At 57.5% G+C, this 56,625-nt stretch carries 57 protein-coding genes and 1 tRNA gene (1 of these 58 running past the window's edge); 29 read left to right on the top strand and 29 right to left on the bottom strand.

Annotation, left to right across the window (positions count from 1 at the left end; translation table 11 throughout):
• The 6 genes from clpB to FHW16_RS26010 all read right to left on the bottom strand — a co-directional run.
• Positions 1–283, bottom strand: partial view of an ATP-dependent chaperone ClpB gene (gene clpB, locus FHW16_RS26035; protein ID WP_182552181.1) — the 5' end (the start) only. The gene continues 2,330 nt to the left of window position 1, outside the view; the window shows 283 of its 2,613 coding nt (coding positions 1–283); it begins with the start codon at positions 281–283; its stop codon lies off the left edge, out of view.
• A gap of 210 nt (positions 284–493) precedes the next feature.
• Positions 494–1,231 carry a DUF4167 domain-containing protein gene (locus FHW16_RS26030; protein WP_210278281.1) on the bottom strand — a complete coding sequence of 246 codons (738 nt, stop codon included), beginning with the start codon at positions 1,229–1,231 and terminating at the stop codon, positions 494–496.
• A 295-nt stretch (positions 1,232–1,526) separates the two neighbouring features.
• Complete coding sequence (gene prmC, locus FHW16_RS26025) at positions 1,527–2,390, bottom strand: peptide chain release factor N(5)-glutamine methyltransferase (protein ID WP_182552179.1); 864 nt, start codon at positions 2,388–2,390, stop codon at positions 1,527–1,529.
• A gap of 5 nt (positions 2,391–2,395) precedes the next feature.
• On the bottom strand, positions 2,396–3,475 hold the full coding sequence (prfA, locus tag FHW16_RS26020; RefSeq protein WP_182552178.1) for a peptide chain release factor 1: 1,080 nt from the start codon (positions 3,473–3,475) through the stop codon (positions 2,396–2,398).
• A 24-nt stretch (positions 3,476–3,499) separates the two neighbouring features.
• Positions 3,500–5,740: a phosphoenolpyruvate--protein phosphotransferase gene (gene ptsP / locus FHW16_RS26015; protein ID WP_182552177.1), complete on the bottom strand. Its 2,241-nt coding sequence runs from the start codon at positions 5,738–5,740 to the stop codon at positions 3,500–3,502.
• Positions 5,741–5,893: 153 nt separating this feature from the next.
• Positions 5,894–7,147: an aspartate kinase gene (locus FHW16_RS26010; protein WP_182552176.1), complete on the bottom strand. Its 1,254-nt coding sequence runs from the start codon at positions 7,145–7,147 to the stop codon at positions 5,894–5,896.
• 390 nt (positions 7,148–7,537) lie between these two features.
• Between FHW16_RS26010 and ubiG the strand changes: the two genes are divergently transcribed.
• Positions 7,538–8,281 (top strand): bifunctional 2-polyprenyl-6-hydroxyphenol methylase/3-demethylubiquinol 3-O-methyltransferase UbiG, encoded by a 744-nt coding sequence (gene ubiG / locus FHW16_RS26005; protein ID WP_182552175.1) that lies wholly within the window; start codon positions 7,538–7,540, stop codon positions 8,279–8,281.
• Here the strand turns inward: ubiG and FHW16_RS26000 are convergent.
• From FHW16_RS26000 to FHW16_RS25980, 5 genes are all read right to left on the bottom strand, one after another.
• Positions 8,271–9,170 carry a DMT family transporter gene (locus FHW16_RS26000; protein ID WP_182552174.1) on the bottom strand — a complete coding sequence of 300 codons (900 nt, stop codon included), beginning with the start codon at positions 9,168–9,170 and terminating at the stop codon, positions 8,271–8,273. The two genes, ubiG and FHW16_RS26000, sit on opposite strands and share 11 nt — an antisense overlap.
• 63 nt (positions 9,171–9,233) lie before the next feature.
• Positions 9,234–9,647 (bottom strand): DUF1178 family protein, encoded by a 414-nt coding sequence (locus FHW16_RS25995; protein ID WP_182552173.1) that lies wholly within the window; start codon positions 9,645–9,647, stop codon positions 9,234–9,236.
• A complete protein-coding gene (locus FHW16_RS25990; protein ID WP_182552172.1) occupies positions 9,644–10,513 on the bottom strand; it encodes a carbon-nitrogen hydrolase family protein in 870 nt (289 codons plus the stop codon). Before FHW16_RS25990 ends, FHW16_RS25995 begins: the two co-directional genes overlap by 4 nt.
• Positions 10,514–10,523: 10 nt before the next feature.
• Positions 10,524–10,793, bottom strand: a complete 270-nt coding sequence (gene grxC / locus FHW16_RS25985; protein ID WP_182552171.1) for a glutaredoxin 3 — start codon at positions 10,791–10,793, stop codon at positions 10,524–10,526.
• 77 nt (positions 10,794–10,870) lie between these two features.
• On the bottom strand, positions 10,871–11,626 hold the full coding sequence (locus FHW16_RS25980) for a ComF family protein (RefSeq protein WP_182552170.1): 756 nt from the start codon (positions 11,624–11,626) through the stop codon (positions 10,871–10,873).
• Between the two features lie 64 nt (positions 11,627–11,690).
• On the opposite strand from FHW16_RS25980, the gene FHW16_RS25975 reads away from it, so the two are divergent.
• Complete coding sequence (locus tag FHW16_RS25975; RefSeq protein WP_182552169.1) at positions 11,691–12,581, top strand: methyltransferase domain-containing protein; 891 nt, start codon at positions 11,691–11,693, stop codon at positions 12,579–12,581.
• Between the two features lie 9 nt (positions 12,582–12,590).
• Here FHW16_RS25975 and FHW16_RS25970 read toward each other — a convergent pair whose 3' ends face one another.
• The 5 genes from FHW16_RS25970 to FHW16_RS25950 all read right to left on the bottom strand — a co-directional run bounded on the left by FHW16_RS25970 (position 12,591) and on the right by FHW16_RS25950 (position 16,465).
• Complete coding sequence (locus FHW16_RS25970) at positions 12,591–12,911, bottom strand: hypothetical protein (protein WP_182552168.1); 321 nt, start codon at positions 12,909–12,911, stop codon at positions 12,591–12,593.
• Positions 12,912–13,025: 114 nt separating this feature from the next.
• The gene (locus FHW16_RS25965; protein ID WP_182552167.1) at positions 13,026–13,442 is read right to left on the bottom strand and encodes a (deoxy)nucleoside triphosphate pyrophosphohydrolase; all 417 of its coding nucleotides are present in this window, start codon (positions 13,440–13,442) and stop codon (positions 13,026–13,028) included.
• On the bottom strand, positions 13,439–14,206 hold the full coding sequence (locus tag FHW16_RS25960) for a GNAT family N-acetyltransferase (protein ID WP_182552166.1): 768 nt from the start codon (positions 14,204–14,206) through the stop codon (positions 13,439–13,441). Before FHW16_RS25960 ends, FHW16_RS25965 begins: the two co-directional genes overlap by 4 nt.
• 5 nt (positions 14,207–14,211) lie before the next feature.
• Entirely contained in the window at positions 14,212–15,453 is a 1,242-nt protein-coding gene (gene argJ, locus FHW16_RS25955; protein WP_182552165.1) for a bifunctional glutamate N-acetyltransferase/amino-acid acetyltransferase ArgJ, read from the bottom strand.
• A gap of 91 nt (positions 15,454–15,544) precedes the next feature.
• Positions 15,545–16,465, bottom strand: coding sequence for a peptidylprolyl isomerase (locus FHW16_RS25950; RefSeq protein ID WP_182552164.1), 921 nt, complete (start codon positions 16,463–16,465; stop codon positions 15,545–15,547).
• Between the two features lie 267 nt (positions 16,466–16,732).
• Here FHW16_RS25950 and secA point away from each other — a divergent pair, with 267 nt between their 5' ends.
• The 3 genes from secA (at position 16,733) to bspF (ending at position 22,292) form a co-directional block, all read left to right on the top strand.
• Entirely contained in the window at positions 16,733–19,450 is a 2,718-nt protein-coding gene (gene secA, locus FHW16_RS25945) for a preprotein translocase subunit SecA (RefSeq protein ID WP_182552163.1), read from the top strand.
• 137 nt (positions 19,451–19,587) lie between these two features.
• Entirely contained in the window at positions 19,588–21,009 is a 1,422-nt protein-coding gene (locus FHW16_RS25940) for an oligosaccharide flippase family protein (RefSeq protein WP_182552162.1), read from the top strand.
• Positions 21,009–22,292, top strand: coding sequence for a type IV secretion system effector crotonyl transferase BspF (gene bspF, locus FHW16_RS25935; protein ID WP_182552161.1), 1,284 nt, complete (start codon positions 21,009–21,011; stop codon positions 22,290–22,292). Before FHW16_RS25940 ends, bspF begins: the two co-directional genes overlap by 1 nt.
• 48 nt (positions 22,293–22,340) lie before the next feature.
• Here bspF and FHW16_RS25930 read toward each other — a convergent pair whose 3' ends face one another.
• The 5 genes from FHW16_RS25930 to FHW16_RS25910 all read right to left on the bottom strand — a co-directional run bounded on the left by FHW16_RS25930 (position 22,341) and on the right by FHW16_RS25910 (position 25,512).
• On the bottom strand, positions 22,341–22,691 hold the full coding sequence (locus tag FHW16_RS25930; protein ID WP_113097667.1) for a CAP-Gly domain protein: 351 nt from the start codon (positions 22,689–22,691) through the stop codon (positions 22,341–22,343).
• 42 nt (positions 22,692–22,733) lie between these two features.
• A complete protein-coding gene (locus tag FHW16_RS25925; protein WP_182552160.1) occupies positions 22,734–22,970 on the bottom strand; it encodes a BrnA antitoxin family protein in 237 nt (78 codons plus the stop codon).
• 32 nt (positions 22,971–23,002) lie between these two features.
• Positions 23,003–24,253, bottom strand: a complete 1,251-nt coding sequence (locus FHW16_RS25920; protein WP_182552159.1) for an adenylate/guanylate cyclase domain-containing protein — start codon at positions 24,251–24,253, stop codon at positions 23,003–23,005.
• Between the two features lie 192 nt (positions 24,254–24,445).
• Positions 24,446–25,135, bottom strand: a complete 690-nt coding sequence (locus FHW16_RS25915; protein ID WP_182552158.1) for an alpha/beta hydrolase — start codon at positions 25,133–25,135, stop codon at positions 24,446–24,448.
• 292 nt (positions 25,136–25,427) lie between these two features.
• Positions 25,428–25,512, bottom strand: a tRNA-Leu gene (locus FHW16_RS25910).
• Between the two features lie 284 nt (positions 25,513–25,796).
• Between FHW16_RS25910 and FHW16_RS25905 the strand changes: the two genes are divergently transcribed.
• Positions 25,797–26,387: a YqaA family protein gene (locus tag FHW16_RS25905; RefSeq protein ID WP_182552157.1), complete on the top strand. Its 591-nt coding sequence runs from the start codon at positions 25,797–25,799 to the stop codon at positions 26,385–26,387.
• A gap of 40 nt (positions 26,388–26,427) precedes the next feature.
• The gene (locus FHW16_RS25900; RefSeq protein WP_182552156.1) at positions 26,428–26,934 is read left to right on the top strand and encodes a disulfide bond formation protein B; all 507 of its coding nucleotides are present in this window, start codon (positions 26,428–26,430) and stop codon (positions 26,932–26,934) included.
• Between the two features lie 34 nt (positions 26,935–26,968).
• Here FHW16_RS25900 and FHW16_RS25895 read toward each other — a convergent pair whose 3' ends face one another.
• Together FHW16_RS25895 and FHW16_RS25890 are read right to left on the bottom strand one after the other, a co-directional pair.
• Positions 26,969–27,526 carry an HNH endonuclease gene (locus FHW16_RS25895; RefSeq protein ID WP_182552155.1) on the bottom strand — a complete coding sequence of 186 codons (558 nt, stop codon included), beginning with the start codon at positions 27,524–27,526 and terminating at the stop codon, positions 26,969–26,971.
• A gap of 109 nt (positions 27,527–27,635) precedes the next feature.
• Positions 27,636–28,280 (bottom strand): DNA-3-methyladenine glycosylase family protein, encoded by a 645-nt coding sequence (locus tag FHW16_RS25890; RefSeq protein ID WP_182552192.1) that lies wholly within the window; start codon positions 28,278–28,280, stop codon positions 27,636–27,638.
• Between the two features lie 73 nt (positions 28,281–28,353).
• Between FHW16_RS25890 and gluQRS the strand changes: the two genes are divergently transcribed.
• Both gluQRS and FHW16_RS25880 read left to right on the top strand, forming a co-directional pair.
• Positions 28,354–29,223 (top strand): tRNA glutamyl-Q(34) synthetase GluQRS, encoded by an 870-nt coding sequence (gene gluQRS / locus FHW16_RS25885; RefSeq protein WP_182552191.1) that lies wholly within the window; start codon positions 28,354–28,356, stop codon positions 29,221–29,223.
• Positions 29,224–29,446: 223 nt separating this feature from the next.
• Complete coding sequence (locus FHW16_RS25880; protein WP_182552154.1) at positions 29,447–30,331, top strand: DMT family transporter; 885 nt, start codon at positions 29,447–29,449, stop codon at positions 30,329–30,331.
• Here FHW16_RS25880 and FHW16_RS25875 read toward each other — a convergent pair.
• Positions 30,298–31,152, bottom strand: a complete 855-nt coding sequence (locus FHW16_RS25875) for a YihY/virulence factor BrkB family protein (RefSeq protein ID WP_182552153.1) — start codon at positions 31,150–31,152, stop codon at positions 30,298–30,300. The two genes, FHW16_RS25880 and FHW16_RS25875, sit on opposite strands and share 34 nt — an antisense overlap.
• Before the next feature lie 102 nt (positions 31,153–31,254).
• Here FHW16_RS25875 and FHW16_RS25870 point away from each other — a divergent pair, with 102 nt between their 5' ends.
• The 11 genes from FHW16_RS25870 to FHW16_RS25820 all read left to right on the top strand — a co-directional run bounded on the left by FHW16_RS25870 (position 31,255) and on the right by FHW16_RS25820 (position 41,117).
• A complete protein-coding gene (locus tag FHW16_RS25870; RefSeq protein ID WP_182552152.1) occupies positions 31,255–32,088 on the top strand; it encodes an SDR family oxidoreductase in 834 nt (277 codons plus the stop codon).
• 28 nt (positions 32,089–32,116) lie between these two features.
• Positions 32,117–32,314 carry a twin transmembrane helix small protein gene (locus FHW16_RS25865; protein ID WP_182552151.1) on the top strand — a complete coding sequence of 66 codons (198 nt, stop codon included), beginning with the start codon at positions 32,117–32,119 and terminating at the stop codon, positions 32,312–32,314.
• A gap of 14 nt (positions 32,315–32,328) precedes the next feature.
• Entirely contained in the window at positions 32,329–32,910 is a 582-nt protein-coding gene (locus FHW16_RS25860) for a cob(I)yrinic acid a,c-diamide adenosyltransferase (protein WP_182552150.1), read from the top strand.
• 17 nt (positions 32,911–32,927) lie between these two features.
• Entirely contained in the window at positions 32,928–33,689 is a 762-nt protein-coding gene (locus FHW16_RS25855) for a rhomboid family intramembrane serine protease (RefSeq protein ID WP_182552149.1), read from the top strand.
• A 197-nt stretch (positions 33,690–33,886) separates the two neighbouring features.
• Positions 33,887–34,636: an electron transfer flavoprotein subunit beta/FixA family protein gene (locus FHW16_RS25850; protein WP_182552148.1), complete on the top strand. Its 750-nt coding sequence runs from the start codon at positions 33,887–33,889 to the stop codon at positions 34,634–34,636.
• 21 nt (positions 34,637–34,657) lie between these two features.
• Positions 34,658–35,587, top strand: a complete 930-nt coding sequence (locus FHW16_RS25845) for an electron transfer flavoprotein subunit alpha/FixB family protein (RefSeq protein ID WP_182552147.1) — start codon at positions 34,658–34,660, stop codon at positions 35,585–35,587.
• A gap of 98 nt (positions 35,588–35,685) precedes the next feature.
• Positions 35,686–36,567, top strand: a complete 882-nt coding sequence (locus FHW16_RS25840) for a 3-hydroxybutyryl-CoA dehydrogenase (RefSeq protein WP_182552146.1) — start codon at positions 35,686–35,688, stop codon at positions 36,565–36,567.
• Between the two features lie 185 nt (positions 36,568–36,752).
• Positions 36,753–37,793, top strand: coding sequence for a TerC family protein (locus tag FHW16_RS25835; RefSeq protein ID WP_182552145.1), 1,041 nt, complete (start codon positions 36,753–36,755; stop codon positions 37,791–37,793).
• A gap of 21 nt (positions 37,794–37,814) precedes the next feature.
• Entirely contained in the window at positions 37,815–38,453 is a 639-nt protein-coding gene (locus tag FHW16_RS25830; RefSeq protein ID WP_182552144.1) for an exopolysaccharide biosynthesis protein, read from the top strand.
• Positions 38,454–38,455: 2 nt separating this feature from the next.
• Positions 38,456–38,932: a YaiI/YqxD family protein gene (locus FHW16_RS25825; RefSeq protein ID WP_182552143.1), complete on the top strand. Its 477-nt coding sequence runs from the start codon at positions 38,456–38,458 to the stop codon at positions 38,930–38,932.
• Between the two features lie 223 nt (positions 38,933–39,155).
• Entirely contained in the window at positions 39,156–41,117 is a 1,962-nt protein-coding gene (locus tag FHW16_RS25820; protein WP_182552142.1) for a DEAD/DEAH box helicase, read from the top strand.
• A 676-nt stretch (positions 41,118–41,793) separates the two neighbouring features.
• Here FHW16_RS25820 and tlpA read toward each other — a convergent pair.
• Positions 41,794–42,474, bottom strand: a complete 681-nt coding sequence (tlpA, locus tag FHW16_RS25815; protein WP_182552141.1) for a thiol:disulfide interchange protein TlpA — start codon at positions 42,472–42,474, stop codon at positions 41,794–41,796.
• A gap of 46 nt (positions 42,475–42,520) precedes the next feature.
• Between tlpA and argH the strand changes: the two genes are divergently transcribed.
• The 4 genes from argH (at position 42,521) to FHW16_RS25795 (ending at position 48,137) form a co-directional block, all read left to right on the top strand.
• On the top strand, positions 42,521–43,921 hold the full coding sequence (gene argH / locus FHW16_RS25810; RefSeq protein ID WP_182552140.1) for an argininosuccinate lyase: 1,401 nt from the start codon (positions 42,521–42,523) through the stop codon (positions 43,919–43,921).
• A 79-nt stretch (positions 43,922–44,000) separates the two neighbouring features.
• Entirely contained in the window at positions 44,001–44,189 is a 189-nt protein-coding gene (gene lptM, locus FHW16_RS25805; RefSeq protein WP_182552139.1) for an LPS translocon maturation chaperone LptM, read from the top strand.
• Between the two features lie 11 nt (positions 44,190–44,200).
• Positions 44,201–45,466, top strand: a complete 1,266-nt coding sequence (gene lysA / locus FHW16_RS25800) for a diaminopimelate decarboxylase (RefSeq protein ID WP_182552138.1) — start codon at positions 44,201–44,203, stop codon at positions 45,464–45,466.
• Between the two features lie 130 nt (positions 45,467–45,596).
• Positions 45,597–48,137 (top strand): TIGR02302 family protein, encoded by a 2,541-nt coding sequence (locus FHW16_RS25795; RefSeq protein ID WP_182552137.1) that lies wholly within the window; start codon positions 45,597–45,599, stop codon positions 48,135–48,137.
• 13 nt (positions 48,138–48,150) lie between these two features.
• On the opposite strand, the gene hpt is transcribed toward FHW16_RS25795, so the two are convergent.
• Positions 48,151–48,687, bottom strand: coding sequence for a hypoxanthine phosphoribosyltransferase (gene hpt, locus FHW16_RS25790; protein ID WP_182552136.1), 537 nt, complete (start codon positions 48,685–48,687; stop codon positions 48,151–48,153).
• Positions 48,688–49,378: 691 nt separating this feature from the next.
• On the opposite strand from hpt, the gene ftsE reads away from it, so the two are divergent.
• The 4 genes from ftsE to FHW16_RS25770 all read left to right on the top strand — a co-directional run bounded on the left by ftsE (position 49,379) and on the right by FHW16_RS25770 (position 52,663).
• The gene (gene ftsE, locus FHW16_RS25785) at positions 49,379–50,002 is read left to right on the top strand and encodes a cell division ATP-binding protein FtsE (RefSeq protein ID WP_245421113.1); all 624 of its coding nucleotides are present in this window, start codon (positions 49,379–49,381) and stop codon (positions 50,000–50,002) included.
• Entirely contained in the window at positions 49,995–50,993 is a 999-nt protein-coding gene (locus tag FHW16_RS25780; RefSeq protein WP_182552135.1) for a cell division protein FtsX, read from the top strand. The genes ftsE and FHW16_RS25780 overlap by 8 nt, the downstream gene beginning before the upstream one ends.
• Positions 50,994–51,080: 87 nt before the next feature.
• Positions 51,081–51,809: a YdcF family protein gene (locus FHW16_RS25775; protein WP_246711965.1), complete on the top strand. Its 729-nt coding sequence runs from the start codon at positions 51,081–51,083 to the stop codon at positions 51,807–51,809.
• 68 nt (positions 51,810–51,877) lie between these two features.
• Complete coding sequence (locus FHW16_RS25770) at positions 51,878–52,663, top strand: lysophospholipid acyltransferase family protein (protein ID WP_182552190.1); 786 nt, start codon at positions 51,878–51,880, stop codon at positions 52,661–52,663.
• A gap of 95 nt (positions 52,664–52,758) precedes the next feature.
• Here FHW16_RS25770 and FHW16_RS25765 read toward each other — a convergent pair whose 3' ends face one another.
• Positions 52,759–53,286: a gamma-glutamylcyclotransferase gene (locus FHW16_RS25765; RefSeq protein ID WP_182552134.1), complete on the bottom strand. Its 528-nt coding sequence runs from the start codon at positions 53,284–53,286 to the stop codon at positions 52,759–52,761.
• Between the two features lie 64 nt (positions 53,287–53,350).
• On the opposite strand from FHW16_RS25765, the gene FHW16_RS25760 reads away from it, so the two are divergent.
• Positions 53,351–54,370, top strand: a complete 1,020-nt coding sequence (locus tag FHW16_RS25760; protein WP_182552133.1) for a DUF2125 domain-containing protein — start codon at positions 53,351–53,353, stop codon at positions 54,368–54,370.
• A gap of 45 nt (positions 54,371–54,415) precedes the next feature.
• Here the strand turns inward: FHW16_RS25760 and FHW16_RS25755 are convergent, their stop codons facing one another.
• On the bottom strand, positions 54,416–55,348 hold the full coding sequence (locus tag FHW16_RS25755) for a prephenate/arogenate dehydrogenase family protein (protein ID WP_182552132.1): 933 nt from the start codon (positions 55,346–55,348) through the stop codon (positions 54,416–54,418).
• Positions 55,349–55,351: 3 nt separating this feature from the next.
• On the bottom strand, positions 55,352–56,458 hold the full coding sequence (gene hisC / locus FHW16_RS25750) for a histidinol-phosphate transaminase (protein ID WP_182552131.1): 1,107 nt from the start codon (positions 56,456–56,458) through the stop codon (positions 55,352–55,354).
• Between the last annotated feature and the right edge of the window lie 167 nt (positions 56,459–56,625).

The raw sequence follows: 56,625 nt of genomic DNA, 5'->3' as shown, positions 1-56,625 counted from the left end.
CCGCTGTCGCGAAAACCTTCGCAAGCGGCTGTGCAAGATAGAGTTGCTCATTGCCGCCGGTTACTTTCGGCAGGGCATTGAGCGCAGCCTGTAATCCCAGGCGCACATCATCAATGCGTCCGCCTGCCCGCTCGATCAGCGATGCAGCAAGTCCTTCCTCATCATCCACGAGAACCTTGAGCAAATGCTCCGGTGCAAACTGCTGATTGTTGGAAGAGAGTGCAAACGTCTGTGCAGACTGTATGAAGCCGCGAACGCGCTCCGTGTATTTTTCAAGATTCATTCTTTGTCTCCTTTTCTCCAGAACCCTTTAAGCGGCATTCTGGAGTCCTCTGGTGACGGATCCCCTGCAAGAGGCAGATCCATGCGATCAGAGTTCATATGGGAATGCTTTCCTGCTCTCGCAAGATACTCCCAAAGGAGGAAATTTAAAAAAGAAAACGGCGCGGGATGATCTCCGCGCCGTTTCTCAAAATCACGTTTTATCAGGCGATCAGACGTCGGATTCGACAGCTGCCCGGCGCTTCTTCACTTCGGCAACAATGCTTGCCGGAGAGAGATCATTGGCTGTATCGGCAGCAGTGGCAGCGGGAGCTGCGTTTTCCTCGGTCACTCGCGGCTCGCGAGGACGTGCTGGCCTGCGACCACGCGGTGCGCGGCGCGCTGGCTTTGCTTCGGCAGCATCCTGAGTTTCACCGGATTCCGCTTCACTCTCATCTTCGTTGCTGGATGCGCTCTGCTCAGCAACGGGATTCTGATCGTACTGTCTGCGCTGTTGACGGTGCGGCTGGCGCTGGCTGACCGGCTCTTCACCATAGGCAACTTCCGCAGGCGTACCTTCAATCACCGGCTGCGGTCCGCTGCCATTGATCTGCTGGTGCTGGATAGGACGATCCTGCTGCTGTTCATTGCCGTCATCATCGTAAACGCCGTCGTCGTCCTGATCATCGCGGTCATCGCGCTGATACTGGACAGGTGCCTGAGCCTGAGCAGCAAGAATGATTCGATTATAATGTTCGGCGTGCTGAAGATAGTTTTCTGCCATCACGCGATCACCACTGCTCTGCGCGTCGCGCGCAAGGGTGGTGTATTTTTCGGCGACGTGCTGAGCATTTCCCCGGATTTTAACGTCGGGACCGTTGCTCTCATAATTACGGGAAAGTGGGTTGGGACCTTTACGGTTGTTGTTACCGCGTCCGCGCATGCGCCTATTCTGCTGTACTGGCCTCATACTTATCTCTTTTCAGAAAATCAGGGGCGCTAATTTGCTCACCATTTGAGTCAAAAAGCTTCGCTTCTCAAGTGCCGACCTGAAGCGCGCCCCGCGCTTCAATCGCATCCAAAGTTCATAAAACTTTTGTGCTTCCGCAAAAACCATTTCCCCAAGAACAATTCCGATGAGAAATCAAACACCCGGAAAATTCCGTATCAATCTCTTGATAGGCAAAACCAGACTTGTTCGGTTTAGAGCGGTGATTGGAAACTAGCCGCCTTCGCGACAAATTCCAAGCCTTTTTTCAATAATTTTATGTCTTCATGAACAACATTGCTCTTTCGTGCCCCGCAATATCCTTCTGCAGACCCTTCAGAGCGAAACCTGTTCCTGCAAAAATTGCTTCGACATCTGCACGTTGGTCAAAGCCGATTTCCACCGCAACGGCCCCGCGCGCATGAAGGTGACCATCTGCCTGCGCAGCAATGATCCGGTAGGGCTCAAGACCATCCGGCCCGCCGTCGAGTGCCAGGATCGGATCATGCACCGACACTTCGGGTTGCAGAGCCGGAATATCCTTCGAGCGGATATAGGGTGGATTGGAAATAATCATGTCAAATCCGCCAGTTACTTCTGCAAACCAATTCGAATGCAGCGCGGCGAAACGGCTGGAAACTTTGTTCAGGCGCGCATTTTCACGTGCCGTTGCGAGTGCACCGGGCGCCTTATCAACACCGACTGCGCGCAGGTTCCGGACCTGTTCGAGCAGTGCAATCGCGATCGCTCCTGTGCCGGTTCCAAGGTCGATAAGATCAGCAATTCCGTTCTCCGCAACCCGTTGGTGCAGGAATGGCAAAGCAAGTTCCACCAATGCTTCCGTGTCAGGCCGCGGCTCCAATGTGTCAGCGGACAGAGAAAACTCCAGCCCGAAGAATTCACGTTTGCCGATGATTCGATGCACTGATTCGCCATTGATTCGCCGGGTAAGGACAACATCAAGTCTGGCCAGGACGTCATTCGCAACGGGATTGTCGGGATTGCGGAACGTTTCAAGCCGGTCGAAACCGGTTACCCATTCCACAAGAAGCCGCGCATCAAGGTCAGCCCCCGCGATTCCGGCCCTTGTCAGCCGCGAACGCGCCTGAGCATGGACATCGGCAAGACGGGCCTCAGCCATTCCTCTCAGTATCCGTCATTCATCTGGGCGAGGAGTGCCGTCTGATGGTCGGAAATAAGCGCGCCGATCAATTCATCGAGGTCGCCTTCCATGATACGGTCGAGCTTGTAGAGCGTCAGGTTGATGCGGTGATCGGTGACACGGCCCTGCGGAAAGTTATAGGTACGGATGCGCTCCGAACGGTCGCCGGAGCCAACCTGGCTGCGCCGCGCCTCCGAGCGCTCGCTGTCAGCCTTCTGCCGCTGCATGTCAAACAGCCTGGAGCGCAGAACCTGCATGGCGCGGGCGCGGTTCTGGTGCTGGGATTTTTCCGCCTGCACGACGACGATACCCGATGGAATATGGGTGATACGCACCGCCGAGTCCGTCGTGTTGACGTGCTGCCCGCCCGATCCTGACGCGCGCATCGTGTCGATACGGATATCTTCGGCGCGGATATCGATGTCGATTTCTTCGGCTTCCGGTAGCACGGCAACGGTTGCGGCGGACGTATGAATGCGACCGCTGGCTTCCGTGTCCGGCACGCGCTGAACGCGATGGACACCCGATTCGAACTTCAGCTTGGCAAAAACACCCTTGCCGGAAACCATGGCGATCACTTCCTTGTAGCCGCCCGCTTCTCCGTCACTTCCGGAAATCAGTTCCACCCGCCAGCCATTGGCTGCCGCGTAGCGCTCATACATGCGGAACAGATCGCCACCAAACAGCGCCGCTTCCGAGCCGCCCGTACCGGCACGGATTTCGAGAATCGCATTGCGCTCGTCTGCAACGTCCTTCGGCAGAAGCAGGACCTGAATTTCCTGCTCGAGTGTTTCAATGCGCTCGTTGATATCAGGCAGCTCCGCCTCGGCCAGCTCGCGCATATCCTTGTCGGTTGCCGCATCATCGAGCATGCTTTTCAGATCGTCGGCTTCGCTGCGCGATGCAATCAGGTCACGGATCTTGGCAACCACAGGTTCAAGCTCCGAATATTCCGACGCCAGCTTGACGTAGGTATCGGAATCCGGATTGCTCGCCATCTGCGTTTCAATCATGGAGAACCGCTTCAGCAGCTGATCCATACGATCCTGCGGAATGGACATCATTTTAGTTTGCTACCTCTGAAGATTTCACAGTGGAACGCCTGTTCGCTCTGCGAATTTGTTCAGGACATGCCGCAGGGAGCCCGTGTCGCCGTGATTGTCGATGGCGTCGGTCAGCTGCGCATGCAGTTCCCCGACATCGAGTGTGCCCAGCATGGCCTTGACGGGACCAATGGACGCCGGTGACATGGAGATGGAGCGGAAACCCAAACCAATCAGCGCCATGGCGGAAAGCGGTTTGCCGGCCATTTCGCCGCACAATGTCACGTCCGTATTGTTGCGAATGCCCGCCTGAGCGATCTGGCGCAGCACCCGCAGGAACGGCACCGACAGGTTGTCAAAGCGGTTGGTGATCATCGAGTTGCCCCGATCAACCGCCATGACGAACTGGAACAGATCGTTGGAACCAACCGAAACAAAATCCACGACAGACATCAGCTCGTCGAGCTGCCACAGCAGCGACGGCACTTCGACCATAGCGCCGATCTTCACCCGTGTCGGCAGATTGTAGGCAAAGCGCGACAGATGCTGCACTTCGCGATTGATCAGCTCGCTCGCCTTGCGCACCTCAGCCACTTCCGTGACCATCGGGATCATCAGGCGCAGTTCACGGCCACCGGCTGCCTTCAGCAGGGCACGAACCTGTGTACGCAACAGGCCGGGACGATCAAGCGTCAGCCGGATGGCACGCCAGCCCATGGCCGGGTTTTCTTCATTCACGTTGCTGCGGAAGTATGGAAGCACCTTGTCGCCGCCGATATCCAGCGTGCGGAATGTCACAGGACGGTCGCCGGCTGCATCCAGCACTGAACGGTAGAGCCGCTCCTGCTGTTCCGCCCGGGGGAAAGTCGAAGCCACCATGAATTGCAGTTCCGTGCGGAACAGGCCAATACCCGCCGCGCCGGCTTCCGCCAGTTGCGGCAGATCAACCAGCAATCCGGCATTCATCAGCAACGAGATGGCCACGCCGTCCTTGGTGACGGAGGGTTTGTCACGCAATTCACGGTAGAGCGCTTGACGCTTGGCGCGGAATTTGACTTTTTCCGAATAGGCCGCTTCAACATCCGCCTGTGGACGCAAATGCACCCGGCCGTCATCACCATCAACGATGACAGCATCATTGTTTTCAGCCATGGACACGACGCCCTTGACCTGACCGGCAACGGGAATGCCCATTGCACGTGCCACGATCACCACATGGCTCGTCGCCGCCCCGTCCTCCAGCACCAGTCCGCGCAGACGTTCGCGCGGATAGTCCAGGAGTTCAGCAGCACCCATGGAACGGGCTATGATAATGGCATCCTTGGCCAGCGAACCGGCCATGGTCTTCACATCGCGGCCCATCAGCTGGCGCAGCAACCGGTTGGCAAGATCGTCAAAATCGCTGAGCCGCTCGCGCATATAGGGATCGGTCAGATGCATCATTCGCGCACGGGTGTCGCTCTGTACTTTCTCCACGGCCGCTTCGGCGGTCAGACCATTGCGGATCGCCTCTTCGAGACGCCGCACCCAGCCCGTGTCATGCGCGAACATGCGATAGGCTTCCAATACCTCGCGGTGCTCGCCTTCAAACGCCACATCTCGGCGTGACAGCATGTCGTCGATGGAAATACGCAGCGAACCCAGCGAGGTCTCAAGCCGATCGATTTCCGTATCGATGTTTTCATTGAAGAGGTTGGTGACAACGATGCGCGGTTCGTGCAGCACGACATGGCCAAGGCCGACACCATCATTGAAGGCACTGCCTGAAAAGCTCATGGGCTTGCCAAGATCGAGCTCGACACCCGGCCGTGCCAGACGGGTGAGACTGCCTGCTGCAACCATTTCCGCCAGCACCATCGCCGTGGTTTCGAGCGCTTCAACCTCATCCTCGCGATAGACGCGCTTGGTCCGGTTCTGCACGACCAGAACGCCAAGCGTGCGGCCTGCCCGCAGGATCGGCACACCAAGGAACGAGTTGTAGATTTCTTCGCCCGTCTCCGGCAGGTAGGCGAAGGCGGGATGGGTCTGGGCATCCGTCAGGTTCAGCGGCCGGGCGCTCGAGGCAATCGTACCTACCAGACCTTGGCCAAGCCGCAACTGCGCCAGGTGAACTGCGGACGGGTTCAAACCTTCCGTCGCGTAGAGCTCAAGAACGCCGTCCGAGCGCAGCACGTAGAATGAGCACACCTCCGCGACCATGTTCTGCGCGATTTCGCGAACAATACGGTCAAGTCTCTCCTGCGGCTCAAGAGCCTCCGCCATCAATTCGCGGAGACGCTTCAGCATGACACGAGGGCCTGATATCTGCTCGCGTGTGGGCACCCATCTGCTCCATAACAATATCGGCAAGACCGGAATGATCTTGCCAATCAACTCTTTGATTCATCATGTCAGTCGAGACGTTCACCGACAAACAGAATCTCTGTCATAGACAGTATTCTAATGCTTATCCAGACCGTAGACAGAATGCAAAGTCCGCACTGCAAGTTCCGCATAGGGGCCGTCGATAAGAATGGAAATCTTGATTTCCGACGTGGTGATGGCGCGAATGTTGATGCCCTTGTCTGCCAATGCGCGGAATGCCGTTGCCGCAACGCCCGCGTGGCTTCGCATACCGATGCCGATCACCGAAACCTTGACCATGCCGGCTTCCGACTGGATGATGTCACAGCCGATCTCGGCCTTGACCTTTTCCAGAACAGCCAGCGCCTTGTCGAGATCACCCGAGGGAACGGTGAAGGTCATGTCGGTCTTTGATCCGTCCTCGGAGATATTCTGGACGATCATGTCGACGTTGATGTGCGCTTCGGCCAGTGGGCCGAAAATGCCGGCGGAAATACCGGGGCGGTCTGCAACACGGCGCAACGAAATCTGGGCTTCGTCCTTGGCGTAGGCAATTCCTGTTACAACCTGCTGTTCCACGATTTCTTCCTCGTCGCAAATAAGAGTGCCGGGCGGATTGATCAGATCACCCATGCCCGGCGCATCGGGGTCTTCAAAACTGGATCGCACAAATGTGCGCACTTTATGCACCATCGCAAGCTCAACGGATCGCACCTGCAGAACTTTCGCCCCAAGTGATGCCATCTCAAGCATTTCTTCAAACGAAATACGTGAAAGCCTGCGGGCCTTTGGCTCAACGCGCGGGTCCGTGGTGTAGACGCCATCGACATCCGTATAGATATCGCAGCGATCTGCCTTGACCGACGCCGCAATCGCCACGGCACTTGTATCCGAACCACCGCGGCCGAGCGTCGAAATGCGGTTATCGGGGCCGATACCCTGGAAACCGGCGATAACGGCGACTTGGCCCTCCTTGAATCGTTCGATCAGGAAAGAACCATCAATATCGATGATACGTGCGGCGCCATGGGCGTTGTCGGTCTTGATCGGAATCTGCCAGCCCTGCCAGGACCGCGCGTGCACGCCCATATGTTGCAGGGCGACTGCAAGCAATCCGGCCGTCACCTGCTCGCCCGAAGCGACAATCGCATCATATTCGCGTGCATCATGCATCGGTGAAGTCTGGCGGGTCCAGGCGACGAGTTCGTTGGTTTTTCCTGCCATTGCGGAAACGACGACCGCGACTTCGTGCCCTGCATCAACTTCACGTTTGACATGCCGGGCCACATTACGGATGCGGTCAATATCGGCCACCGAAGTGCCGCCGAATTTCATCACAATGCGTGCCATGGGAAATACCGTTCTGGAAAGGCTTGAAAATGGGATCTAAAACGATCCGCTCAGTCGAAAGCGGAGCGCGGTTTCCCATAACGAAATTATGACGCAACTGCAAGAACACGGGGGACGCATTCATTCGCGGTGTTGCAAAACCGGTCATGCGTGGTTCGACAAGCTCACCATGAGGGCGATTGAGGCTCTCCATGAAAGGGAGTGAGGATTGCAAGGTTTATATTCTGCAATCTCTCCAATTAGCCTTGCAGCACTAATCTCCCTCATGGTGAGCTTGTCGAACCACGAACCACGCACAATAGTTCTGCGACTGTTTACCCCTGCAGAAAATGCGTCTTGACATTTTTTGCAGGAAGGGGCCACTCCAGAGGCAGCAAAAAGGACGTTGCCATGACCGAAGCCCAACGCAGCACGATTGATGCCGCCGAAGTAGACCGTTTTTCGCGCATGGCCGCCGAGTGGTGGAACCCTCAAGGCAAATTCCGCCCCCTGCACAAGTTCAATCCGACGCGCCTTGCCTACATCAAGGAGAAGGTTTGCGCCCATTACGGCATCGATCCGAACAACCCTAAGCCGTTTGCCGGACTGCGCCTGCTCGATATCGGCTGCGGCGGTGGCCTGCTGTGTGAGCCGATGGCCCGGCTTGGCGCTGCCGTTGTCGGTGCAGATGCCAGCGAGACCAATATCGAGGTTGCCAAAATTCATGCTGTTCAGAGCGGCCTCGATATCGATTACCGTGCCACGACAGCCGAAGCGCTGGCGGAAGCCGGGGAACAGTTCGATATCGTCCTGAACATGGAAGTTGTTGAACATGTTGCCGATGTGGAGCTTTACCTCACCGCCTGCGCGCAAATGGTAAAACCGGGTGGCTTGACCTTTGTTGCCACCATCAACCGCACATTGAAGGCGCTCGGTCTTGCCATTTTCGGCGCCGAATATGTCTTGCGCTGGTTGCCGCGCGGCACCCATCAATATGAAAAGCTGGTTCGCCCGGAAGAGCTGGAGGGACCGCTGACGCGGGCCGGGCTCGAGATCACGGAAACAGTAGGCGTCACCTACAATCCGCTCGCCGACAGCTGGAACCGCTCGACCGACACCAATGTCAATTACATGGTGCTGGCGATCAGGCCGTAGCTTTCGCAGCCATACGCTGGGCTTTTGTGGTCATCAAGACACCGATGGTGATGATAACAGCTCCTGCCCACGTTGCGAGTTGATAGACTTCACCGAGAAACAGCGTTCCTGCGATCAGCGCCACCGCCGCTCCGACATAGCCTATCTGGCTGAGATATACCGGGCCGCCAACGGCCTGCAGCCGGAAATACAGGGCAAACATGCAGGTGGATGCCAGAACCTGCGCCACAACCAGCCAGGGCACATTGCCGAGCGGCTCAACGGCAAAACTGCCGCTGACGTAGAATATAACCGGGATAAGCAGCACGGCTGTCGTCAGATGACTGCCTGCAGCAAGCTCGGTCGGATCGGCGCCTTCCGGCCAGTCGATGGTGCGATAGACATTGCCGAGAGCCAGCAGAACCGGAATCAGCAGGCCAATCACAACCCAGAATGGTTCGGCCGGCTGCCCCACCTGCCCCCGTGTGAAGCCAACGAGGACGGCCCCGGCGAACCCCACGAAAATGCCGAGAAGCCCCAGCATATTGGGTCTTTTGATCTTGAAGAGCATGGAGAGCAAAAGCGTGAAAACCGGCGACAGCGTATACATGATGCCGGTAAAGCCCGAACCGAGATGCGGAATGGCCGAAAGGGTCATCAGATTGGGGATTGCGTAGGAAATCAGCGCCGTCACGAGATAATACCGGGCCATGCGCGCATTGAGGAGTGGTCGTTTGCCCATGGCCAGGAATGCGGTGAGCAACACCGTTCCGGCGCCTGTCGAAATCACAAAGGCCCAGACGGCGGGTGTTACTCCAGCGCCAAAGGCCAGTTTTCCGAACGGCAAAGTCAATCCGAGGAAAGCGCCGGTCAAAATGAGCAGCGCGGGAGCGGAATTCAAAAATGGCATGGATGCATCCGGCAGGACTGTGAAGACTGCGGCAGCTTAGACGTTCGCGCTAAAGTGGCAAGGTCAATTGTGGTCTTCAGGAAAGGTCGGCAGAGGCATGATATCGACGCCGTCTTCCAGCAGCGACTTCACTTCATCGCCTGAGGCTTCGCCGTAAATCCCGCGCTGGTCCGCTTCACCGAAATGGATCTTACGTGCTTCCTCGGCAAAATCAGCGCCGACATAATCGGCGTTCTCGCGCACCTTGCGGGCAACGTCCTTCAGCTCATTGACCATTTTGCTCATGGCAACGGCCATCTTGTCCTTTTGTCGTGCCGTCGTCACGGAAGGCGCCATCAGCGCCTTTTCCACCTTGTGCGAACCGCACACCGGACACGTGACCAGATGCTTCTTCGACTGGGTGTCAAAATCGTCATTACTGCGGAACCACCCCTCGAATTCGTGTTCCTGTGCACAGTGAAGGGAAAAACGGATCATGACGCGGCCGACTGTCTTTCGCTCTGGCCGTCATCCGACTGAATGACCACGCCAAAAGGACGGGCGTTTTTAAGGTTGGGGACTTTAGACCGGGCCGCCGCACTCAGGGACGGATCAACGTCCGCGACGATCACCGTCGGGTCTGCATGATCGGCTTCGACCAGAACCTCACCCCACGGCGCAACAATGATCGAATGACCAAACGTTTCACGGCCATCCTCATGCACGCCGCCCTGCGCTGCCGAAATGACAAAAGCACCGTTTTCAATGGCGCGGGCGCGCTGGAGAATATGCCAATGGGCTTCACCGGTCTGGCGGGTGAACGCAGCGGGGGCCGTCAGAACCGAAGCACCGGCTACGGCCTGGGCGCGGAAGAGTTGAGGGAAGCGCACGTCGTAGCAGATGGCGAGACCCAGCCGGGCGAAGGGAAGCGTGGCAACGACAGAATCCGAACCCGGTGCATAGACCGCGGATTCCCGCCAGCTTTCACCATTGTCGAGGTCGACATCGAACATATGGATCTTGTCATAGCGCGTGATGACCTTGCCATCGCGGCCGAACAGAAAGGCGCGGTTGGCGATCTTGCCGTCTTCACGCGCAATAGCCGTCGAGCCGATATGCAAGTGAATGCCATGCTGCGCCGCAAGCTCCGACGCTGTGCGAACAATGATGTCATCCGCCTCCCCGCGCAGGACACTGGCCAACGCCTTGCGATCCCGCTGCAATGCACCAGTCATCTCCGGCGTCTGCACGTAAACCGCGCCTTTGCCGACCGCATCGGCAACATAACCTGCAAGATCCGCCGCATTGCGTTGGGGATCAACGCCTGAGCGCATCTGGATGGCAGCAGCACGAAATGAGCTCATCATCTGATCCTTAAGCCAGTTCGCCGGTCTTCAGCAGCAGATCAAGACGGCCCTGCTGCTCAAGCGCATAAAGGTCGTCACAACCACCCACATGAACCGCACCGATGAAAATCTGCGGAAAGGTCGTGCGTCCATTGGCACGCGCCAGCATGGCCGACCGCGCATCCGGCTCAACAGTCGCATTGTGTTCGACAAAGGCAACACCCTTCTTGTCCAGAAGGCCCTTGGCGGCCGAGCAATAGCCACAGCCATCGCGCGTATAGATTGTGACATCAACCATCATCATACTCCGATATGTGATCTATATAAGCACGCGCATTCAAAGCGCAAAGACCCGTTTTTTCTGCAAAACACCTGTTAGACGGATAATTCTTTCGACAGAACCCGTCCGAAGGTCAAGACATCGACCCTGGAAGCGCCGCCGCGCAGCAGGGCGCGCGTTGCAGCCTTCACCGTGGCCCCGGTTGTGTAGACATCATCGATCAGAAGAACATTGCGTCCGCGCACCTTGATATCCTGACTTTCCAGCACCTTGAACGCGCCTCTGACATTGGCTGTACGTTCATTGTGCCCAAGCCCGACCTGCTGCCGGGTCGGTTTGATGCGCTTTAATGCACCGGGTTCAAACGGCTTGCCGCTGATTCTGCCGAGATGGCGGGCGAGTTCGGCAGATTGATTGAACCGGCGGAACCAGAAGCGCCGCATATGCAGCGGCACAGGCACGATGACATCGCATTCGGCCAGCAATTCGCTGCCCGCGCGCGCCATCCACCCCGCCATCCAGGGACCAAGATCAGTCCGGTCGCTGTATTTCAGCCGGTGAACCATCGTACTGATTGCCCCCTCATAGACGGCAACGGACCGGGCACGGTGAAACGGCGGCGGATCGGCTATGGCCTCGGCCGACAGAATGTCCGCACCGAGATCATGACTGAAGGGAATGCCAAGCACCGGACAATAGGGCTTCTCGATAAAACGCACTTTTGACCAGCAGGCCGCGCAAAGGCTTCCCGGCTGGGAGACAAGGCTCTGGCATTCCGCACACGTTGGCGGGAACAGCAGCATGAACAGGCGATTTGTCATGATGCGCGCAAAAGCGCGGGCAGTTTCCATTGCAATTCCATCCGGGGCGACGCATTTAGCGGGTAGAACTATACATTGATCAGAGAAATTCGGAATGGATCAGCACAAGATCTTCGATCGTAATCTGCTTCGGCAAAGGCGCGTGCGCGCGCTGCAGCAACATGGGATGACCGGCGATTTCCTGCTTGCCCGCGCCGCTGACGATCTGGAAGACCGCCTCTCCGCCGTCGAGCGCAGTTTTGACGTCGCCGTTGATCTTGCCAGCCACACGGGACTGGCGGCAAAGGCGATCGCGCGCTCCGGCAAGGCACAGACCATCATTCGCGTTGAACAGGATGCCCGTTTTCTCGACAGCGCTTTTCCGTCCGTCGTTGCCGATGAGGAAATCCTGCCCCTGAAACCGGCGAGCACCGGTCTGATTGTTTCGCTCCTGTCGCTGCACCTGACCAACGACACGCCCGGGACGCTCCTGCAGATCAGGCGTGCGCTGAAGCCGGATGGCCTGTTCCTCGGGGCCATGGCTGGCGAAGCTACCCTGACGGAATTGCGCGAGGTCCTGCTCGCCACCGAAAGCGAAATAAGCGGCGGCGCCTCGCCCCGTGTTGCCCCCTTTGCCGATGTACGCGATGTCGGCGGTCTGCTGCAGCGTGCGGGCTTTACCCTGCCCGTCACGGATATCGAAACCTACACAGTACGCTACGATTCCCTCTTTGCGCTGATGCGGGATTTGCGGGCCATGGGCATGCAGAATATTCTGCTTGGCCGCTCGCGCAAACCGCTCACGCGCCGGTTTTTCATGCGGGCGGCTGAAATCTACGCGGAACGCTTCAGCGATCCGGACGGTCGCATCAGGGCAACCTTTTCATTCATCTGGATGTCCGGATGGGCTGCGCATGAATCGCAGCAGAAGCCGCTGAAACCGGGCTCGGCCAAGGCGTCGCTCGCCGATTTCCTCAAAGATGTCGAAACGCTGGAAAAGAAATAGCCTGCGGGCTCAGCAGTCGCCGCTTTTGCTGCCGTCGCTGTTGATAATGCACACGGACGTGGGCGATTTCTGCAAGACGCTGCGGCGGATCGTATATTCGCTTGGTGCAGCTTTTTTGATCGAGCCCGTCGACATCTCATCAATCGATTTGCTCGAAGCGTAGTCGACCACGGATTTCGACTTGCGGTCTGCAAGCGGAGCGACAACCAGCGCGAGTGCGATCGCAGCAGATCCGAACAGCAGGGTTATGCGCAGGACGCCTGTTCCTGCACCCAGAAATGTCCGTGTCTGTGCCGAAGCATCGTCGAGATTGTCGAATTTATAACCCATGCCCCACCTGGAAAAATTGATCCGGAATTGACTAAAAGTCGCCCATTCGCGTGAAGGATCGATTAACGATTTGGGTTAATTTCGCGGTGATGAAATCTTAACCACGTTTGTCGGTCAGAGAAGATCTATCAAGAAGGGAATAAGCGGGATATCGGCCGGTGGCATGGGATAATCGCGCATGTCTTTCGGGCGCACCCATTTCAACACCTGACCTTCCATGGAGCGCGGAATACCCTCATAGCGGCGGCAGATGAACAATGGCATCAGCAGATGGAATTTCTCATAGGTAAAACTGGCAAAGGTCAGCGGCGCAAGGCATGCCGGTTTGACCGTGATTCCCAGTTCTTCCTGCAACTCCCGGATCAGGCTTTCTTCGGGCGTCTCGCCGGGTTCAACCTTGCCGCCGGGGAACTCCCATAGCCCGGCCAGCGATTTGCCTTCCGGCCGCTGGGTGAGCAGCACCCGCCCGTCAGCATCGACAAGGGCACAGGCCGTCACCAGCAGCAAAGGGTGTTTCGGAGCGTCACTCATTCTTCTGGCGCCCGCCGGTAGGCATAGCGGTAGGCCTCGGTAAATCCAATCTTCTCATAAAGCGCGATGGCCCCGGCATTGTCCGCTTCCACCTGCAGCCAGCCCCGCTTGGCGCCATGCTGCACGGCCCATTTGATCGCCGATTTGACGATCATGCGCCCATATCCCTTACGCCGGCGGTCAGCCAGCGTTCCAATATTGAAAAGACCTGCCAGTGCACCGTCATGCACACAGATCGCTGTGGAAACTGGTTCGTCACCTTCTTCAATGACAAACAGGCCCTTTGCCGGGCGAATGGCACTGATGACCTCAAGCAAACCGGGTTTCAATGCCGGATTTTCCTGTTGAACCTGCACGGCGGCATCAACGTACCAGCCGATGTCCTGCAGCGGAATCTGGTCGATTGCATCGGAGAGATCAACCGTCGCAAGATCTGCCAGCATCACAAGCGACTCGTCAAACCGTGTCCACCCCAGCGTGTCCAGATAGGCATCCAACGCTTTTGGCGCGAGCGGCGACAAGCGAAACACCGGCTGCCGGCCACAGGCACGGAACCGCTTGATAGCCTGGGCGACGCGCTCTTCCAGATTATCCGTATCGCCGGGATCGAGCGGGTTGACGGAGTTCAACCGCTTGGACGGATGGCTCGCCGTCAAGCGGATAGCCCAGCTGCCGTCATAATGAACCGAGGACGCGGGCCAGGCTCTGAACCCGACTGCCTCAATCTGCCTGATCGGTGCGAGTTGCGTGGAACTGTCGGCCATTTCCATCAGCTGCGATAGTCGCCGTTGATTGCCACATATTCCTTGGTGAGGTCACAGGTCCACACAGTGGCCTTGCCCTTGCCAAGTCCTATATCGACTTTGACGGCGATATCCTCATTTTTCATGTAGTCGGATGCCGCTGCTTCCGAATAGTCCGGATCGCGCTCGCCATGGCGCGCCACGCGAATATCGCCAAACCAGATGGCAAGGCGGTCACGGTCGGCGGGCTCGCCAGCCTTGCCCACGGCCATGACGATGCGGCCCCAGTTGGCGTCCTCGCCCGCAGCGGCAGTCTTGACCAGCGGTGAATTGGCAATCGACAGCGCGATACGCTTTGCCGAACGGGATGACGTTGCACCCGTCACTGTGATCTCAAGCATCTTGCGGGCACCCTCGCCGTCCCGCACCACCTGCAGCGCCAAGCTCTTCAGAACTTTGTCGAGCGCCTTGGCAAAGGCCTTCAGGCGCTTGTCCTTTTCCTTCGTTACCGGCTCGGCACCGCGTTCAGCGGCCGAACCTGTCGCAAAGAGCAACAACGTATCCGACGTCGATGTATCGCTGTCGACCGTCACGGAATTGAAGCTCTTGCCGACCGACTTGGACAGGAGTTTTTGCAGGATATCCGAGGCAATCGGTGCATCGGTGGCCACAAAGGACAGCATGGTCGCCATGTCAGGCGCGATCATGCCTGCGCCTTTGGCAATACCGTTGATGGTTACCGGTACACCGCCGAGCAGGACGGTTTCGGTTGCAACCTTAGGGAATGTATCGGTTGTCATGATGGCACTGGCCGCATCCTGCCAGCGTTCCGCTGTGGCGCTTTTGGCCATGTCTTCAAGCAAATGGCTGAACTTGCCGGCATCCAGCGGTTCACCGATAACGCCGGTCGAGGCGAGAAACACCTCGCTTGGCTTGCAGCCGATTGCCTTGGCTGCTGCCGCAGCCGTCGCCTTGGTTGACTCGCGGCCCTTCTTGCCGGTGAAGGCATTGGCATTGCCGGAATTGACGACAACCGCCCGGGCTTTACCGCCGGTCAGGCTGTCGCGGCAAAAATCCACGGCCGCCGACGGACATTTCGACCGGGTGAACACACCTGCCACTGCCACGGGCTTGTCGAATACGACAAGGAGAACGTCCGTTCGGCCCTTGTACTTGATCCCGGCTTCAGCGGTTGCGATTCTGACACCATGAATTTCCGGCATGGCCGGTACGTGTTTGGGAGCCAGGGGAGAGACAGACGTAGACATCGGTTACCTCGAAAAGGTGTTTGACAAGGTTCAGTGCAGGCGCATTTTTTGAGGGATCAAGGCCCGGAGGTCTCCCCCCGGGCCAAAAATTCTACTGTTCCTGGGAATCAGTTGCCGCCTTGATGGCCTTTTCTGTTTCCGGATCCGTGTACTGAATCTTCAGGTCGGCACGTTCCTTCTTCACCAGCTCCACATAGCGCTCACGAATGAGGATGGACTTGACCTGATCCTTGACCTGGTCAAATGCCGGTGGCTGCTGAACACGCTTGTCTTCCAGCTTGATGACATGGAAGCCGAATTGTGTCTGGACAGGTTCCTTGGTGTATTTTCCGACGTCAAGCGCCATGGCTGCCTTTTCGAATTCCGGAACCATCTGTCCGGCCGCGAAGTAGCCGAGATCGCCACCCTGTGCCGCCGAACCGTCGGTTGACTTGGCCTTGGCAACATCTTCGAAGGATGCACCGCCATCAAGCTGCTTGATGATCGCTTCAGCTTCTTCTTTTGTCTTTACCAGAATATGACGGGCACGAACTTCGTTCTGCGGCGGCATTGCCGCCATTTCCTTGTCATAACGGGCACGCACATCAGCATCGCTGATCTTGTCGACAACCTGCTGCTTGAAGAAATCATTGTGCAGGGCACGATCTTTCAGAAACTGCATGCGTGCCTTGAACTCAGGCGTGTCATCAAGCTTTTCGGCTTCCGCCTTGGCAGCGAGTGCCTTGATATCGATAATAGCAGCCAGAGCGGCCAAACGACGCTGATCATCAGGCAGACGTGCAAACTGCGGGTCAAGATCAGCGGAGATCTGGTCAACGTCCTTTGACGTGATCTTGTCACCATTAATGGTGGCAAGTACCTTGTTGGGATCGACCTTCGCAGCTTCTGCTTTGGGCGCGTCCGCCTTGGGAGCTTCCGTTTTTCCGGCATCCTGGGCCATCGCCACGGAAGAAACACCGGTCAACAATACAGCAGCAGTCATCAATGAAAGGGTTTTACGGAATTGGTTCATAGGTCAATTTCTCCTTGGGAGGACCGGTACGGGCTATGATTACGGCAGAATTTTGCCTAAACGAAGCGATCAACGGTTTGCTGCTTCAACATTGACATCATTCGAGCCCCCTCTTATCTGTCCATCGGCTTTGCGTCCAGATAGCTTGGCAGCCGATAGGCTTATACATTTGACTCGGTGTCCGTATTGTATCAGGCATTCTCCATGCTGGGCTTCGGACCCTAAAAGCTAGGTTTTCCTAGCGAAACGAACAAGAGAGGACCAGGGATGGTCAGTTTCGGCGGCCTCGCCCGCAAGATTTTCGGCTCTTCCAATGAGCGTCGTGTCAAAGGCTTCAGGCCGCGCGTTGATGAGATCAATGCGCTCGAGGCTGAAATTTCGTCTCTCACTGACGAACAATTGAAGGCAAAGACAGCGGAATTCCGTGCCAGCCTTGCCAGCGGAACCAAGCTTGATGACCTGCTTGTACCGGCTTTTGCCGTTGTGCGTGAAGCAGCCAAGCGCGTTCTCGGCATGCGCCCCTTCGATGTCCAGCTGATCGGCGGCATGGTTCTGCACGGCGGCGGCATCTCGGAAATGCGCACCGGCGAAGGCAAGACGCTTGTTGCGACCTTGCCGGTTTATCTCAATGCGCTTGAAGGCAAGGGGGTTCACGTCGTCACAGTCAACGACTATCTCGCCAGCCGCGATGCGCAATGGATGGGCCAGCTCTACAACTTCCTCGGCCTCAGCTATGGCATTATCGTCCACGGCCTTGATGACGAAGAACGCAGCACCGCTTATGCCGCCGACATCACTTACGCCACCAACAACGAGCTCGGCTTCGATTATCTGCGTGATAATATGAAGTATGAGCGCGCCCAGATGGTACAGCGCGGTCACAATTACGCGATCGTCGACGAAGTTGACTCGATCCTGGTTGATGAGGCCCGCACGCCGCTGATCATTTCGGGTCCGCTCGATGACCGTTCGGATTTCTACAACCTTATCGATACGTTCATTCTGCCGCTTGAACCGGCCGACTACGAAATCGATGAGAAGCAGAAAACTGCAATCTTCACCGAAGAAGGCACGGAGAAGCTCGAGAACCTTCTTGCGGCTGCCGGCCACCTGAAGGGTGAAGGACTTTACGACATCGAGAATGTTGCCGTGGTTCACCACGTCAACAACGCGTTGCGTGCGCACAAGCTGTTCCAGCGCGACAAGGACTATATCGTCCGCAATGATGAAATCGTCATTATCGATGAGTTCACCGGGCGTATGATGCCGGGCCGCCGTTTCTCGGAAGGCCTGCACCAGGCACTGGAAGCCAAGGAACACGTGACAATCCAGCCGGAAAACCAGACGCTGGCCTCGATCACCTTCCAGAATTACTTCCGCATGTACAAGAAGCTGGCCGGCATGACCGGTACGGCTTCGACCGAAGCGGAAGAGTTCGGCAATATTTATGGCCTTGAGGTCACGGAAATTCCGACCAACAACCCTGTCATGCGTATTGACGAGGATGATGAGGTCTACCGGACTGTCGAGGAAAAATACAAGGCGATCGTTCGCGATATCCACGAAGCGCGCGCCAAAGGTCAGCCGGTTCTCGTCGGCACGACATCGATTGAGAAATCGGAACAGCTGGCCGAACGTCTGCGCAAGGAAGGCTTCAAAGACTTCCAGGTCCTCAATGCCCGCTACCACGAGCAGGAAGCCTATATCGTAGCTCAGGCAGGTGTCCCCGGTGCCATCACCATTGCAACGAACATGGCTGGCCGCGGTACCGACATTCAGCTCGGCGGCAATCTCGAGATGCGCGTCAAGCATGAGCTTGCAGACATGCCCGAAGGCGAAGAGCGCAAGTCCAAGGAAGCGGCTATCCGCGATGATATCGCGCGCTTGAAAGAAAAGGCGCTTGCCGCTGGCGGTCTCTACGTTCTGGCAACAGAACGTCACGAAAGCCGCCGTATCGACAATCAGCTGCGTGGACGTTCCGGCCGTCAGGGCGATCCGGGCCGTTCAAAGTTCTTCCTGTCGCTGCAGGATGATCTGATGCGTATTTTCGGTTCCGAGCGCATGGACGGCATGCTGCAGAAGCTGGGTCTCAAGGAAGACGAGGCCATCGTCCATCCCTGGATCAACAAGGCTCTGGAGAAGGCACAGAAGAAGGTTGAAGCCCGCAACTTCGACATCCGCAAGAATCTTCTGAAGTATGATGACGTGATGAATGATCAGCGCAAGGTGATCTTCGAACAGCGTCTCGAACTCATGGACGGAACGGATCTGAGCCAGACCACCGCAGAAATGCGCGAAGATGTCGTGGATGATCTGATCCAGCGCCATGCCCCTGAAGGCGCCTATGCCGAACAGTGGACTGTGAAGCAGTTGGATGAGGATATCCGCACCATCCTCAATCTCGATCTCCCGATCACTGAATGGGCGAACGAAGACAATATCGCACCGGAAGATCTGCGCGAGCGGCTGTTTGAAGCTGTCGAGAAGGCTGCTGCTGACCGTGCTGAACGGTTCGGACCCGAAATCATGGCCTATGTCGAAAAATCGGTCATCCTGCAGACAATGGATGCGCTGTGGCGTGAGCATCTGGTCAATCTCGATCATCTGCGTTCGGTTGTCGGCTTCCGTGGCTACGCACAGCGCGATCCGCTCAACGAGTACAAAACGGAAGGCTTCGAACTCTTCCAGACCATGCTGACCAATCTGCGTCAGAACGTGACCACACAGCTGATGCGTGTTGAGATCGTACGCGAAGCAGCCGATGCACCGGCGCCTGAATTGCCGCCGATGGAAGGTCATCATTTCGACGGCCTGACCGGTGAGGATGCCTTCGGCGATACTGCCGTGTTGGAAGACCAGCGCGTTGTGGATCCGGCCGAGCGCGATCCGAACAATCCGAGTACCTGGGGGAAGATCGGCCGCAACGAGGCCTGCCCATGCGGATCGGGCAAAAAATACAAGCATTGTCACGGCTCGTTCGCCTGACATCAAATCAAAAGGCCGCGTCTCACGACGCGGCCTTTTGCATTTTTCAGAACCTTTGCAACTCTCGATCTGGCCGAACCGTTTTTAAAGGTTTACGAAATATAACTCCTTGAGTTGTAAACGAGTGGGGGCTGCTAGTGCGATTTTCTGCGGTAAAAGCTGCAGACCGATTTTTGCCAGAAAAGCTGTCACTGCGCCTTAATCCCTGGTTGTCACGCCTGGATCAGATGCTTGACGGCTCGAACGAGCATGCCGTAGCGCAGCGCGTTTCCCTTATCGCGTTCCTCGTCCGCGTGGTCAGCGCCGGTATCGCACTCGTATCCCAGGTCATATTCGCCCGCTGGATGGGCCCGTTCGAATACGGTATTTTCGTGCTCGTATGGGTAACGGTCGTTATCCTCGGCAATCTGTCCTGTCTGGGCTTCCAGACTACAGTCATCCGCTTCGTGCCCGAATATCTGGAGCGCAAGCAGTACGATCATTTGCGCGGCATCCTTTTCACGAGCAAGGCTTTTGCCGTAAGCGTCACAACATGTATCGCGCTCGTCGGCGCGCTCGTGATCTACGCATTGCGCGACCGGATCGAAATCTACTACGTCGCACCGTTCCTTGTCGGGCTGATATGTCTTCCCATGATTGCGCTCGGCGATACTCTTGACGGTACCGCCCGGTCGCGATCCTGGGTGCTGGTTGCCCTCACCCCGACATATATCATCCGCCCGGTCCTGACCCTTGGCGTGATGAGTGTTGCCCACCTTGCCGGGCTTGCTCCCACGGCAATGACAGCTATCTGCTCCGCCATTGCCGCGACCTATCTGACATCGCTGTTTCAGCTCTATATCGTTTGCGAGCGCTTCAAGGCCGTGGTGCCGCAAGGGCCGAGAGCCATTTATTTCAAGGACTGGTTTGTCGTATCCCTGCCGATTTTTCTCGTTGAGGGATTCTTCTTCCTCCTCACCAATGCCGATGTGCTGATGGTCGGTCGTTACATGGAGCCGGACAAGGTGGCGACCTACTATGCAACGGTCAAACTTCTCGCTCTGGTTCACTTCGTCTATTTTTCGGTAAAGGCGGGCGCTGCTCAGCGCTATGCCGAGCTGATGCAGAATTTTGATCATACCCAGCTTGAAAGATTTGCACGCGATACGGCGCGCTGGACATTCTGGCCGTCGCTGGCAATGGCTATTGTCCTGCTCATCTTGGGTAAGCCGCTGTTATGGCTATTCGGCGCACAATTCACCGAAGGCTATCCGCTTTTGTTCATCATGGTGATCGGCGTGGTGGCCCGCGCCTCTGTCGGCCCGGCCGAAAGCCTGCTCAATATGGCGGGCAAACAGAAGATCTGTGCCGTCGTGTATGCTGTGACCCTCGTCGTTAATATTTGCCTCAGCATTGTTATGATACCACTATACGGCCTTGCAGGCGCCGCGTGTGCCACGGCTGCCTCGATGGTGTTTGAAGCGCTCGTTCTGGCGTTGACCGTTTACAACCGCCTCGACATAACGATGTTTGTTTTCGCCGGCAGGATAGGCACAAAATCTGCCAAGGAAGAAATCTGATGGCTGCAATACCGCTTCTCGAAGAACTGGCCGGTGGCCCTTCCTCGCAGATCATTTCGCAGCTCGCCGGATTCGAATCACGCGATGCCGCCAAACAGATCGAGGAAACACTCGGCGCGCGCGGTGTACCCCGCAAACTTTCCGTCTATTCCGCTTCCGCCGGGTTCGACCTCACAAAAGAACTGGAATATCTGAGCTACCGCACCATCGAGCCGAACGTTTTCTTTAATCCCCGCTTTCTCGCGCCCGCCATGCCGCGACTCGACGATCGTCAGGTTCGTTTCATGGTTATGCGCGACGAGAATGAGACGAAGAGCCGTTTGCGGTTTCTGATGCCCTATACGATCGAGCGTCCCGGCTTCACCTTTTCCGCCTCGATTCTGCGCGCATGGGCGACACCTTTTGGCCCGCAAGGTTCCCCGCTGATCGACCGCGACGATCCCATCGGCGTTCTCAGCGATCTGTTCGACATGCTGGCGCGCAAGCATCTGAAATTCCCGGAGGTGATGGTTTTGCCGGATCTGCTGCTGAACCGTCCGGTTGCCCAGCTTTTCCGCGCTGTTGCCCTTGATCGCAACCTGCCCGCCATTACGATCGGCACGGTGGAGCGGCCATTCCTTGAAAGCATCAAGGAAGGTGACGAGTACCTGCGTGAAGCGCTGGGTGCGCGCCATGCCAAAGAGTATCGCCGCTTGTGGCGGCGCCTGTCGGAAAAGGGCAAACTGACCTACACGGTCAGTCGTACCGAAGAAGACATCCGCGCCCGCCTCGAGGATTTTCTGGTGCTTGAGGCCAGTGGCTGGAAGGGCCAGCGCGGTTCTGCAATGGCGGTTGATCGGTTCCGCGCCGCCTTTGCCCGCGAAGCCGTCAACAATCTCGCCGGTCGCGACCTTGCCCGCATCCACACACTGGAACTCGATGGCAAGACGATCGCCGTTCTCGTTGTCTTCGTTGAAGCCGGTCAGGCGTGGACGTGGAAAACCGCCTATGACGAGAGTCTCGCCACCTATTCGCCCGGCGTGCTTCTGATGATCGAGATGTTGAAGAACCATCTGGATGATCCGAATATCCAGCGCACGGATTCCTGCGCTGTCCCCGATCATCCGGTGGCATCCCGCCTGTTTCAGGAACGCGAAAGCGTTGGCACGCTGGTTATCGGCCTGACCCCGACATCGGATCGGGCAGCCCGCCAGGCGGCGTCCCAGATTCACCTCTACCGGCGTACCCAGAACATTGCCCGTATCGTCCGCGAACGCCTGCGTGAACTGACCGGCCGGAAATGATGCAGATTTCTTCGCGCGATGTCCCTTTCACGGATATCGCGCCAAGGCTCACACCTTTTCCTTCTTCTTCACGGGGCCTGTCTTTTCCGGTTCGACCGGCGCATCCGGCTTGGGCGCCAGCAGCTTACGCAAGGAACCGATCTTGTCCTTGACCAGCGGGCGGAATCGCGTCGCACGATAGGGCATGTCGGCGGCACCATAGCCCTCAGGTCCATCGTCGTTGCCACGGTGGATTTCTTCGACCTTGATGCCGACGAACTCGCCATCGACATAATGCTTGTACATGCCAACCCAGCGGACCGTGTAGATCTGGCCCTTGCGTATAAGCTGGTCGATGCTGACATTCTTGAATTTATCGTCGATGCAAACGACCTTCTGGCCGATATGGAAATCATTCATGCTGGCGCTCCGGCATATCAGACAAATGTGTGGTGCATGGGCTCAAGCCTTCCCCAGGACGGCCTGCCGCAGAACATCATTGATGCGGTCCTGCCAGCCGGGGCCATCCTGCTGGAAATGCTCCAGAACAGCACGATCGATCCGGATCGAAACAAGCTCCTTGCCCTGTGGCACAACCGGTGCTTGGCGCACGGATGGTGCGGGAGCCTTGGCAACCGGCTTGAAAAGCGCCTCGGCCGCATCCATCGGATTGACCGGTCTGCGCGGTGAATGTGCCATGCTTGTTCTCCTCGTTATATCACTTCACTGCGTCACGCAGAAACGTCGTTCACAGTAAGACAATCACCGGAGAACGCAAACACATCAATGGGTTCGTCGAGGCCCCGAAGCAAATAGGAACCCAGATTTTCCAGTTTTGCCGCGCACCCGGCGAGATCGACAAAGGTCTTCGACAGGAGCACGGGACGCTTGACCTGCTTGGTCAGGGTTTCCAGACGGGAAGCAATATTGACGGCGGGCCCGATGACCGTGAAGTCAAGCCGCTTGCGCGAGCCTATATTGCCATACATGACATCACCCACGTGAACGCCGATGCCATAGCCGAGCGGTTTGCGGCCCTCGCGCACATGCTCTGCGTTCAACGTGCTCATGGCCGCCTGTGCTTCGCTGATAGCCCGCAACAGGTCGACGCAGGCAGTTGGATTGCTCAGCGGGAAAATCGCCAGCAGGCCATCGCCCATGAACTTGAGAATTTCGCCGCCATATTTCTCGATCGGTTCTGACATGGCGTCGAAATAGCCATTAAGAAGCTCGATCACATTATCGCGCGGCCAGGCATCCGAGATCGCCGTAAAATCGCGCAGGTCACAGATCAGGATTGCCGCACCCACGGTAACACCGCTGCCGCGGGTTGTTGCTCCCGCTAGAATCTGCTCGCTGGCATGCGGTCCGACATAGGTTTCGAGCAGCGTTCGGGCGAATCGGTTTTTCAGCCGGATCTCGCTGACAATGGCCAATGCAGGCATCAGATCGTACAACGCAGCGATATGCTCATCCGTAAAACCGCCACGCCGATCGGTCGCGAAGGCCACCACGTGACGTTTGCCGAGGGTGTGATCAAGCGGCCACGCGACGTAGTCCGTAAGCCCTTCGGCACGCAGTTCGTCGTAAAGCGGATATGGGGGCGTGGCAGCGTCTATTACTTCCAGCCGCTGCCGAACTTCGCCCGCCCCAGTTAAAATGTCATTGAGAGGGCTGTTCAGATACTCCGCAGTCTGCTCGGATCCATACTCAAATGTGCGAATTTCCGCCTCTGCCAGACCTTTTCTCCACAAGAGCCGGGCTCCCCGCCACTGCGGATGCTGAATTCGGAAATGCAGCGACGCCCGGCCAACGGGAATTCCCGCCTTGCCAAGTCTTTCGCACATCTCCACCAGGATGTTGTCGATGAACCGCTGTTCCCGCGTCTCGATCATCAGCCAATCCAGCAGCGCGCTCTTTTGCGCAGGCCAGACACCGCCCGCGCGCGGCGAACTCTTGTTCACATCCAACAAAGATTGCATTGCATTACCCCGTCCTGATCACGTCTGCACACGATCTGGAATGAAGACACCATGGCAAGGTTGCCAGATCGAAAGGTCAAAGCTTATGTGGTTTATCACCAAGCCGATTATAAGGGGTCCGCGACGCCATGCATAGGATACAAAAGCCCCGCATTCTGCCGAATGCGAGGTTTGATACGTCAGAAACGCATATCACTGATACTTCGCAGCCTCATCGATCAGGGCCGAAACCTCGACAGGCTTTGAAGCCAGCGAAGCATGGCTCGCTTTGAGCGTGATCACTTTCTTTGCGCTCAACCGACCCGACATCCACTCCTGATTGGCCGGATGGATCATGCGGTCGTCACTTGAAATCTGATACCAGCTGTTCTTCGATTTCCACGCCGGGTTGCTGATCTCATTGCCGAATGTACTGGCCAGCGGTGCCTTCTGGGTCACGCCCATCACGCGCCCCTCATCCGCCGTCAGATCCTGACAGAAGCTTTCATGGAACTTGTCCTGCTTGACCCAGAGATAGCCATCACTATCGGGCGCAAGGTTGGGCGCACCAAGTGGCGGATTCTTCTGGGTGATAGCGCCGGGACTTTCGCCAGCATCGGGGGCAAAGGCCGCGACGTAGACAAGGCCGACCACGTTGGGATGATTGCCGGCTTCCGTGATCACGGCGCCGCCATAGGAATGACCGACCAGCAGCACCGGACCGCTTTCCTGCGCAATCATTTTGCGCGTGCGCTCGGCATCATCAGCCAGGGATGTCAAAGGCAGTTCAACCGCTTTGAGCGACGTATGCCCGAGACGGGTCAATTCAACAATGACTTTGCTCCAGTGGGCGGCTCCGCCCCAAAATCCGTGCACGAGAATAATTGTCGGTGTCTGTGACATTTCGTTATCTCCCTGGGTTGAAAAGCAATTAAAAATTGCACGCAAACCAGAATTTCAATCCAAGTTTGCAGCCCTCGGAGCAAACCATATTCCCGCTGCCACAACAATTCTGTGACGCTTCACTTTGTATTTATGTCGATGAAGCGGGCTGACAAATTGGCGAAAGCTGGCAAGAGACTGAAGGAAAACAATGCGGATGATTGGTTGGAGCATTGCGGCAGCTGCACCTGAAAAGGTGCCGCACAGACGTCTGACCATCGGGAATCTGAAATACCGGCTGAATGCCAATCATTGGTGCCCCCTGCCGGAATCGAACCAGCACTCCTCTCGGAACCTGATTTTGAGTCAGGCGCGTCTACCAATTCCGCCAAGGGGGCCGCAATGTGCACCGACCGTGGGCAAACCACGACCGTAAAAGCCAAATACAGGCAGACCCCACTTCGGTCAACACCATTCAAACGTTTTCTGCCGGGATAACATCACTGTGTGTTGCGAAGAGGAAACAGGGCCGGTAGAGCCGCATTTGCAACCGGAAAGGTCCAATCACCCTGCCAGTGATCCAAAAACAACAGACAAATTCCCGGCAGACGATTCCGTTTTGCCCGGGTATGGGTTAAAGGATCGCAGGCCTCACTGAACAGACACCAACAGGAATCACTTTATGCTGCGCAGACTTTACGATTGGACAATGTCACTTGCCGCGCGCAAATCGGCCGAAGTCTGGCTGGCCTTCATTGCCTTTGTCGAAAGCTCCGTCTTTGTTGTCCCAGCCGACGTGCTCTATCTGCCCATGGCACTGGCCCGGCCTGAACGTGCTTATCGTTATGCCCTCGTTGCCACGATTTTCTCGGTGCTTGGCGGTATCGCGGGCTGGTTTCTTGGCCATTATGCTTATGAAGCCCTGGCAAAACCTGTCCTCGAATTCTACGGCAAGCTCGACGCCTTCGAACAGATGCGTGGCTCGACCAGCGCCGACGCGATCCTCCTCCTGCTGATCACCTCGGGTCTGGCGCATTTGCCGCCGATGAAGATCGTCACGATCCTGTCCGGCGCGGCAAACATCAATATCTGGCTATTCATCGTTTCGGCGGTGGTGACGCGCGGTGCCCGCTTCTTCTTTCTGGCCTGGCTTCTGCGGCGCTATGGCGAACCGATCCGCGATTTCATCGAGAAACGTCTTGGTCTGATCGCCGCGGCAGCCGCCGGCGTGCTGATCCTCCTTTACGCCATACTGCACTATTACAGCTCCTGAACGACGTAAGCCCAATCCAAATGAGGATGTCTGCACCATCATGACGACGACCCGCTCTTCGCCGCATCTCAAGACAGCGGTATTCCTGCTCCTTGCCATGATCGTCACCGTAGGCTCGGCGCTTGGCTTCCAGTATATCGGCGGCTATCTGCCGTGCAAATTGTGTCTCGAGCAGCGCTTTCCGTACTACGCCGGCATACCGCTGATGGCGCTGGCTGTTCTCGCATCGGCCTATCGCTGGCCAGCCGCCCTCACACGTACGCTTCTCGCACTCGGCGGCATACTGATGCTCATCGGCCTCGGGCTTGCGGTGTTCCATTCCGGTGTCGAGTGGAAATTCTGGGCGGGTCCGACCGATTGCACGGCGGTCAGCATGTCAATCACCACCAATGCCGGCAATCTGCTGAATGACATGAATGCCATCCACCCGCCCGCATGCGATACGGCAGCCCTGCGCGTGCTCGGCCTGTCCTTCGCCGGCTGGAATGCGATTGCCAGCCTCATTCTCGCGGCCATTGCTTTTCGCGGTGCAAAAAAGGCGGCCTGAGGCCGCCTTCGCAAACGATCCGGAACTGGGGGTCTTACGGCTCCAGTTCGACATCCCAATAGAGATAATCCATCCAGCTTTCGTGCAGATGGTTCGGCGGGAACATCCGGCCATTATTGTGCAGATCATGCACTGTCGGCGGATAGGGCTTCTGTCGCGGCCACATCTTGGCGCGATCCGGCATGAGCCCGCCCTTGCGCAGATTGCAGGGCGAACAGGCAGCAACGACATTTTCCCAGATCGTGGCACCACCAGCGCAGCGCGGAATGACATGATCGAACGTCAAATCATCCTCTGACCCGCAATACTGGCATTCGAACCGGTCGCGCAGGAAAACATTGAATCGCGTAAAGGCAGGCGTGCGCGACGGCTTGATGTAGGTTTTAAGGGAAACGACGCTCGGTACCCGCATTGCGAACGAGGGAGAGGAAACCTCATGCTCGTATTCAGCAACGATATTCACACGGTCAAGAAAGACCGCCTTGATCGCGTCCTGCCAGGACCACAGCGACAAGGGATAATAACTGAGCGGACGATAGTCCGCATTGAGTACCAGGGCCGGTAACCCGTCCGGCGAGACGGCTATTGTCAAGGAATCACCTCCTAGTCCAACCATCAGGCCCCATTATTGTAAGCTTGAGGTGACAGGAATGTGAAGCGGCATTGCATCGCAGGCTGCGAAAAACCCCGTTATTTCAACTTCATCCGACCGGTGTGCCATCCCGGCCACGGGTCGCAGCGTAATAAGCCCAGAAAAGCCGGGCTGCGACACCCCTCCAAGGCGTCCAGCGCTCGGCCAAAAGTCGTAGGGATTTCGAATCAGGCTTCACTGATTCGGCATAGGCGTGCGCATAGGCGTGCTGCAAAGCGACGTCTCCCGAAGGAAAGACATCCGCATGCCCGGCCGAAAACAGCAGATAGACTTCCGCCGTCCACGGCCCGATTCCCTTCACACTGGTCATGACGGTCATGGCTTCTTCAATAGGCCGGTCGCACAGATCGAACAGATCAAGCTCTCCGGCGATGATCGCCTCGCTGATCCGAGCCAGCGTCGCCTGTTTGGCGCGCGACAAACCCGCCAAACGCCAGGCTTCTTCCCCTGCCTTGATGTAATTTTCCGGAGTCAGAGGGTCGACATGCTGGATGAGCCGCTTCCAGATCGAATCGGCACTGGCCTTCGACACCTGCTGCGAGACAATCACCGAGGCAAGGCTCTCGAAACCCGGTGCCTGTCTTCGCAGCGGCAGGGGCCCGGCGCGCTCGGCAATCGCCACAAGTTCGGGATGCAGCGCCAACAGGGCGGCCAGCCCTTCCGCAACATCATCAAGCGTGTCTATTCTGCGCATGGAACCGTTCACTTTTCTTCTCGGGACAAACACCGTATCAATCGACAAGGTCTTCATGCAAGAATCCGAATTCATGACTGTTCCGGTTTTTCGCTTTGCTCCCAGTCCCAATGGCCATCTGCATCTTGGCCATGCCTATTCCGCACTTCTCAACCAGCGCATGGCGCATGCAGCAGCCGGGCGCCTTCTCCTGCGCATGGAGGATATTGACCGCGAACGTTGCACGCCGCAACTCGAAGCCACAATGCAGGAGGATTTGCACTGGCTGGGGTTCGACTGGGAAACGCCTGTCCGCCGCCAGTCGGAGCATTTCGAGGTCTACCGGGAATCGCTCGATCGGCTGATCCGCATGGATCTGGTTTATCCCGCTTTTCTCAGCCGGAGCGATATCAGGCGTGAAATGCAGAAAGTAATGGCGCAAGGTCGTGCCTGGCCACACGATCCGGATGGTGCGGCACTCTATCCGCCCACGGACCGTATGCTGACACATCGCCAGCGCGCGCAACGCATGAATGAGGGCCTGCCATTCTCATGGCGGCTGAATATGGATCGCGCCCTTGAACATGTGGGGGAGCCATTGTTCTGGCAGGAAACGGCGGATGGCGGCTCCAATATCGCCGCCCGCCCACAGGACTGGGGCGATGTCATCATCGCCCGTAAGGACATGCCGACCAGTTATCACCTCTCCGTTGTCATCGACGATGCCTTGCAGGGCATCACCCATGTCGTACGCGGCAAGGACCTGTTTCAGGCCACCAGCATCCACCGCCTCCTGCAGCATATTCTTGGGCTGCAGCCGCCCGCCTATCATCACCATGACCTAATCCTTGATCATGATGGCCAGAAACTTTCCAAGAGCCGCAAGGACACCGCGTTGCGCGCTCTGCGTTTGGAAGGAGTGACACCGGGGCAGATTCGGGAATTGGTCGGGCTGCAGGATTGAATGGCGCGTGGTCCGTGGTTCGACAAGCTCACCATGAGGGAGAGTGGTGCTGTAGGGCCAACCGGAAAGATTGCAGGATATGACTCCCTGCAATCCTCACTCTCCCTCATGGTGAGCTTGTCGAACCACGGACCACACACCCATCCCCTCATTGAACGGCTGGTTGTCATGCGGTTGTTCGTATAAACCTGCATCACAACTCATCCGAGATCCGGTCACCATCATGCCTGTCCGTTATTTCCCTGCCCTGTTCGTCCTCCTGTGGGCCACCGGTTTCATCGGCGCCCGCTATGCCATGCCCTATATGGAGCCGTTTCTGTTCCTGACGATCCGGTTTGCCATTGCCGGAGCCATTCTCGGCACTTGGGTCGTGCTGGCGGGAAACCACTGGCCGAGCGGTCGCGGGGCCATGCACGCGATCATCGCGGGCTGCCTGATCCATGGCGTTTATCTCGGCGCAGTCTTCTGGGCGATCCATCGGGGCCTGCCCGCAGGCATGTCGGCGCTGGTCGTCGGCCTGCAGCCACTGATCACGGCACTGATTGCCGGGGCTGCTCTCGGTGAGAAAATCCAGCCACGTCATTGGGCCGGACTTGCGGTCGGTTTCATCGGTGTTGCCATGGTGCTCTGGCCAAAGCTGTCGGTTTCCGCCGATGGCATCACACCAGCAACTGTGGGTGCCTCCATCCTCTCGGTACTGGCAATCAGTGCCGGTACGGTATGGCAGAAGCGCTTTGTCGGCACGATTGACCTGAAGGCTGGCACAACGCTGCAATATCTCGGTGCTGCCGTGCTGACCGGCATTTTCTCGCTGCTGTTCGAGACCCATGCGGTGATCTGGGCGGCGCCACTGGGCTTTGCAATGTTGTGGCTTGTCGTGGTGCTGTCGATCGGCGCCGTGCTTCTTCTGATGATCCTGATCAATCAGGGTGCCGTTTCGAAGGTTGCCTCGCTGTTCTATCTTGTACCCGGCGTGACAGCCCTGATGGCCTATGTGCTCTTCGGTGAAACGCTGACACTGTTCCAGCTCTGCGGCATGGCCGTGGCAACCCTCGGCGTCGCCCTGTCGACCGGTCAGAGGCGCTTGGCGACCCTGCCCTCGCGATAGTGAATGATCGCCGCGTTGACCTCGGCGCCAATGATGAAAATCGCGGCGATGATATAGAGGAAGACGATGGCAACCATGATGGACGCGAGGCCCGCATAGGTCGTCACGTAGGAGGCGAACGTTTCGAGATAACTGGCGAAGATCGTTGCGCCGATTGTCCATGCCAAGAGGGTCAGGAATATACCGGGAAGGATGTCGATCAGTCTACGGCGTCCGGCCGGCAGCCAAAGATGTACCACCAGCAACCCGACGATCAGGACAGCTGATGCGATGCAATAGCGCCAGAAACCGATGGTGCCGGACAGAAGATCGAGCTCGGGAATCCACCGGGTCGCAATGCGCAACGCAAGCGGCGCGAGCACCAGCAGGAAGCTGATGGCCATGATGCCGATGGTAGCCACAATCACATAACCCAGACTCTGCAACCTGCAGTAAATGATCGAGCGTGTATCGACCACGCGGTAGGCGCGGTTGAGTGCGATGCGCAGCGCCTCGATGCCGTTGGAGGCAAAGTACGCAGCGGCGATCACACTGATGGTCAGCAGCCCGCCGCGCTGGACGTTCAGAACGTTGCGCACCTCCTGCGCGATGGGCCGTGCAATCACTTCGGGCCATGTGTCGAACACCACATGCACCGCCGTGTCGGTAAAGGCGCTCGCGCCGAGAAAGCTGGCAAGGGATGTAGCGAAAATCAGGAACGGAAACAGGGCCAGAATGCCGGAAAGGGCAATGTGGCTGGCAAAAGCCCAACCGTCATCCGTGCTGAAATGCCTCAATGTATCAAAGGCCACCCGCCGGAGAAAAACATATACTCTACGCATCGAAAATGGTTTGCCCCTTTGGCTCGTGACATTGCAAGGCATAGGCGAATATGTGAAGTCTTTTTTTGATTTTACGTTTCGGTTTGAAGCAATCGGAAAAGAATGACCAGTTCCAGAACGATTTTGATCACAGGATGTTCCAGCGGCATCGGCGCTCACTGCGCCCGTGCATTGCAGGCGGATGGCTGGCGGGTCTTTGCAACCGCACGGCGCGACGAAGATATCGCCGCCCTCAAAGCTGACGGCCTGTCCGCCTATTATCTGGATTATCGCGAACCCGACTCCATCAAGGCTCTTGTCGACAATGTTCTTGCCGCGACGGGCGGCAGGCTGGATGCGCTTTATAACAACGGTGCCTATGCGCTGCCGGGTGCCGTGGAGGATTTGCCGATCGAGGGCCTGCGCGAGCAGTTCGATACCAATTTCTTCGGCTGGCATGAACTGACCCGGCATATCGTTCCGGTGATGCGCCGTCAGGGCCATGGCCGGATCGTGCATTGCTCGTCGATTCTCGGGCTTGTCCCGATGAAATGGCGCGGCGCTTATGTCGCGTCGAAATTCGCGCTGGAGGGCCTGATGCTGGTTCAGCGGATGGAACTTGAGGGATCAGGCATCCATGTGTCGCTGATCGAGCCGGGTCCGATTGCCTCGCGCTTTACCTACAATGCGCTGAAGCAGATCGAAAAATACATCGATGTCGAGAATTCGGTGCATCGCGAGGATTACCAGAAGCAGATCGCGCGCCTTTCACAGGGCGGCACCAAATCGCGCGCCAAGCTCGGGCCCGATGCGGTCTATATTGTGCTGAGGCACGCGTTGGAAAATCCTCGTCCGAAACCCCACTATCTCGTCACACGGCCTGCAAAATTTGCGGTTTTTGTCCGCAGATTTCTGTCGTCGCGTGCGCTATACCGCATGCTTGCCGGTCAATCCTGAAAGAAGATTGGCCTGAAAAGGAAAACCAATGGATATCATCTTCAAATTTCTGGCGCTTATCGCCATCGCTGCCGTAGCAATCGTGCTCATGATCGGCCTGCGCAACATGATGAAAGGCGGCGACGCCAATTTTTCCAACAAGATGATGCAACTGCGCATTTTTCTGCAGCTGGTTGCGATTATCCTGATCGTCGGTGCCATCTATTTCCATCGCGCCGCCAGCTAATTCGGGAAAACCGCATGGTCAAGCTCAACAAGATCTACACAAAAACCGGCGATGACGGCACCACCGGCCTTGGCAGCGGCGACCGCCGCCTGAAGCATGACCTGCGCGTCCAAGCCTACGGTACGGTTGACGAGGCCAATTCCTGCGTCGGGCTGGCGCGCATTCACACGGAGAAGGACTTTCCCACGATCGACGCCATGCTTGCGCGCATCCAGAACGATCTTTTTGATCTTGGTGCCGATCTTGCTACCCCGGATACAGGCGAAAAGCTTGAATACGAGCCTTTGCGCATTGTCGACAGCCAGGTGGTGCGCATCGAAACGGATATCGATCTTCTCAACGAAAAGCTGGCGCCGCTGCGCTCATTCGTGCTGCCGGGCGGATCGGCGGCTTCGGCCACCCTGCACCTCGCACGCACCGTAGCAAGGCGGGCTGAACGGCACATGGTCGAACTGGCGCAAAAGCCCGGCGAGATCGTAACGCCGGCGGCACTCAAATACATCAATCGTGTTTCGGATTTTCTCTTCGTTGCCGCGCGTGCCGTCAATGACAATGGCGCAAGGGACGTGTTATGGGTGCCCGGTAAGAACCGCTGAACGGGGGAACGGCGCCGATGTTCATACCACTCTACGACGCCAACAGCCTTAAATACATCAAGCGCCAATATGTGACCCTGTCCCTCATTGGCGTGAACGTTCTCATCTTCGGCCTGACAAGTCTTGCCGGAGCGGATTCCAAAACAGCATCCATTGGTTTTGGCTACATTCCATCCGTGGCTCATCACATGACGGTTCTCCCCGTCCAGTATGATTTTGTCTCGCCATACTTCACCTATGTCACCTATGCCTTCCTGCATGGTGATATTTTCCACCTTGGCGGCAATATGCTGTTTCTGTGGGTGTTCGGCGACAATGTTGAAGACGCGATGGGCCATGTCAGGTTTCTGATTTTCTATCTGCTATGTGCCTCCGCCGGTGCTTTCATGCATGGGGTTATCGAACCGGGTTCTGACGGGCCGCTCATAGGGGCGTCAGGCGCGATTGCCGGCGTGGTTGCCGCATATCTCCTGCTGCATCCGCGTGTTCGGGTATGGGTGCTTGCCTTTGGCCGCATTCCGTTGCGTATTCCTGCGCTTTACCCCCTCGTCTTGTGGATCGGCCTCCAGTTTGTGATGCTTGTCACCCATGGCGAAGATCGTATTTCGTGGGCTTGCCATGTCGGCGGCATCATCGCTGGCGCGCTGTTGCTGGTTCCGTTTAAACGCCGCAGCGTTCCGCTGTTTGACCGCGCCATCGTCTCGCCACGGGCTGTCATTATCGAGAAAGAGCCGCCGCAGATACCGCCGGAAATGCCTTCGACACGATGGGGCCGCTGAAGGCACAAGTTTCAATCGTTTAAGATCGGATAAAGCGCAATCTGGATGATTGACCTTTACGTTAGGCATATTTACGGTCCCGCACGATCCTGACACGCCCCAGTGTCGTTTTTTTCACCTCAATGTCGGCATCCGGCAAGCGGGTGCCATTGCCCGGCAGTTAAATCTGTCTGCAGTTCTTATGAGAGGGAGTCCCCATGAAAGTCCTCGTACCGGTAAAGCGGGTAGTCGATTACAATGTGAAGATCAGGGTTAAGGGCGACGGTTCGGGCGTTGAGCTTGCCAACGTGAAGATGTCGATGAACCCATTCGACGAAATCGCTGTCGAGGAAGCCTTGCGCCTGAAAGAGGCCGGTAAGGTCGAGGAAGTGGTTGTTGTCTCCATCGGACCTGCGCAGGCCCAGGAAACCATCCGCACCGCGCTCGCCATGGGTGCCGACCGCGGCATTCTGGTCAAGGTCGACGATCTTGTCGAACCGCTCGCCGTTGCCAAGATTTTGAAGGGCATTGTTGACGCCGAACAGCCGCAGCTGGTCATTCTCGGCAAGCAGGCCATCGATGATGATGCCAATCAGACCGGCCAGATGCTTTCCGCACTGCTCGGCTGGAGCCAGGGCACCTTCGCATCGAAGGTCGAACTCGGCAGCGATACTGCCAAGGTTACCCGCGAAGTCGACGGCGGCCTGCAGACCATCGAGATCAAGCTTCCGGCCATCGTCACAACCGACCTTCGTCTCAATCAGCCGCGCTACGCATCTTTGCCAAACATCATGAAAGCAAAGAAGAAGCCGCTGGATGAAAAGACCGCAGCCGATTATGGCGTCGACACCAAGCCACGCCTCAAGGTTCTGAAGACCGAAGAGCCGGGCGGCCGCAAGGCAGGCGTCAAGGTCAAGGACGTTGCCGAACTCGTCAGCAAGCTGAAGAACGAAGCCGGCGTTCTCTAAGGATCAGGAAAGGAATTCACCATGGCTATTCTTCTTTTTGCCGAACACGATAACGAGACCCTTTCCGATCAGACCGCGAAGGCGTTGACAGCAGCACTCTCCATCGGTCCCGATGTGCATGTTCTGGTCGCCGGCAAAGGCGCCAAGGGCGTTGCCGATCAGGCCGCCAAGCTTGCTGGCGTCAAGAAAGTCCTGCTCGCTGACAGCGACGATCTGGCCAACCGCCTTGCGGAAGCCACCGCTGCTCTGATCGTTTCGATCGCCGACAACTATGACACGATCATTGCCGCCGCAACCACCAATGGCAAGAACATCCTGCCGCGCGTTGCAGCCCTGCTCGACGTCATGCAGGTATCGGACATCATCGAAGTGATTTCACCCGATACGTTCAAGCGCCCGATATATGCGGGCAATGCTCTGCAAACGGTTCAGGCGACCGATGCCAAGCGCGTTATCACCGTGCGTACCGCAACGTTTGCGGCGGCCGGTGAAGGCGGTTCCGCTTCTGTCGAGAACGTTTCAGCCGCTGCCAATCCGGGTCTGTCGACATTCGTTGAAGCCAAGCTTTCGGGCGGCGATCGTCCCGAGCTGACCTCGGCAAAGATCATCATTTCAGGTGGTCGCGCTCTTGGCTCCAACGAGAAGTTCAAGGAAGTCATCCTTCCTGTTGCCGACAAGCTCGGCGCTGCTGTCGGTGCATCGCGCGCCGCGGTGGACGCTGGCTATGCGCCGAACGACTGGCAGGTTGGCCAGACCGGCAAGGTTGTTGCGCCTGATCTTTACATTGCGGTGGGCATCTCGGGCGCGATCCAGCATCTGGCCGGCATGAAGGACTCCAAAGTCATTGTTGCCATCAACAAGGATGAGGAAGCACCGATTTTCCAGGTTGCCGATTACGGCCTGGTCGGCGATCTCTTCGTCATCCTGCCGGAGCTCGAAAAAGCGCTCTAATTTAATCGCAAGATTGAAATGAATCTGCATGGCCGGGGTAGACGAATGCTACCCCGGCCATTTAGTTTGTATGCTATAAAAACCAAATGGATGGAAACATGGCTGGCTCGATCAAAACGGTAGGCATTATTGGCGCGGGACAAATGGGCGGAGGCATTGCTCACGTCTGCGCACTGGCCGGTTATGATGTTTTGATCCACGACCAGTCCGCTGACCAGTTGGAAAAGGCCATTGCAACCGTCAATGGCAACATGGCTCGGCAGGTTTCCCATGGCAAGCTTGACGAAGCCGATCGCGTCAAGGGCATGTCGCGCATCCGCCCGGCCCTGCGTATGGAAGATCTCGCCGGCGTCGACCTGGCGATTGAAGCCGCAACGGAAGACGAGACAGTCAAGCGCAAGATTTTTGCCCAGCTCTGCCCCAATCTCAATCCGGAAGCGATCCTCGCAACCAATACTTCGTCCATTTCGATCACGCGCCTCGCTGCCACCACGGACCGGCCGGAGCGCTTCATCGGTATTCACTTCATGAATCCGGTGCCGATGATGAAACTGGTCGAACTGATCCGCGGCATTGCCACGGAAAACGTCACGTTTGAATCCGCCCGCCAGTTTGTCACCAGTCTCGACAAGACGCTGACCGTATCGGAAGATTTCCCGGCTTTCATCGTCAACCGCATCCTGCTGCCGATGATCAACGAGGCAATCTATGTGCTCTATGAAGGCGTAGGTTCGGTCGAAGCCATCGATACCGCGATGAAACTGGGTGCCAATCACCCGATGGGCCCGCTGCAGCTGGCCGATTTCATCGGTCTCGATACCTGTCTTTCCATCATGCAGGTGCTGCATGATGGTCTCGCGGATTCGAAGTACCGGCCCTGCCCGCTGTTGGTCAAATATGTCGAAGCCGGTTGGCTCGGGCGCAAGGCCGGACGCGGGTTCTACGATTATCGCGGCGAAAACCCCGTTCCGACCCGCTGATTTTCACCCATGGCGGGTCAATCCCGCATTCCGGATTATTTATTTTAATCAAACCCTTGCATTGGTCCCGGCGTCTCCCCAATTGAAACGGAATTGCAACACCGGGCCCCTCTGGCGGAAGTTACCGGCTCTTTCGTGATGTCGGAGTTGTAATCTGGAACCGATGCCGGCGGATCATTTTTCACATGGAGATTCTGTTTGTTGATGCCATGGGCAAGCCCCTATGGATGTGGCTTGGCTTTTTTGCCCTAGTCCTTGTACTTCTCGTCCTCGATCTGGGCGTTCTCAACCGAAAAAACCACGATATAGGCATGCGCAGAAGCCTGTGGCTCTCGGCATTCTACATCAGTCTCGGCGTTGCCTTCGGCGGCTTCATCTGGTGGGAGCTCGGCAGCGAGTCCGGGATGCAGTACCTGACCGGCTTTGTGGTCGAGAAAAGTCTCGCGATGGACAATATTTTCGTCATCGCCATGATTTTCGGTTATTTCGCCATTCCCAAACAATTCCAGCATCGGGTGCTCGTCTACGGCATTCTTGGTGTTGTCATCCTTCGCGGCATCATGATTGCGGCAGGTGCAGCGATTGTCGAACAGTATGAGTGGGTCCTCTATCTCTTCGCGGCCTTCCTGATCATCACGGGTATTCGCATGCTGATGGCAGGGGACGGCGAATTCGACGTTTCGGCCAATCCGGTCTTCAAATTCATGAACAAACGTTTCCGGGTGACAAGCGAGTTGCACGGACAGAAGTTCATGATTCGGCGCACCGACCCGCACACGGGCAAATCAAAGACATGGATCACACCCCTGCTGCTGGCGCTGGTCATGGTGGAACTGGCCGACGTGATCTTTGCGGTGGATTCCATCCCCGCCATTTTTGCCATCACCACCGATCCCTACATCGTCTTCACCTCGAACATCTTTGCGATCCTTGGATTGCGCGCGCTGTATTTCGCCCTCGCAAGTCTTATTCATCGCTTCGTCTATCTTAAATATGCCCTGTCACTGGTGCTTGTTTTCATTGGTGGAAAGATATTCGTGGCCGATGCTTTGGGACTGGCAAAGATACCGCCCATGTGGTCACTGTCGATCACGCTTGGCATTCTCGCCGCAGGGATTCTCAGTTCGCTCTGGAAAACCCGCAATGATGAACCCGAGCCTGAATTAACGATAGATGCAGAACATGCCTCGACACCCCCTATCGCCGAGGCAGCGAGAAAAACATAATCCCACCAATGGAGGACCTGTATGAACACTGGCGAGAAACCGTATGATTGGGGTCCTTCGGGAGACCCGGCAGAACGGCGCCTGTCCAGCGTTCTGGTCCAGCTTGGTGAAACAGATGCAGACAGGATATCGTTCGACGATATCCTGTCTGCCCTTTCCGAGCGCAGCTTCGGCGCTCTGCTCATTCTCTTTGCAGCGCTCAATCTGGTGCCCCTGCCGCCGGGAAGTTCGACGATATTCGGCATTCCGCTGATTCTCCTGTCCAGCCAATTGCTGATCGGCATGGAGAACCCGTGGTTTCCGGCATTTCTGCGCCGCAAATCCGTGAGCACGGAAACCTACCGGCGGTTTGTCGGGAAACTCGAACCGCTGCTGATCCGCTTCGAGCGGCTTGCCCGCCCGCGCTACTGGCCGTTGCCGCAGTCGGTGATGGAACGCATCGTCAGCGTCGTAGCCCTCTTGATGTCGTTCCTCGTCGTTTTGCCGGTGCCGCTTGTCAACCAGTTGCCGGCACTCAGTATCGTCCTGCTCAGTATTGGCCTTGGCGAACAGGATGGCGTATGGCTTGGCACCGGCCTGCTGGTGGCGGCACTCGCTGCCGGTTTTGCCATTGGCCTTGCCGCATCCGTCGGCTTTGCCGCCCTCCACATATTCGGTTGACCATGAACGATCAGAAATCCATCACCATCTATGTCGACGCCGATGCCTGCCCGGTCAAAGCGGAGATTTACCGCGTGGCCGAGCGTTACGGCGTCAAGGTCTATGTCGTCTCCAATTCCTTCATGACCATTCCGCGCGATCCAATGATCGAGCGCGTCATCGTCAGCGACGGCTTTGATGCGGCGGATGACTGGATTGCCGAACGGGCGATGCGTGGCGACGTGGTTGTGACCGCTGATATTCCGCTGGCCAGCCGCTGCGTCAAAGCGGGTGCCGATGCCATCTCCCCGACCGGTCGCGCCTTCACTGAAGCCTCCATCGGCAACACACTGGCGACCCGCAACCTGATGGACGAGTTGCGCTCGGCGGGCCAGATCACCGGCGGGCCACGGCCGTTTTCGCCAAAAGACCGCTCCGCTTTTCTTTCCGCGCTTGATCTTGCCATCGTGCGGCTGAAACGGGCGGGATTTACCGTCTGAGTTTTGACATTGATAGTGAGCGTGGTTCTTGGTTCTTGGTTCGTGATTCTGCCACCCACAACGAATTTGCAAGGCTCCCGTGCAGCGCCTCCACGTGCCGTGCCATTGACGAAATGAGCGATAACCTCTACGAGAGCGCAACAAAGCTATATGCGTGCCGCTCGTGCTTCAACATATGCCGAGCCGAAAACACCTGCCCAAACACGTACTTGAAAGTTCATTAATGACTATATTCGATTCTATCGCCCCGGCGCTGTCCGGTGCATTGGCAGCCCGTGGTTATGAGACCCTGACGCCGGTGCAGACAGCTGTGCTTGCTCCGGAAGCGAACGGCGCGGACCTTTTGGTTTCCGCTCAGACCGGCTCCGGCAAGACAGTTGCATTCGGTATTGCCATCGCTCCGACATTGCTCGACGGCGAAGACCGCTTCACCTCCATCGGCGCTCCTTACGCGCTGGTGATTGCCCCGACCCGCGAGCTTGCCCTGCAGGTGCGCCGCGAGCTGGAATGGCTCTACGAAAAGACCGGTGCCCGTATTGCTTCCTGTGTTGGCGGCATGGACATGACCAAGGAACGCCGCGCGTTGCAGGGCGGCGCCCATATCGTCGTCGGCACACCCGGCCGTCTGCGCGACCACATCACCCGCGGATCGCTCGACATGACCGAACTGCGCGCCGTCGTACTCGACGAAGCCGATGAAATGCTGGATCTCGGTTTCCGCGAAGATCTCGAATTCATTCTTGGTGAAGCGCCGAAAGACCGCCGCACGCTGATGTTCTCAGCCACCGTACCAAAACCCATTGCCCAGCTGGCAAAGCAGTTCCAGAATGATGCGCTGCGCATCACCGCAACCAGTGAAAAGTCCCAGCACAGTGATATCGAATATCACATCATGCCGGTTGCCCCGCGCGAACGCGAAAATGCGATCATCAATGCGCTGCTGTTCTACGATGCCCAGAACACGATCGTCTTCGGTTCCACCCGTGAAGCTGTCAAACACCTGACCAGCCGCCTGTCCAACCGTGGCTTCTCCGTGGTTTCACTTTCCGGCGAACTCAGCCAGGCCGAGCGCACCAATGCGTTGCAGGCCATGCGTGATGGCCGTGCCCGCGTCTGTGTCGCCACTGACGTGGCTGCGCGCGGCATCGACCTGCCCAATCTCGATCTCGTCATCCATGCCGACCTGCCGACCAACCCTGACACGCTGCTGCACCGCAGCGGCCGTACGGGCCGTGCAGGCCGCAAGGGCATCTGCGTGCTGATCGTGCCGGCATCGCGCCGCCGTTCGGCCGAGCGCCTGTTGCAGATGGCAAAACTCAGCACCACGATGGTGCCGCCACCGGATGCCGCCGCCATCAACAAGCGCAATCACGACCGTATCCTCAACGATCCGTCACTGACCGAGGTCATGACCGAGGAAGAAGGCGAACACGTGCGCGAGCTGCTCGGCCTGCATTCGGCCGAACAGATCGCAGCCGCCTACCTGCGCCAGCAGATGGCCGCACGCCCAGCGCCGGAAGAGCTGTCAAACACACCGGCCCATGTTCTCGAGCCAATCCGCAAGGGCAGCTATGACGACCGGCCCGGCCGCGGTGACCGGAACGATCGCGCCGACCGTGCGCCACGTTCGGATCGTTTTGAACAGTTCGAAAGCGGCGCCTGGTTCTCGCTCAGCGTTGGCCGCAAGCAGCGCGCCGAACCGCGCTGGCTCCTGCCGCTGATCTGCAAGGCTGGTGATATCACCAAGACCGATGTCGGCTCGATCAAGATTCTCGAGACCGAAACCCGCTTTGAAATCACCGCCAGCAAGGCCGACGCATTTCTTGCCCGGATCAAGCAGTACGGCACCGGTGAAAAGGGTGTGAACATTACCCGCAGCGAAGGCGCCAGCCCTTCATCCCCCCGCCGCAGCGAAGGCGGCGATTTCAAACCGAAGAAGAATTTCGGCGAGAAGCGCGAGTGGGACGACCGCAAGCCGCCCCGCGCCCGTGATGATCGCCCTCAGGACGACAAGCCAAGAGCCGACTGGGCTGCAAAGCCCGCCAAGGCCAAGCCGGAAGGCTGGACCGCAGAAAAGCCTGAAAAGGTCAAAAAGCCCAAGGAGCGCAAGCCCGGCGATCCCTCGGGCTTTGACAAGTACAAGGCCAAGAAAGCCCGCAAGGCCGCTGCCGGTCAGGCTGAATAATCAGATCTTCGGATCGTTAGGTTAAAAACCCGCCGCGGATGAAAATCCCGGCGGGTTTTTTGCACGTGCATGGTGCAAGACTTATCTGCATTCTCACCCCCCTCTGTCCTGTCGCCCTACCGGGGCGAGCCACGGGTCTCGCCCGCCTTCGGCCCCCCGCAAGGGGGGAGATCACATCGGCATCGGAATGATCGCTAACTTTTCAACGTAGCAAATTGTGAGAAATAGCAATGAAGGCTGATCTCCCCCCTTGTGGGGGAGATGTCCGACAGGACAGAGGGGGGTGAATTGGTCATCAGATTTCGCCGTGATCAGAAAAACCACGCCAACTTATCCAACACATCAGAACCCGAGCTATTCTCATCGTGTCCTTTCCGGCGGGAATGCTTCCGGAAACTTTCGAAAGTCGGGAAAGGATCGGCGCTTCGGCCTCGTGGGGAGAAAACCCATGGGACGAGGAGGTTTCGCTGAAGTTGCAGTTTCATCTGACCCAGCAGCCGGATGAAAGGGCAGAACAGGCGGAAACGTAAAATCGCCGGGGCGGGTGGTCCTTGGATCGCAAGCATCGCATACCAGACTACCCAAGACCCGCGTTCCAAGGACCGCCCGTCATTCTCTTCTTTCAACAGCCAGACGCAAAAGCGGGCGTGGCAACGGCCCGCCCTATCCGGGAAAACTACTGTGCCGCTATGGCCGCATCGATCAGACGGGCCGCATCGTCGCTTTCCCATGGAGCCGGACCATTCATGGCAGCAATCTGGCAGCCCTCCTTGTCGACGATCATCGTCACCGGCAGACCGAACGCCAGGTTCTTGCGCTTGAGGTCATTGAACACGCCCATGGTCGGATCACGATAGAGCGTCAGTGACTTCACACCGATGTCAGCCAGGAAGCCCTTTGGTTTCTGATCATCGCCCGTATCGATATTGATCGTCACGACCTGAAAATTGTCACCGCCCTTCTTGGTCTGCAGCGCGTCGAGTGCCGGCATCTCCTCGCGGCAAGGGGCACACCATGTGGCCCAGAGATTGACGAGGACGGTCTTGCCTTTGAAATCGGCCAGCCGCATCGGTTTGCCATCGGGACCGGTGAAGGATAGCGCGGACATGGATTGCGGCTTCTCGGCCCCGCGCATGGCGGCAACGGCACCGGTGGCTGCCGCGTCGATCTTCTTGGCCGTATCGACCTTGGCGGTGCATTGATCGGTGGTGTTTGTTCCGGCAACAATATTGCCAGAAGGCCGCTCCATCACGTATACCCCAACCGCACCGGCGACTAAGCCTGCGAGCGCAGCAAGAAGAATAATTTTCCTGTTGCCGCCTGAAGTGGTTTTCTGTGTTTCGTTGCCGTTGGCCATATCTTACACTTTCCGTCTATCCACCCCGGTTCACCCAAGGCTTACAATGTCCGACAAGAAAAACAGCAATGAAATGTGGGGAGGCCGTTTCGCCTCAGGTCCGGCTGCCATCATGGAAGAAATCAACGCTTCCATCGGTTTTGACCAGAAACTCTATGCCCAGGATATCAGCGGTTCTCTTGCTCATGCTGCCATGCTTGCGAAAACCGGCATAATCGCGGCGGACGACCACGACAAGATCGCAAAGGGTCTGAACACGATATTGTCAGAGATCGAGAGCGGAAAGTTCGTTTTCTCACGTAAACTTGAAGACATTCACATGAATGTCGAGTCGCGTCTTGCCGAACTCATCGGTGCGCCGGCCGGCCGGCTGCACACGGCGCGTTCGCGCAACGATCAGGTTGCCGTCGATTTCCGCCTCTGGGTCAAGGAAGAGTTTCAGCGCACGGTTACAGCGCTGAAGAAACTGATCGAAGCCTTCCTGAAGCGTGCCGAAGAACATGCGGCGACGCTGATGCCCGGCTTCACCCACCTGCAGACCGCACAGCCCGTTACCTTCGGCCATCACTGCATGGCCTATGTGGAAATGTTCGGCCGCGACCTCAGCCGGGTGAAGGACGCCATCGAGCGTATGGATGAATCGCCGCTCGGTGCCGCCGCACTCGCAGGAACAGGCTTCCCGATAGACCGCCACATGACGGCCAAAGCACTTGGTTTTCGCGAACCCACCCGCAATTCGCTCGACAGCGTATCCGACCGCGACTACGCGCTGGAATTCCTGTCGATGGCCGCCATTGCCGCAACACATCTGTCCCGGCTGGCCGAGGAAATCGTCATCTGGTCGACGCCGCAATTCGGCTTCGTGCGCCTTTCCGATTCTTTCTCCACCGGCTCGTCGATCATGCCGCAGAAGAAAAACCCCGATGCAGCCGAACTGGTGCGCGCCAAGACCGGCCGCATTACCGGTTCGCTCGTCGGCCTGCTCACCGTCATGAAGGGCCTGCCGCTGACCTATTCCAAGGATATGCAGGAAGACAAGGAAGCCGTGTTCGATGCGGCCGAAACCCTTGAACTCGCCCTGGCCGCCATGACCGGCATGGTTGGTGACATGACCATCAACACCGCAGCCATGAAGAAGGCGGCGGGGTCCGGCTACTCGACAGCGACCGATCTCGCCGACTGGCTGGTACGCGAGCTTGGCCTGCCATTCCGCGAGGCCCATCATGTCACCGGCCGCGCTGTCGCGCTGGCAGAACAGAAGAAGAGTGAGCTCGGCAAGCTGACGCTGGATGACCTCAAGGGTATTCACCCTGGTATCACCGACGCCGTGTTCGGCTATCTTACCGTGGACAAATCCGTGCGGAGCCGTAAATCCTTTGGCGGGACGGCCCCGGAACAGGTGCGCGAGCAGATCAGGTTCTGGCAAAAACGCATCACGAAATCGTAAGTCCAACGATGGGGGATGCAAAGCGCTCCTCCATGCGTTAGACAGTACAACATACTTCCGGACGACAGGATCGAAATCTATGACAAGCCGTTCTTACCTCACGACAATTCTGATGGCGGTTGCAATCGTCAGCGCGGTATCGGCCTGCGGCCGCAAAGGCCCGCTTGAATTGCCGCCCGCATCGGTGACTGCACCGGCGCCGGGCGAACCGAAACCGGCCAAACAACCCGTTCAAGACAAGCGCTTTTTCCTCGACTCGATCATCTAGGCTGATTTTTCGTGAACCATTTCGACTATAGGAACGGCGTTCTTCATGCGGAGGACGTCAGTATTCCCGATATCGCCAAGGCGGTCGGCACCCCGTTCTATTGCTATTCGACGGCCACCATCGAACGGCACTACAAGGTTTTTGCTGCGGCTTTTGCCGAAATGGATGCGCTTGTCTGCTACGCGCTGAAAGCCAATTCCAACCAGGCCGTTCTGAAAACCCTTGCGCGTCTTGGCTCCGGTGCCGATGTGGTGTCGGAAGGTGAGATGCGCCGCGCTCTGGCCGCAGGTATTCCGGCCAGCAAGATCGTCTTTTCCGGGGTGGGCAAGAAATCCGGCGAAATGGACTTCGCGCTGGCGGCAGGCATTCACTGTTTCAATGTCGAATCCGAGCCGGAGCTGGAGCTGCTTTCCAGCCGCGCCGTCGCTGCGGGCAAGATCGCGCCGGTATCCCTGCGCATCAATCCTGACGTCGACGCCAAGACCCACAAGAAGATTTCGACAGGCAAGTCGGAGAACAAGTTCGGTATTCCGCTGGCCAAGGCAAGGTCCGTTTATGCCCATGCGGCGAAACTGCCCGGCCTCAAGGTCACCGGCATCGACATGCATATCGGCAGTCAGATCACCGATCTCGAGCCGTTCGATGACGCTTTTGCCCTGCTGGCCCAGCTCGTCGGCGACCTGAAGTCTGACGGTCACGATATCAACCATGTCGATCTCGGCGGCGGCCTCGGCATCCCCTATCACTTCGACAACAATCCGCCACCGCTGCCTGATGCCTATGCGGCCATCGTTGCCAAGCATATCAAGCCGCTCGGGCTCAAGACCATTTTTGAGCCGGGTCGCCTGATCGTTGGCAATGCCGGTATCCTGGTCAGCGAAGTCATCTTCGTCAAAGAAGGCGATGCCCGCAATTTCATCATTGTCGATGCGGCCATGAATGACCTTATCCGGCCGACGCTCTATGATGCATTCCATACGATCCGCCCGGTCAAGGAAGCCACGCCAGCGCATCCGCGCATTCGCGGCGACGTGGTTGGACCTGTCTGTGAAACCGGCGATTATATCGGTCTTGACCGTGATCTGCCGTACCCTACCCCCGGCGATCTGATTGCCATTGGCACAGCAGGTGCCTATGGCGCGGTGCAGGCCGGAACCTACAATACGCGTCTGCTCGTACCTGAGGTGCTCGTCAGCGGTGACCGCTTCCATGTTGTGCGCCCGCGGACAACCTATGACGAATTGATCGGGCTTGATTCCATACCGGACTGGCTCTGAAATCAGCCACCACACAGAACGGTGAACAGCTTTTTGCGCCAAGGCCTCGCCTTTGCCACGATGAGTGTTATTCTTGAGTCTACGTCGACACGTCATGGAAGATTCACACGGTTGACGAGATGGAGTGAGGATGACCGGTCAACACCCCGATGAGCGGGACGCTGAAAGGGTCAGGTTCGATATTTTCAAAAGTATCGATCGCCTTCGCTTGTCTGCGTGGCTGACTCTTGCCTTCGAGCGGTTGTGGCCGCGGCTTCTGCCGCTTCTGCTGGTCGGAACGGTCTTCGTCATCCTGTCGTGGTTCGGTATTTTCCGGATGCTGCCCGATCTTGCACGGCTCGGATTGCTGACGCTGTTCGTCCTTTCCCTGCCTGTCTGCCTCTACATCCTGCTGAAATTCCGATTACCGGATCATGCGGAAGTCAGCCGCCGCCTGGAAGACGTCAACATACTCGATCATCAGCCCATCGCCGTGCAATCGGAAACACTTGCAACGAGCAAGGATGATCCCTTTGCCCAAGCTTTGTGGGATGAACACCGCAGACGCATGGCCGAGCGCATCAAGGGTCTGAAGAGCGGCATGCCGCGAACGAACATACCAGAGTTGGATCCATGGGGCCTGCGCGCCGTGGTCGGACTGCTGCTCGTCATCGCCTTTGCCTTTTCCGGCGGACCGCTTGGCGGGCGTCTTACCGATGCTTTCCGCAGCCACAGCGCCAGCAACGCCCTTCCAGCTCGCATCGATGCCTGGGTTACCCCGCCGCGCTATACCGGCCGGCCGCCGGTGTTCCTCACTTCGGCAGCCAACAATGAGGAAAAACAGTTCACTGTTCCGCAAAACAGCACGTTGGTCATTCGCATCATCGGCGGCAATGGATCCGAACGGGTGACCAAGACATTGCCGGACGGCAAACCCGCCGAGGTTCCCGTCAAACAAGCGGCGAAGACAGAAGAGAATGCCCAGCCTGCCAAGGATCAGCCGCGCAATTTCGAAATCGCACTTGAGACCAACACCGCGATCGGGTTGACGGATAATGGCACCGTGCATTCCGAATGGGCGTTCTCTGTCCTGCCGGACCAGGCACCAACCATTCGTTTCACCAAAGAGCCATCAAGCGCCGTCAACGGCACGATGGAACTGGCTTACGAGATCAAGGATGATTACGGCGCAGCCAGCGCTCAGGCGAAAGTCGAGCAAATCCAACCCGCGGCAAAAGACGCACGGCCGCTGTTTGCTGCCCCCGAAATACCCCTCAGTCTGCCGAAGCGCGGCGCGGACGGCGGCGAGACCAAGACAACCAAGGATTTGACGGAACACGTCTGGGCCGGGTCTGAAATCCATATAACCCTGCTTGCTGTCGATGACGCCAAACAGGAAGCTCGAAGCGAAACCAAGACTTGGATCATGCCGGAACGCCCATTCTCCAATCCGCTCGCCCGTGCGGTCGTGGAACAGCGGCGCGTTCTTGCCCTGAATGCCAATGCCAAGCCCGATATCCTCAATATGCTGGATGCCATCACCATCTGGCCGGAAGAGACCATCAAGAACTCCAGCCATTATCTCGCTTTGCGCAGCATCCGCTCGCGGTTGAACCTTGCCAAGAGCGATGATCAGCTGCGGGACGTGGTTGCCTATATGTGGCAGGTGGCCCGCGGCATTGAAGACGGCGCCCTGTCGGAAGCGGAACGCAGCCTGCGCGAGGCGCAGGAAGCACTGCGGCAGGCGATCGAACAGAATGCCAGCCCCGAAGAGATCGAAAAGCGCATGGCCGATCTGCGCAAGGCCATGAACAAATATATGCGTGAACTTGCCCAGCAGGCGCAGCGCAACCCCAAAATGGCGCAGGCTCCCGATCCCAACGCCCGCGAACTGCGGCAGGAGGATATTGACCGTATTCTCAAGCAGATCGAGGAACTTGCCAAACAGGGTTCGAAGGAGCAGGCCCAGCAGCTGCTCTCGCAGCTCAACGACATGTTGAACAACCTGCAGATGCGTCAGGCCCAGCAGGGCAAGGATGGTCAGGGCGACCAGATGAAGCAGCAGATGAACAAACTCGGCGAGCTGATGCGGCGCCAGCAGCAGATGATGAACGAAACGCACAGGCTGGAACAGCAGCGCCAGAACGGCATGATGCAGGACAATGGCCAGATGGGCCAGGAAGGCCAACAGGGCCAGATGTCCGACGAAGAGATTGCCAAGGCACTGAAAGGCTTGCAGGAAGGTCAGGGCAAGCTCCAGTCGGATCTGCAGCAGCTGATGGATGATCTGAACGGCCAGGGCATCACTCCCAACAAGGATTTCGGCGAGGCTGGAAAATCCATGGGCGAAGCCAAGAAGTCACTCGGCGACGCCGATGGTGGGCAGGCACTTGATCAGCAGAGCAATGCGCTCGATGCACTGCGCAAGGGCGGTCAGGACATGATGAAGCAGATGCAGGCCATGGGACAGACCGGAAAGGGCCAGGGTGAACAGGGCCAGCTCGATCCTCTGGGACGGCCGCGCGGCGACGGCACCGGCTCCTATTCGGATGTCGACAGGAACATGCTTCCCGGCGAAGCCGATATCCAGCGCGCCCGGCAGATTCTGGATGAAATCCGCAAGCGGCTTGGCAATGCACTCAGCCCGCAGATGGAAAAGGATTATCTGGAACGCCTGCTGAAGTTTGACTGAGGCTCAAAGGGCCTCAGTCCCTGACGACACCCACATAGGGCAATTGCCGGAACGAATGCCCGACATCCATGCCGTAGCCGACAACGAAATAGTCGGGGCATTCGAAACCCTTGAAATCCGCTTCGATATCGGTTTTGCGCTTCACACTCTTGTCGAGCAGAACCGCGATGGAAACGCTGCGCGCACCGCGTTCCAGCATCAGTTCGCGCGTGAATTTCAGCGTCTTGCCCGATTCCAGAATATCGTCGATCAAAAGCACATCGCGACCATGCACGTCACTGTCGATATCGCGCAGGAGACGCACTTCCTTGCTCTCCGTGCCCTTGCCGTAGCTGGAGACGGTAATGAACTCCACATCCGGTTCCGCACCCGCATCATGCATGGCACGGATCAGATCAGCCGCGAAAATGAACGCCCCCTTGAGGATCGAGATCACCAGCAGGTTGTCAAAGTGTTTTGCGACGATGTCCTTGGCCAGTTCAAGATTGCGCTCGGCGATCTCCTTTGCGCTGAACAGAACATCAATGTCTTTTTCGCCAACCTTCGGCATGCAACTTTTCCTGATTTTCCCATAGATGAGGCCCCCTATAGCCCGATATGAGCCACAAAAGCAAAAGCTCAGCTGTCCTGGAACGGGAAATCAGCGTCCTGTCACGGGACCGTTCGCCCGGGAAGGCGCGAGTATATTGATTCCGGCGGCGTACGGTCGGGCGCCGTGATCCTGACTGAAGAGCACATGCCCGCCACATATCCAGAAAGTCGACGCGGCAACCAGCAGGAGAAGAAGCCAATAGGCAAAGCCGGGCATGCGGGCCTGTGCTGGTTGCGACTTTCGTAGAATTGTTATCGGGGTAGTATCCGGTAGGCTTGAAAGTGGCACGGGCCGGGTTTGTGAGGGTCTGACGGTGTTTGCTCCTTGCAGTGGTTGGCGATACACGGATTCGTACACCGCGTCCTCCACTCCGCCTTTGTCAAAGTGCAGCGTGGGTACGATATGCGAAAGAGTTTCGCCTCTCATGGATTTAAACCGTGCAATCACGCGTTTTCGAACCGCTCTGCCATGTTGCAGTCATGTTCCTCCGAATCATTATTAGAGCCTACCGCTCAATAATTAATGTTTCGACGAACGGCGCGGCGATTGATGGGTGGTCAAATCCGTCCGCGCTGAATAAAACACGCGTGGACAAGAAACTTGGAAAGTCAGCTTGATTCGTTTTGAGAATGTCGGTTTGCGATACGGGATGGGCCCGGAGGTTCTGCGTGATGTCAGCCTCCATATTTCACCCCGTTCGTTCCAGTTTTTGACTGGCCCTTCGGGCGCGGGCAAGACCTCGCTGCTGCGTCTGCTGTTCATGACACTAAAGCCGACGCGCGGCCTCATCACTGTTTTCGGCAAGGATATTGCCACGATTTCATCCAAGGAAATGCCTTTGTTGCGCCGCCGTATCGGTGTGGTGTTTCAGGACTTCCGCCTGCTTGATCACATGACAACCTACCAGAATGTCGCCCTGCCGCTGCGCGTGCGCGGCAAGGAGGAGGCGACGTACCGTGCCGAGGTGGAAGAACTGTTGCACTGGGTGGGGCTGGGGGAGCGTATGCACGTGTTGCCGCCGGTCCTTTCCGGTGGTGAAAAACAGCGTGCGGCCATTGCACGGGCGCTGATCGATCAACCGGAAATTCTGCTGGCGGACGAACCGACCGGCAACGTCGACCCGCCCCTTGCCCGGCGCTTGCTGCGCCTGTTCGGCGAACTCAACCGTTCAGGAACGGCTGTAGTCATTGCGACCCACGATCTCACCCTTATGGACCAGGTCAATGCCCGTCGCATGATTCTGGATCAGGGGAGGCTCGACATCTATGATTGATGCCGCCCGTCTCCGGGAACTGGCCCTGGATCTGAAAGACCGGGCCGTACAGCTTGTGCGCGGCAAGAACGGGCAGGCGCCGATTGTGCCCGCCGGCAACGTCGTCGGGCACGCGCTGATGATCGTCATCGCCATCATGACGTTCCTCGCCTGCCTCACCATCGGCGCGGTCAGCCTCGTTCAGTCAACCGCTGCCACATGGCAAAGCCAGATATCGACTGAAGCCACCATTCAGATACGCCCCGTCGAAGGGCAGGACATGGAGAAACTGCTGGCACAGGCCAGCAAGCTGGCGGAAGGCTTTGCCGGCGTCAAATCAACCCGCGTCATTGATCGCGCAGCGACGGCCCGGCTGCTGGAGCCGTGGCTTGGCACAGGCCTCAACATTGATGAACTGCCGGTTCCAAGACTGGTGGTCGTTACACTGGACGAAGCATCACCGCCGGATTTCGCCACGCTGCGCAGCGAACTCGTCAAAAATGTCCCGGGCGCGAGTTTCGATGATCACCGCAACTGGGTTGACCGGCTTGTCTCCATGGCCCGCTCCACGGTGCTGATCGGCATGGCCGTCCTGGGACTGGTCATTGCCGCCACGGTGCTGACCGTTATTTTTGCCACGCGCGGCGCCATGGCAGGTAATGGTCACATCATCGAAGTGCTGCATTTTATCGGCGCGGAACAGAAATTCGTTGCCCGGCAATTCGAACGGCATTTTTTCTGGACTGCCCTGAAAGGTGCATTGTGCGGCGGGGCACTGGCCATTCTGATCTTCCTGATCATCGGCTGGTGGTCGTCGCGGAATCTGGCAACGCCCGAAGCCGATCAGGCCACAGCTCTGTTCGGTAATTTTTCCATCGGATCAGGCGGCTACTCCGGCGTCGTCCTTATCATACTCGCAGTCAGTGTTTTGACCATGATTACAACACGAATGACAGTCATAGCGCATTTACGCCGGGTAGACGGACGCACGGGCGAAAGTCACGATACCTGAGCATTCGAATCAATTTGTCGATATGGAATTTAGGGGAGATTTGCCGGCAAGGCCTATAAGCTCCCGGTATGACCCTCGAACAAGGCAATGCGTGACCCGAAAATGGACGGCGCGAACGACAGCAGCAACCAACCTCCGGCAGGCGATGAAGGCCGTGCCCGCGGGCTTGTATCTGCCCTGCGCAAGCGGGTTGCACGTCCCTTCTTTCTGCTCGGCGTTCTGGCGCTCGGTCTGTTCCTCGGTGGCTTCATCGTTTTCAGCGATCACGTCAGCACAATGCAGACACCTGATCTGGTTGAGCCAGCCGACGGCATCATTGTCCTCACCGGCGGCTATTCCCGGATTGAAGGGGCCCTTGATCTCCTGAAAAACAAGCGCGGCGAGCGGCTTTTCATCAGCGGAGTCCATCCCTCGACCAAACGCGGCGAGTTGCAGCGGGTGACGCGCGGCGATGCCACCCTGTTTGAGTGCTGCGTCGACATTGACCGCTCTGCACTCGACACCATCGGCAACGCATCCGAAAGCATCAAATGGGCCAAAGCCAATCATTACACCAGGGTCATCGTCGTAACCAATAATTACCACATGCCGCGAACTCTGGTTGAACTCAGACGTGCCTCGCAGGACATCGAATTCGTCCCCTACCCTATCGTCAACAGCGATTTGCGCAATGGCGACTGGCTGGCCCGCGGCCAGGTCGTGCGCGTGCTCGTCGTCGAATACGTGAAATATCTGGGCGCGGTCATACGCTCGGCTCTTCCCGATAGTCTGTCTGCCGTAACGGAAACCATGGTCCGATGGGTGAAGAGGTCCTGATAGGGAGTTCACGGCGCCGTCAACTTGGTATAACCAAGGCCTAGCCAACCGCCATGACCGGGACCCCCATGACGATCATCCGATCAATCGTTTTCAATATAGCCTTCTATCTCAACCTGATCATTCAGATGATCATCTTCACGCCCTATTATTTCCTCAGCGCCCGCAAGAATGCCTGGAGCGTTCCGAAAAATTGGGCGAGGTCCAACCATTGGTTGCAGAAAGTTCTGGCTGGCACTGATCATGTGATCGAGGGTATCGAGAATATTCCCGATGGTCCGTACATCTGCGCGCCGAAACATCAATCGTTCTGGGATGCCTATGCGTTCCTGCCGCAGATCGCGGATCCCGTCTATATTCTCAAGCGCGAGCTGATGTGGATACCCCTCTTCGGCTGGTACATCCTCAAGATGAAGATGGTGCCGATTGACCGGGGCAAGCGCTCAGTCGCCATGAAGACAGCGATCCGGGGAGCGCGCGAAGCGGTTTCCCAGGGACGACAGCTGATGATCTATCCCGAAGGTACGCGCACGGCACCCGGTGCACCACCCGCCTACAAATATGGCGTCGCCCACATCTACAGCGAATTGGGTGTGCCTGTATTGCCCATCGCCCACGTTGCAGGCCTGTATTGGCCGCGCCGCAAGTTCCGCCGCTATCCCGGCACGATCCGCTGCCGCATTCTCCCGCCGATCCAGCCGGGTCTCGATGCGGAAACATTCCTGAAAAAGCTGCAGGACGTGACGGAGGCCGCCTGCGATGAACTGCTTATTGAAGCGGCCCGCTCAAAAAATCCGCCACCCCTGCCGCCGACGGCGATTCAGCGGCTGAAAGAACTGGGCGTGATGATCTGAGATTTCCGAGGTCTGCAAACCCCTATTATGCGTGGTTCGCCCTTCGACAAGCTGCAGCCTGCGCCGTTCCCATTTATGAAATTACCGCCTGATCGCTAGACCGGATTGCGGTCGATGGCGGCGACCAGTGTTTCGAACCAGTGGTCGCGAATGTTCATCTTGCGCATATGTTCAAGCGTATTGTGCACGTAGTCCTCATTGCGTCCGGATTGGCCTATGGAGCCGCGCACGGTCGCCGCGGCTTGTTCCACGGTCAGCGCTCCGGCATATTGCACGTGCTTGCGGTCAACCACGTAAGTCAGCGCCTCAACCTTGCGGCCATCGCTGAGGCGAAGCGCCAGCCGCTTCTCCAGATAGACATTCGTGACGAGTTCCCGTTCGCGCAGATAAGTCACCACTTCGTCTTCGAGTTCGCCCGGAACCCGAAAGGCAAGACCAAGACACGAACCGCCATGATCGAGGCCAAGCACCAGACCGGGCCGCTCCGGTGTTCCGCGGTGCACATAGGAATGCACGCACAGCGCCCGCCGGTAGCCATGAAGACGCGCATGCATCGTTTCAACATGTGCAAAGCCGGGCTTCCACATCAGAGAACCATAGCCAAAGACCCAAAAATCGCCCATATCCGTCCTGATAGCTGTACTTCATTTCGAAGTTCCTTCACTGACCGATAGCGAGACCCGGACCATGACGTCAAGCACTGCCGACAAAAGCTACAACGCCGGAAGGCGTATCCGTTTCCTGGCGGTCGGTATTGTCATCATCGGCCTGCTCTATACCGGCGGGTGGTATTATCTCGCCAATGTGCTGGAAACGCGCGTCGCCACCAACATTGCCGGTCTGCAGGCCAAGGGCATCAATGCCGCTTGCGACAACGCAACGGCACGCGGCTATCCCTTCCGTCTTGGCCTCAACTGCTCCAGCGTGTCATGGGTGGATCAGGCCAAGAATGTTTCGGTCAGTACGGGTGCCTTCCGTTCGGCGGCGCAGATCTATGCCCCATTCCATATTGTCAGCGAAGTGGACGGACCTGCCGCAGTCAATGTGCCGGGCATGATGCCGCTTGACCTCAATTGGGATAATCTCAAATCGAGCGTCCGGCTCGACAAGCCCATTCCGCGCCGCCTCTCGCTTGAGGGCAGTAATGTTGTCATCAATCAGCACAACCCCTCTGGTGCCGCTACACCGCTCGCGACCCTGAAAGATGGGCAGCTGCATTTCCGCGCCATTGAGCCTGCGATGGATATCGCACTTTCGTTCAACAATCTGAAGGTCGCCGATAACACCATCTACGACAAACCCTTGCCGGAACTGACAGGCGCGGCCGATATCCAGCTGGCAAACGGCTTTGCTCTCATCGGCAAAACGGAACGGGATCTGAGCGTTCTGCGCGGGCAGAGCGGCATTCTGCGCCGGGTTGACCTCGCCCTGCCCGATGGCAGCGGCGTAGCTATTTCTGGACCATTTTCTGTGGCCGATGACGGCCGCATCAGCGGCGACTTCAAGATAACGATGCGCAATCCCGAAAGCGTCGCCACTACGGTAAAGAGCATTTTCCCCGGTCAGAACAAGATCATCTCATCTGTGGTACAGGCCATGGCCTTCGTACCGAAGGATGCAAGCGGTGCGCCGACCCTCCCCGTTACCGTCAAGAACGGGAAGATGTCGGTCGGCTTCATCAGCATCGGCCGCCTGCCGTCCCTATAAGGGCAGATCAGGTTGCAACGATATGGTGCAGCCATTGCAGTTTTATCAGGAACTCTTGGCGCCCGCCTTTTGCCGGCCGAAATCGGGCGCATCCACTTCCTGACCCGCATCGATAATCCCGCGCCGGACGGCACGGGTGCGGGTGAAAAGGTCAAACAGCGCATCGCCATCGCCCCAGCGGATTGACCGCTGCAACGAAGCCAGATCCTCGGAGAACCGCGCCAGCATTTCAAGGATCGCGTCCTTGTTGTGCAGGCAGACGTCACGCCACATGGTTGGATCAGACGCGGCAAGGCGGGTGAAATCGCGAAAACCGGAGGCGGAATATTTGATCACTTCCGAATTGGTCACTTCTTCCAGATCGCTCGCCGTACCGACAATGTTGTAGGCGATGATATGCGGAAGGTGCGAGACAATGGCCAGCACCCGGTCGTGGTGCAGCGGATCCATGGTATCGAGCCGCGAGCCGCAAGCCTCCCAGAATTTCGTTAGCCGATCGAGGGCAACGGGATCGGTGCCTTCAAGCGGCGTCAGGATACACCAGCGGTTGGCAAAGAGCTCGGCAAAGCCTGCATCGGGTCCGGAATATTCCGTACCGGCCAGCGGGTGGCCCGGAATGAAATGCACATGAACGGGCAGTTCCGGCTGCATCTGGGCGATAACCGATCCTTTGGTTGAACCGACGTCGGTGACGATGGCGCCTGCTTTCAGCGATCCGGCAATATGTCTGGCAACGTCACCGGACGAGCCGACAGGCACGGAGATGATGACCAGATCGGCATTCCTGACCGCTTCTGCACTGTCAAGAACATAGCTGTCGCCAAGACCCAGCGCTTCGGCACGCTTCAGCGTGCTTTCACTGCGGGTCGAGATGACGATGTGATCCGCCAGACCTTCGCGTTTGATGACGCGTGCCAGCGAAGAACCGATCAGGCCTATACCGATCAGTGCAATTGTATCGAAATGGATCTTAGACATTTTTTACTTCAAGAATTCGGAGAGTGCAGCGACTACGCCGCGATTGGCTTCCTCGGATCCAATGGTAAGGCGCAACGCGTTCGGGAATCCGTAGCCCGTAACGCGGCGCAAAATATAGCCCTTGCTGGTCAGATAGGAGTCTGCCTTTTCGGCCGACTTCGCCGCATCGTGAGGAAAGTGGACGAGCAGGAAATTGCCGACGGATGGTGTAACGCGCAGACCCAGCGCCGACAGCTGTTCTGTCAGCCATGGCAGCCATGTGTCGTTGAAGGCCACAGCCTTGTCGACATGCGCACGGTCACGAATCGCCGCAGCGCCCGCCGCGATGGCGGCGGAGTTCAGGTTGAACGGTCCGCGAATGCGGTTGACCGCGTCGATGACATGCGCGGGTGCGAACATCCAGCCGATCCGCAGCGCAGCAAGGCCATGAATCTTCGAGAAGGTGCGGGTCATCACGACATTTTCGAACGATGAGACGAGCTCGACACCGGCTTCATAATCGTTACGGCGCACATATTCCGCATAGGCCGCATCGAGAACGAGCAGGACGTTCTTCGGCAGGGCCGCGTGCAGGCGGCGCACCTCCTCGAAGGGAATGTATGTTCCGGTTGGGTTGTTCGGGTTGGCCAGAAATACGATCTTGGTCTGCGGCGTGACAGCAGCAAGAATGGCGTCGACTTCCGCCTGCTCATTCTTTTCCTTGGCCACGACTGGCGTCGCACCGGCTGCCATGATGTAAATCTTGTACACCATGAAACCATGTTCGGTATAAACAGCTTCATCGCCGGGCGAGAGATAGGTCTGGCACAACAGCCCCAGCAGTTCGTCCGAGCCGTTGCCGCACAGGAGGTTGTCTGCATTCAATCCGTGAACGTCGGCAATCGCTTGCTTGAGCAGCGCGGCCTGACCGTCCGGATAGATTTCAAGACGTTCGGATACATTATGATAGGCATCGGTCGCGTGCTTGCTCGCGCCCAGAGGCGTTTCATTGGATGAGAGTTTATAGACCTTGGCCACACCGGGTGCCGATTCCTTGCCGGGGACATAGGCGGCAATATCCAGAACGCCGGGTTTTGGAGTGGGACGCGTGTCTTTCAATGTCGTTGTCATGATTCTCAAGATCCGTAACATCGTTGAAATCGATGGTCATCGCAGGCAATAGCTCAAGCCACGGGGCATAGCCGCCAATAGGCCCGATGTCGAGCCCAACTTGCGACACGCTGCCCTGAAAATCAAAGAAACCATTGACTTTGCGGGTGGCGCGACCATAGCTACGG

This window comes from Phyllobacterium myrsinacearum (assembly GCF_014138285.1).
Classification (GTDB): Bacteria; Pseudomonadota; Alphaproteobacteria; order Rhizobiales; family Rhizobiaceae; genus Phyllobacterium; species Phyllobacterium myrsinacearum_A.
Note: the sequence above shows the minus strand (reverse complement) of the source record. Positions and strands in the feature narration are given on the sequence as shown.

Bases quoted from the DNA above. Each gene is read 5' to 3' on its own strand.
- FHW16_RS25950 (WP_182552164.1), bottom strand. From the start codon at position 16,465: ATGAACCAATTCCGTAAAACCCTTTCATTGATGACTGCTGCTGTATTG.
- FHW16_RS26010 (WP_182552176.1), bottom strand. From the start codon at position 7,147: ATGGCACGCATTGTGATGAAATTCGGCGGCACTTCGGTGGCCGATATT.
- ptsP (WP_182552177.1), bottom strand. From the start codon at position 5,740: ATGCTGAAGCGTCTCCGCGAATTGATGGCGGAGGCTCTTGAGCCGCAG.
- grxC (WP_182552171.1), bottom strand. From the start codon at position 10,793: ATGGTTGATGTCACAATCTATACGCGCGATGGCTGTGGCTATTGCTCG.
- tlpA (WP_182552141.1), bottom strand. From the start codon at position 42,474: ATGGCCAACGGCAACGAAACACAGAAAACCACTTCAGGCGGCAACAGG.
- FHW16_RS25915 (WP_182552158.1), bottom strand. From the start codon at position 25,135: ATGTCACAGACACCGACAATTATTCTCGTGCACGGATTTTGGGGCGGA.
- FHW16_RS25830 (WP_182552144.1), top strand. From the start codon at position 37,815: ATGAACACTGGCGAGAAACCGTATGATTGGGGTCCTTCGGGAGACCCG.
- FHW16_RS25995 (WP_182552173.1), bottom strand. From the start codon at position 9,647: ATGATCCGTTTTTCCCTTCACTGTGCACAGGAACACGAATTCGAGGGG.
- FHW16_RS26000 (WP_182552174.1), bottom strand. From the start codon at position 9,170: ATGCCATTTTTGAATTCCGCTCCCGCGCTGCTCATTTTGACCGGCGCT.
- argJ (WP_182552165.1), bottom strand. From the start codon at position 15,453: ATGTCTACGTCTGTCTCTCCCCTGGCTCCCAAACACGTACCGGCCATG.
- hisC (WP_182552131.1), bottom strand. From the start codon at position 56,458: ATGACAACGACATTGAAAGACACGCGTCCCACTCCAAAACCCGGCGTT.
- FHW16_RS25825 (WP_182552143.1), top strand. From the start codon at position 38,456: ATGAACGATCAGAAATCCATCACCATCTATGTCGACGCCGATGCCTGC.
- FHW16_RS25765 (WP_182552134.1), bottom strand. From the start codon at position 53,286: ATGGGCGATTTTTGGGTCTTTGGCTATGGTTCTCTGATGTGGAAGCCC.
- FHW16_RS25820 (WP_182552142.1), top strand. From the start codon at position 39,156: ATGACTATATTCGATTCTATCGCCCCGGCGCTGTCCGGTGCATTGGCA.
- FHW16_RS25890 (WP_182552192.1), bottom strand. From the start codon at position 28,280: ATGCGCAGAATAGACACGCTTGATGATGTTGCGGAAGGGCTGGCCGCC.
- secA (WP_182552163.1), top strand. From the start codon at position 16,733: ATGGTCAGTTTCGGCGGCCTCGCCCGCAAGATTTTCGGCTCTTCCAAT.
- prmC (WP_182552179.1), bottom strand. From the start codon at position 2,390: ATGGCTGAGGCCCGTCTTGCCGATGTCCATGCTCAGGCGCGTTCGCGG.
- bspF (WP_182552161.1), top strand. From the start codon at position 21,009: ATGGCTGCAATACCGCTTCTCGAAGAACTGGCCGGTGGCCCTTCCTCG.
- FHW16_RS25795 (WP_182552137.1), top strand. From the start codon at position 45,597: ATGACCGGTCAACACCCCGATGAGCGGGACGCTGAAAGGGTCAGGTTC.
- FHW16_RS25865 (WP_182552151.1), top strand. From the start codon at position 32,117: ATGGATATCATCTTCAAATTTCTGGCGCTTATCGCCATCGCTGCCGTA.
- FHW16_RS25960 (WP_182552166.1), bottom strand. From the start codon at position 14,206: ATGGCCGACAGTTCCACGCAACTCGCACCGATCAGGCAGATTGAGGCA.
- ftsE (WP_245421113.1), top strand. From the start codon at position 49,379: ATGGGCCCGGAGGTTCTGCGTGATGTCAGCCTCCATATTTCACCCCGT.
- FHW16_RS25840 (WP_182552146.1), top strand. From the start codon at position 35,686: ATGGCTGGCTCGATCAAAACGGTAGGCATTATTGGCGCGGGACAAATG.
- FHW16_RS25870 (WP_182552152.1), top strand. From the start codon at position 31,255: ATGACCAGTTCCAGAACGATTTTGATCACAGGATGTTCCAGCGGCATC.
- FHW16_RS25875 (WP_182552153.1), bottom strand. From the start codon at position 31,152: ATGCGTAGAGTATATGTTTTTCTCCGGCGGGTGGCCTTTGATACATTG.
- FHW16_RS25860 (WP_182552150.1), top strand. From the start codon at position 32,329: ATGGTCAAGCTCAACAAGATCTACACAAAAACCGGCGATGACGGCACC.
- FHW16_RS25855 (WP_182552149.1), top strand. From the start codon at position 32,928: ATGTTCATACCACTCTACGACGCCAACAGCCTTAAATACATCAAGCGC.
- FHW16_RS26030 (WP_210278281.1), bottom strand. From the start codon at position 1,231: ATGAGGCCAGTACAGCAGAATAGGCGCATGCGCGGACGCGGTAACAAC.
- FHW16_RS25990 (WP_182552172.1), bottom strand. From the start codon at position 10,513: ATGAGCTCATTTCGTGCTGCTGCCATCCAGATGCGCTCAGGCGTTGAT.
- prfA (WP_182552178.1), bottom strand. From the start codon at position 3,475: ATGATGTCCATTCCGCAGGATCGTATGGATCAGCTGCTGAAGCGGTTC.
- FHW16_RS25835 (WP_182552145.1), top strand. From the start codon at position 36,753: ATGGAGATTCTGTTTGTTGATGCCATGGGCAAGCCCCTATGGATGTGG.
- FHW16_RS25780 (WP_182552135.1), top strand. From the start codon at position 49,995: ATGATTGATGCCGCCCGTCTCCGGGAACTGGCCCTGGATCTGAAAGAC.
- gluQRS (WP_182552191.1), top strand. From the start codon at position 28,354: ATGACTGTTCCGGTTTTTCGCTTTGCTCCCAGTCCCAATGGCCATCTG.
- FHW16_RS25760 (WP_182552133.1), top strand. From the start codon at position 53,351: ATGACGTCAAGCACTGCCGACAAAAGCTACAACGCCGGAAGGCGTATC.
- argH (WP_182552140.1), top strand. From the start codon at position 42,521: ATGTCCGACAAGAAAAACAGCAATGAAATGTGGGGAGGCCGTTTCGCC.
- FHW16_RS25965 (WP_182552167.1), bottom strand. From the start codon at position 13,442: ATGAGTGACGCTCCGAAACACCCTTTGCTGCTGGTGACGGCCTGTGCC.
- FHW16_RS25775 (WP_246711965.1), top strand. From the start codon at position 51,081: ATGCGTGACCCGAAAATGGACGGCGCGAACGACAGCAGCAACCAACCT.
- lptM (WP_182552139.1), top strand. From the start codon at position 44,001: ATGACAAGCCGTTCTTACCTCACGACAATTCTGATGGCGGTTGCAATC.
- FHW16_RS25930 (WP_113097667.1), bottom strand. From the start codon at position 22,691: ATGAATGATTTCCATATCGGCCAGAAGGTCGTTTGCATCGACGATAAA.
- hpt (WP_182552136.1), bottom strand. From the start codon at position 48,687: ATGCCGAAGGTTGGCGAAAAAGACATTGATGTTCTGTTCAGCGCAAAG.
- FHW16_RS25845 (WP_182552147.1), top strand. From the start codon at position 34,658: ATGGCTATTCTTCTTTTTGCCGAACACGATAACGAGACCCTTTCCGAT.
- FHW16_RS25850 (WP_182552148.1), top strand. From the start codon at position 33,887: ATGAAAGTCCTCGTACCGGTAAAGCGGGTAGTCGATTACAATGTGAAG.
- FHW16_RS25755 (WP_182552132.1), bottom strand. From the start codon at position 55,348: ATGTCTAAGATCCATTTCGATACAATTGCACTGATCGGTATAGGCCTG.
- FHW16_RS25905 (WP_182552157.1), top strand. From the start codon at position 25,797: ATGCTGCGCAGACTTTACGATTGGACAATGTCACTTGCCGCGCGCAAA.
- FHW16_RS25970 (WP_182552168.1), bottom strand. From the start codon at position 12,911: ATGGGTTATAAATTCGACAATCTCGACGATGCTTCGGCACAGACACGG.
- FHW16_RS25925 (WP_182552160.1), bottom strand. From the start codon at position 22,970: ATGGCACATTCACCGCGCAGACCGGTCAATCCGATGGATGCGGCCGAG.
- FHW16_RS25920 (WP_182552159.1), bottom strand. From the start codon at position 24,253: ATGCAATCTTTGTTGGATGTGAACAAGAGTTCGCCGCGCGCGGGCGGT.
- ubiG (WP_182552175.1), top strand. From the start codon at position 7,538: ATGACCGAAGCCCAACGCAGCACGATTGATGCCGCCGAAGTAGACCGT.
- FHW16_RS25770 (WP_182552190.1), top strand. From the start codon at position 51,878: ATGACGATCATCCGATCAATCGTTTTCAATATAGCCTTCTATCTCAAC.
- FHW16_RS25880 (WP_182552154.1), top strand. From the start codon at position 29,447: ATGCCTGTCCGTTATTTCCCTGCCCTGTTCGTCCTCCTGTGGGCCACC.
- FHW16_RS25900 (WP_182552156.1), top strand. From the start codon at position 26,428: ATGACGACGACCCGCTCTTCGCCGCATCTCAAGACAGCGGTATTCCTG.
- FHW16_RS25980 (WP_182552170.1), bottom strand. From the start codon at position 11,626: ATGGAAACTGCCCGCGCTTTTGCGCGCATCATGACAAATCGCCTGTTC.
- FHW16_RS25975 (WP_182552169.1), top strand. From the start codon at position 11,691: ATGGATCAGCACAAGATCTTCGATCGTAATCTGCTTCGGCAAAGGCGC.